Source organism: Streptomyces hebeiensis (assembly GCF_052983195.1).
Window position 1 is genome coordinate 6,547,711 of record NZ_CM129812.1, and the last position, 56,496, is coordinate 6,604,206.

50 protein-coding genes and 3 pseudogenes (1 of these 53 only partly in view) are annotated in these 56,496 nt (G+C 72.3%); 36 read left to right on the forward strand and 17 right to left on the reverse strand.

Annotated elements, in window-relative coordinates; genetic code table 11:
• A protein-coding gene (locus tag ACU6P3_RS28055) for a LysE family translocator (protein ID WP_447194657.1) crosses the window boundary here: on the reverse strand, nucleotides 1-359 show its 5' portion. It extends 286 nt beyond the left edge of the window; only the first 359 of its 645 coding nucleotides appear in the window; it begins with the start codon at nucleotides 357-359; its stop codon lies off the left edge, out of view.
• A gap of 126 nt (nucleotides 360-485) precedes the next feature.
• On the opposite strand from ACU6P3_RS28055, the gene ACU6P3_RS28060 reads away from it, so the two are divergent.
• Nucleotides 486-2,405, forward strand: a complete 1,920-nt coding sequence (locus ACU6P3_RS28060) for an AMP-binding protein (RefSeq protein ID WP_447194658.1) — start codon at nucleotides 486-488, stop codon at nucleotides 2,403-2,405.
• 348 nt (nucleotides 2,406-2,753) lie between these two features.
• On the forward strand, nucleotides 2,754-3,179 hold the full coding sequence (locus ACU6P3_RS28065; protein ID WP_447194659.1) for a hypothetical protein: 426 nt from the start codon (nucleotides 2,754-2,756) through the stop codon (nucleotides 3,177-3,179).
• Between the two features lie 83 nt (nucleotides 3,180-3,262).
• Here ACU6P3_RS28065 and ACU6P3_RS28070 read toward each other — a convergent pair whose 3' ends face one another.
• The 3 genes and pseudogenes from ACU6P3_RS28070 to ACU6P3_RS28080 form a co-directional block, all read right to left on the reverse strand.
• Nucleotides 3,263-4,261 (reverse strand): hypothetical protein, encoded by a 999-nt coding sequence (locus ACU6P3_RS28070; RefSeq protein ID WP_447194660.1) that lies wholly within the window; start codon nucleotides 4,259-4,261, stop codon nucleotides 3,263-3,265.
• Nucleotides 4,262-4,578: 317 nt separating this feature from the next.
• Complete coding sequence (locus ACU6P3_RS28075; RefSeq protein WP_447194661.1) at nucleotides 4,579-4,977, reverse strand: hypothetical protein; 399 nt, start codon at nucleotides 4,975-4,977, stop codon at nucleotides 4,579-4,581.
• 127 nt (nucleotides 4,978-5,104) lie between these two features.
• Nucleotides 5,105-5,263 (reverse strand): annotated as a pseudogene (locus ACU6P3_RS28080) (AraC family transcriptional regulator); the annotation flags it as partial.
• 140 nt (nucleotides 5,264-5,403) lie between these two features.
• Between ACU6P3_RS28080 and ACU6P3_RS28085 the strand changes: the two are divergent.
• The gene (locus ACU6P3_RS28085; protein WP_447194662.1) at nucleotides 5,404-5,799 is read left to right on the forward strand and encodes a cupin domain-containing protein; all 396 of its coding nucleotides are present in this window, start codon (nucleotides 5,404-5,406) and stop codon (nucleotides 5,797-5,799) included.
• Between the two features lie 208 nt (nucleotides 5,800-6,007).
• Nucleotides 6,008-7,774: an RICIN domain-containing protein gene (locus ACU6P3_RS28090; protein ID WP_447194663.1), complete on the forward strand. Its 1,767-nt coding sequence runs from the start codon at nucleotides 6,008-6,010 to the stop codon at nucleotides 7,772-7,774.
• Between the two features lie 124 nt (nucleotides 7,775-7,898).
• Here ACU6P3_RS28090 and ACU6P3_RS28095 read toward each other — a convergent pair whose 3' ends face one another.
• The 4 genes from ACU6P3_RS28095 to ACU6P3_RS28110 all read right to left on the reverse strand — a co-directional run bounded on the left by ACU6P3_RS28095 (nucleotide 7,899) and on the right by ACU6P3_RS28110 (nucleotide 13,272).
• The gene (locus ACU6P3_RS28095; protein ID WP_447194664.1) at nucleotides 7,899-9,722 is read right to left on the reverse strand and encodes a glycoside hydrolase family 2 protein; all 1,824 of its coding nucleotides are present in this window, start codon (nucleotides 9,720-9,722) and stop codon (nucleotides 7,899-7,901) included.
• Between the two features lie 285 nt (nucleotides 9,723-10,007).
• A complete protein-coding gene (locus tag ACU6P3_RS28100; protein WP_447194665.1) occupies nucleotides 10,008-10,907 on the reverse strand; it encodes a carbohydrate ABC transporter permease in 900 nt (299 codons plus the stop codon).
• Nucleotides 10,908-10,909: 2 nt separating this feature from the next.
• Nucleotides 10,910-11,869 (reverse strand): carbohydrate ABC transporter permease, encoded by a 960-nt coding sequence (locus ACU6P3_RS28105; protein ID WP_447194666.1) that lies wholly within the window; start codon nucleotides 11,867-11,869, stop codon nucleotides 10,910-10,912.
• Between the two features lie 23 nt (nucleotides 11,870-11,892).
• Nucleotides 11,893-13,272, reverse strand: coding sequence for an extracellular solute-binding protein (locus ACU6P3_RS28110; protein ID WP_447194667.1), 1,380 nt, complete (start codon nucleotides 13,270-13,272; stop codon nucleotides 11,893-11,895).
• A gap of 276 nt (nucleotides 13,273-13,548) precedes the next feature.
• Between ACU6P3_RS28110 and ACU6P3_RS28115 the strand changes: the two genes are divergently transcribed.
• The 5 genes from ACU6P3_RS28115 to ACU6P3_RS28135 all read left to right on the forward strand — a co-directional run bounded on the left by ACU6P3_RS28115 (nucleotide 13,549) and on the right by ACU6P3_RS28135 (nucleotide 18,309).
• Nucleotides 13,549-14,601, forward strand: coding sequence for a LacI family DNA-binding transcriptional regulator (locus tag ACU6P3_RS28115; RefSeq protein WP_447198096.1), 1,053 nt, complete (start codon nucleotides 13,549-13,551; stop codon nucleotides 14,599-14,601).
• 181 nt (nucleotides 14,602-14,782) lie between these two features.
• On the forward strand, nucleotides 14,783-15,322 hold the full coding sequence (gene uraD / locus ACU6P3_RS28120; RefSeq protein WP_447194668.1) for a 2-oxo-4-hydroxy-4-carboxy-5-ureidoimidazoline decarboxylase: 540 nt from the start codon (nucleotides 14,783-14,785) through the stop codon (nucleotides 15,320-15,322).
• A 25-nt stretch (nucleotides 15,323-15,347) separates the two neighbouring features.
• Nucleotides 15,348-15,788: a hydroxyisourate hydrolase gene (uraH, locus tag ACU6P3_RS28125; RefSeq protein ID WP_447194669.1), complete on the forward strand. Its 441-nt coding sequence runs from the start codon at nucleotides 15,348-15,350 to the stop codon at nucleotides 15,786-15,788.
• A gap of 4 nt (nucleotides 15,789-15,792) precedes the next feature.
• On the forward strand, nucleotides 15,793-16,791 hold the full coding sequence (pucL, locus tag ACU6P3_RS28130; RefSeq protein WP_447194670.1) for a factor-independent urate hydroxylase: 999 nt from the start codon (nucleotides 15,793-15,795) through the stop codon (nucleotides 16,789-16,791).
• A 78-nt stretch (nucleotides 16,792-16,869) separates the two neighbouring features.
• On the forward strand, nucleotides 16,870-18,309 hold the full coding sequence (locus tag ACU6P3_RS28135; protein WP_447194671.1) for an 8-oxoguanine deaminase: 1,440 nt from the start codon (nucleotides 16,870-16,872) through the stop codon (nucleotides 18,307-18,309).
• Nucleotides 18,310-18,414: 105 nt separating this feature from the next.
• On the opposite strand, the gene ACU6P3_RS28140 is transcribed toward ACU6P3_RS28135, so the two are convergent.
• The 4 genes from ACU6P3_RS28140 to ACU6P3_RS28155 form a co-directional block, all read right to left on the reverse strand.
• Nucleotides 18,415-19,221, reverse strand: a complete 807-nt coding sequence (locus ACU6P3_RS28140) for a pectate lyase (protein ID WP_447194672.1) — start codon at nucleotides 19,219-19,221, stop codon at nucleotides 18,415-18,417.
• 70 nt (nucleotides 19,222-19,291) lie between these two features.
• Complete coding sequence (locus ACU6P3_RS28145) at nucleotides 19,292-21,121, reverse strand: rhamnogalacturonan lyase (protein WP_447198097.1); 1,830 nt, start codon at nucleotides 21,119-21,121, stop codon at nucleotides 19,292-19,294.
• Nucleotides 21,122-21,472: 351 nt separating this feature from the next.
• Entirely contained in the window at nucleotides 21,473-23,104 is a 1,632-nt protein-coding gene (gene aceB / locus ACU6P3_RS28150) for a malate synthase A (RefSeq protein WP_447194673.1), read from the reverse strand.
• A 62-nt stretch (nucleotides 23,105-23,166) separates the two neighbouring features.
• On the reverse strand, nucleotides 23,167-23,874 hold the full coding sequence (locus ACU6P3_RS28155; protein ID WP_447194674.1) for a nucleotidyltransferase family protein: 708 nt from the start codon (nucleotides 23,872-23,874) through the stop codon (nucleotides 23,167-23,169).
• A gap of 267 nt (nucleotides 23,875-24,141) precedes the next feature.
• Here ACU6P3_RS28155 and ACU6P3_RS28160 point away from each other — a divergent pair, with 267 nt between their 5' ends.
• Entirely contained in the window at nucleotides 24,142-24,462 is a 321-nt protein-coding gene (locus tag ACU6P3_RS28160) for a DUF5955 family protein (protein ID WP_447194675.1), read from the forward strand.
• A 240-nt stretch (nucleotides 24,463-24,702) separates the two neighbouring features.
• On the opposite strand, the gene ACU6P3_RS28165 is transcribed toward ACU6P3_RS28160, so the two are convergent.
• Nucleotides 24,703-25,515 carry an IclR family transcriptional regulator gene (locus ACU6P3_RS28165; RefSeq protein ID WP_447194676.1) on the reverse strand — a complete coding sequence of 271 codons (813 nt, stop codon included), beginning with the start codon at nucleotides 25,513-25,515 and terminating at the stop codon, nucleotides 24,703-24,705.
• 546 nt (nucleotides 25,516-26,061) lie between these two features.
• On the opposite strand from ACU6P3_RS28165, the gene allB reads away from it, so the two are divergent.
• The 5 genes from allB (at nucleotide 26,062) to ACU6P3_RS28190 (ending at nucleotide 31,880) form a co-directional block, all read left to right on the forward strand.
• Nucleotides 26,062-27,423, forward strand: coding sequence for an allantoinase AllB (gene allB / locus ACU6P3_RS28170; protein WP_447194677.1), 1,362 nt, complete (start codon nucleotides 26,062-26,064; stop codon nucleotides 27,421-27,423).
• Nucleotides 27,420-28,643: an allantoicase gene (gene alc, locus ACU6P3_RS28175; protein WP_447194678.1), complete on the forward strand. Its 1,224-nt coding sequence runs from the start codon at nucleotides 27,420-27,422 to the stop codon at nucleotides 28,641-28,643. Before allB ends, alc begins: the two co-directional genes overlap by 4 nt.
• Nucleotides 28,644-28,770: 127 nt before the next feature.
• Nucleotides 28,771-30,000, forward strand: coding sequence for a sensor histidine kinase (locus ACU6P3_RS28180; protein ID WP_447194679.1), 1,230 nt, complete (start codon nucleotides 28,771-28,773; stop codon nucleotides 29,998-30,000).
• A complete protein-coding gene (locus ACU6P3_RS28185) occupies nucleotides 29,997-30,677 on the forward strand; it encodes a response regulator (protein WP_447194680.1) in 681 nt (226 codons plus the stop codon). The genes ACU6P3_RS28180 and ACU6P3_RS28185 overlap by 4 nt, the downstream gene beginning before the upstream one ends.
• 9 nt (nucleotides 30,678-30,686) lie before the next feature.
• The gene (locus tag ACU6P3_RS28190) at nucleotides 30,687-31,880 is read left to right on the forward strand and encodes a cytochrome P450 family protein (RefSeq protein WP_447194681.1); all 1,194 of its coding nucleotides are present in this window, start codon (nucleotides 30,687-30,689) and stop codon (nucleotides 31,878-31,880) included.
• A gap of 31 nt (nucleotides 31,881-31,911) precedes the next feature.
• On the opposite strand, the gene ACU6P3_RS28195 is transcribed toward ACU6P3_RS28190, so the two are convergent.
• Complete coding sequence (locus ACU6P3_RS28195; RefSeq protein ID WP_030752073.1) at nucleotides 31,912-32,922, reverse strand: Gfo/Idh/MocA family protein; 1,011 nt, start codon at nucleotides 32,920-32,922, stop codon at nucleotides 31,912-31,914.
• Nucleotides 32,923-32,998: 76 nt separating this feature from the next.
• On the opposite strand from ACU6P3_RS28195, the gene ACU6P3_RS28200 reads away from it, so the two are divergent.
• The 12 genes and pseudogenes from ACU6P3_RS28200 to ACU6P3_RS28255 form a co-directional block, all read left to right on the forward strand.
• A complete protein-coding gene (locus ACU6P3_RS28200) occupies nucleotides 32,999-33,820 on the forward strand; it encodes a GntR family transcriptional regulator (RefSeq protein ID WP_447194682.1) in 822 nt (273 codons plus the stop codon).
• A 277-nt stretch (nucleotides 33,821-34,097) separates the two neighbouring features.
• Entirely contained in the window at nucleotides 34,098-35,114 is a 1,017-nt protein-coding gene (locus ACU6P3_RS28205; protein WP_030752065.1) for a sugar ABC transporter substrate-binding protein, read from the forward strand.
• The gene (locus ACU6P3_RS28210) at nucleotides 35,111-36,190 is read left to right on the forward strand and encodes an ABC transporter permease (RefSeq protein WP_447194683.1); all 1,080 of its coding nucleotides are present in this window, start codon (nucleotides 35,111-35,113) and stop codon (nucleotides 36,188-36,190) included. The genes ACU6P3_RS28205 and ACU6P3_RS28210 overlap by 4 nt, the downstream gene beginning before the upstream one ends.
• Entirely contained in the window at nucleotides 36,187-37,101 is a 915-nt protein-coding gene (locus ACU6P3_RS28215; protein WP_447194684.1) for an ATP-binding cassette domain-containing protein, read from the forward strand. Before ACU6P3_RS28210 ends, ACU6P3_RS28215 begins: the two co-directional genes overlap by 4 nt.
• Nucleotides 37,102-37,395: 294 nt before the next feature.
• Nucleotides 37,396-38,559, forward strand: a complete 1,164-nt coding sequence (locus ACU6P3_RS28220; RefSeq protein ID WP_030752056.1) for an ROK family glucokinase — start codon at nucleotides 37,396-37,398, stop codon at nucleotides 38,557-38,559.
• On the forward strand, nucleotides 38,556-39,209 hold the full coding sequence (locus ACU6P3_RS28225; RefSeq protein ID WP_447194685.1) for a hypothetical protein: 654 nt from the start codon (nucleotides 38,556-38,558) through the stop codon (nucleotides 39,207-39,209). The genes ACU6P3_RS28220 and ACU6P3_RS28225 overlap by 4 nt, the downstream gene beginning before the upstream one ends.
• Nucleotides 39,210-39,492: 283 nt before the next feature.
• Complete coding sequence (locus tag ACU6P3_RS28230) at nucleotides 39,493-40,881, forward strand: MFS transporter (protein WP_447194686.1); 1,389 nt, start codon at nucleotides 39,493-39,495, stop codon at nucleotides 40,879-40,881.
• A gap of 6 nt (nucleotides 40,882-40,887) precedes the next feature.
• Nucleotides 40,888-41,814, forward strand: coding sequence for a sugar kinase (locus tag ACU6P3_RS28235; RefSeq protein WP_447194687.1), 927 nt, complete (start codon nucleotides 40,888-40,890; stop codon nucleotides 41,812-41,814).
• On the forward strand, nucleotides 41,811-42,554 hold the full coding sequence (locus ACU6P3_RS28240; RefSeq protein WP_447194688.1) for an IclR family transcriptional regulator: 744 nt from the start codon (nucleotides 41,811-41,813) through the stop codon (nucleotides 42,552-42,554). The genes ACU6P3_RS28235 and ACU6P3_RS28240 overlap by 4 nt, the downstream gene beginning before the upstream one ends.
• Nucleotides 42,551-43,210: a bifunctional 4-hydroxy-2-oxoglutarate aldolase/2-dehydro-3-deoxy-phosphogluconate aldolase gene (locus ACU6P3_RS28245; RefSeq protein WP_447194689.1), complete on the forward strand. Its 660-nt coding sequence runs from the start codon at nucleotides 42,551-42,553 to the stop codon at nucleotides 43,208-43,210. The genes ACU6P3_RS28240 and ACU6P3_RS28245 overlap by 4 nt, the downstream gene beginning before the upstream one ends.
• Nucleotides 43,207-44,352, forward strand: coding sequence for a galactonate dehydratase (gene dgoD, locus ACU6P3_RS28250; protein ID WP_447194690.1), 1,146 nt, complete (start codon nucleotides 43,207-43,209; stop codon nucleotides 44,350-44,352). The genes ACU6P3_RS28245 and dgoD overlap by 4 nt, the downstream gene beginning before the upstream one ends.
• Before the next feature lie 227 nt (nucleotides 44,353-44,579).
• Nucleotides 44,580-44,983, forward strand: a pseudogene (locus ACU6P3_RS28255) (IS5/IS1182 family transposase); the annotation flags it as partial.
• Here ACU6P3_RS28255 and ACU6P3_RS28260 read toward each other — a convergent pair.
• Nucleotides 44,980-45,757: pseudogene (locus tag ACU6P3_RS28260) on the reverse strand (IS701 family transposase); the annotation flags it as partial. The pseudogenes ACU6P3_RS28255 and ACU6P3_RS28260 overlap by 4 nt on opposite strands.
• 118 nt (nucleotides 45,758-45,875) lie before the next feature.
• Here ACU6P3_RS28260 and pcaDC point away from each other — a divergent pair.
• The 3 genes from pcaDC to ACU6P3_RS28275 all read left to right on the forward strand — a co-directional run bounded on the left by pcaDC (nucleotide 45,876) and on the right by ACU6P3_RS28275 (nucleotide 48,780).
• Nucleotides 45,876-47,177, forward strand: a complete 1,302-nt coding sequence (gene pcaDC / locus ACU6P3_RS28265) for a bifunctional 3-oxoadipate enol-lactonase/4-carboxymuconolactone decarboxylase PcaDC (RefSeq protein WP_447194691.1) — start codon at nucleotides 45,876-45,878, stop codon at nucleotides 47,175-47,177.
• Between the two features lie 103 nt (nucleotides 47,178-47,280).
• Nucleotides 47,281-47,913: an MBL fold metallo-hydrolase gene (locus ACU6P3_RS28270; protein ID WP_447194692.1), complete on the forward strand. Its 633-nt coding sequence runs from the start codon at nucleotides 47,281-47,283 to the stop codon at nucleotides 47,911-47,913.
• Nucleotides 47,914-48,000: 87 nt separating this feature from the next.
• Nucleotides 48,001-48,780, forward strand: coding sequence for an exodeoxyribonuclease III (locus ACU6P3_RS28275; RefSeq protein WP_447194693.1), 780 nt, complete (start codon nucleotides 48,001-48,003; stop codon nucleotides 48,778-48,780).
• 196 nt (nucleotides 48,781-48,976) lie between these two features.
• Here the strand turns inward: ACU6P3_RS28275 and ACU6P3_RS28280 are convergent, their stop codons facing one another.
• A complete protein-coding gene (locus ACU6P3_RS28280; protein ID WP_447194694.1) occupies nucleotides 48,977-49,153 on the reverse strand; it encodes a hypothetical protein in 177 nt (58 codons plus the stop codon).
• A 315-nt stretch (nucleotides 49,154-49,468) separates the two neighbouring features.
• On the opposite strand from ACU6P3_RS28280, the gene ACU6P3_RS28285 reads away from it, so the two are divergent.
• From ACU6P3_RS28285 to ACU6P3_RS28305, 5 genes are all read left to right on the forward strand, one after another.
• Nucleotides 49,469-49,909, forward strand: a complete 441-nt coding sequence (locus tag ACU6P3_RS28285) for a DUF6278 family protein (RefSeq protein WP_447194695.1) — start codon at nucleotides 49,469-49,471, stop codon at nucleotides 49,907-49,909.
• Nucleotides 49,910-50,105: 196 nt separating this feature from the next.
• Nucleotides 50,106-50,849 carry an amino acid ABC transporter ATP-binding protein gene (locus tag ACU6P3_RS28290; protein WP_030752024.1) on the forward strand — a complete coding sequence of 248 codons (744 nt, stop codon included), beginning with the start codon at nucleotides 50,106-50,108 and terminating at the stop codon, nucleotides 50,847-50,849.
• Between the two features lie 12 nt (nucleotides 50,850-50,861).
• Nucleotides 50,862-51,887 carry a glutamate ABC transporter substrate-binding protein gene (locus tag ACU6P3_RS28295; protein WP_447194696.1) on the forward strand — a complete coding sequence of 342 codons (1,026 nt, stop codon included), beginning with the start codon at nucleotides 50,862-50,864 and terminating at the stop codon, nucleotides 51,885-51,887.
• 8 nt (nucleotides 51,888-51,895) lie between these two features.
• Nucleotides 51,896-52,540: an amino acid ABC transporter permease gene (locus ACU6P3_RS28300; protein WP_447194697.1), complete on the forward strand. Its 645-nt coding sequence runs from the start codon at nucleotides 51,896-51,898 to the stop codon at nucleotides 52,538-52,540.
• On the forward strand, nucleotides 52,537-53,484 hold the full coding sequence (locus ACU6P3_RS28305) for an amino acid ABC transporter permease (RefSeq protein ID WP_447194698.1): 948 nt from the start codon (nucleotides 52,537-52,539) through the stop codon (nucleotides 53,482-53,484). Before ACU6P3_RS28300 ends, ACU6P3_RS28305 begins: the two co-directional genes overlap by 4 nt.
• A gap of 148 nt (nucleotides 53,485-53,632) precedes the next feature.
• Here ACU6P3_RS28305 and ACU6P3_RS28310 read toward each other — a convergent pair whose 3' ends face one another.
• Nucleotides 53,633-54,361, reverse strand: a complete 729-nt coding sequence (locus ACU6P3_RS28310; protein WP_447194699.1) for a hypothetical protein — start codon at nucleotides 54,359-54,361, stop codon at nucleotides 53,633-53,635.
• Nucleotides 54,362-54,572: 211 nt separating this feature from the next.
• Here ACU6P3_RS28310 and ggt point away from each other — a divergent pair, with 211 nt between their 5' ends.
• Complete coding sequence (ggt, locus tag ACU6P3_RS28315; RefSeq protein WP_447194700.1) at nucleotides 54,573-56,387, forward strand: gamma-glutamyltransferase; 1,815 nt, start codon at nucleotides 54,573-54,575, stop codon at nucleotides 56,385-56,387.
• Nucleotides 56,388-56,496 lie beyond the last annotated feature (109 nt).

Consider the following 56,496-nt stretch of genomic DNA (forward strand, 5'->3'; position numbering starts at 1 on the left):
CCGTCCACCACGGTACGGAGATCGCTGCGGGCCGGTCCGGCCGGCCGCTCCATGGCGGATGCCCGCAGGTCCCCGCGGTGCCGGAACGCCTGTACGCCGAGGAAGACCAGGTAGGCGGCGCCCGCGAGCTTGACGGCCAGGAAGACGGTGACCGACGCCTCGACCAGCGTGCCCACGCCCAGCGCGACCGCCACGACCAGGGCGTACGAGCCGACCACGTTGCCGAACACGGACGCGAGCGCCGTCCGGCGGCCATGGGCCAGGGCTCGGCCGATCACGAAGAGCACGCTCGGCCCCGGGATCACGATCACCACCAACGACATCCCGGCGAACGCCAGGAACCGTTCCAAGGACACCATGTGCAACCTCTCCCGTGGCCCGGCCGCACCGAGGTGCCCCTTGTCCGGGGGCTGGTGCGACGCACCGACTGATTACACGATGTCGGGGAACGGTCCCGCAACGAGGCAGGACAGAGGAGGGCACACATGAGGGCACGGGCGTCGACGGGCTCGACAGGCGCGGCGGGTGGTCCGACCGAGGAGTTCCGGGCGGCCCGGGACTTCCTCCTGGCGCACCGGGAGGACTACGCGCGGGCGTACGAGGGCTTCGTCTGGCCTCGCCCCGAACGCTTCAACTGGGCGCTGGACTGGTTCGACCGGATCGCGGAGGGCAACGACCGGGTCGCGCTGCACATCGTCGAGGAGGACGGCCGCCACGTCCGCCTCAGCTTCGCCGACATGTCGGCCCGCTCCAACAGCGCGGCGAACTGGCTGCGCGAGCAGGGCGTGCGGCCGGGAGACCGCGTCGTCGTCATGCTCGGCAACCAGGTCGAGCTGTGGGAGACGGCACTCGCCGCGATGAAGCTCCGGGCGGTCGTGATTCCCGCGACCCCGCTGCTCGGCCCGGCGGACCTGCGGGACCGCGTCGAGCGCGGCGGGGCCGCCCATGTGATCGCCAGGGCGGAGGACACGGAGAAGTTCACGGGGATCGAGGGGGACTTCACCAGGATCGTGGTCGGGTCCACGGAGGGACTCGGGCCGGGACCGGCGACGGGGGCGGCGGCGGAGACGGCGGCGGAGTCGGTCCCGAGGACGGAGACGCGAGCTGCGGCCGGAACGGAGACAAGGTCGGCGACAGGACCGGGGCCGGAGTCCGCACCGGAACCGCGAGCGGGACTGGCACCGGGGGCGGGGACGGGAGCCCCGGCCGGCGGCGGCGCGGCGTACCCGGGCCCGGACGCCGGCTGGCTGCCGTACGAGGAGGCGTACACCCGCCCGGAGACCTTCGAGCCGCTCGGCATCACCCATGCGGACGACCCGCTGCTGCTGTACTTCACCTCCGGTACGACCGCCCGGCCCAAGCTCGTGGAGCACACGCACGCCTCGTACCCGATCGGCCACCTCGCGACCATGTACTGGATCGGGCTGCGACCCGGTGACGTCCACCTGAACATCGCCTCGCCCGGCTGGGCCAAGCACGCCTGGTCGAACCTCTTCGCCCCGTGGAACGCGGAGGCGACCGTCTTCATCCACCACTACACCCGCTTCGACCCGGCCCGGCTCATGGCGGAGATGGACGAGGCGGGCGTCACCAGCTTCTGCGCCCCGCCCACCGTGTGGCGCATGCTCATCCAGGCCGACCTGTCCCAGCTGCGCACCCCGCCGCGCGAGGCCGTGGCGGCGGGCGAACCGCTCAACCCCGAGGTGATCGAGACGGTCCGGCGGGCGTGGGGCGTGACGATCAGGGACGGCTTCGGGCAGACCGAGACCGCCGTCCAGGTCGCCAACTCCCCGGGGCAGCCGCTCAAGACGGGCTCCATGGGCCGCCCGACCCCCGGTTTCGCGGTCGAGCTGCTCGACCCGGTCACCGGCGCGCCCGGCGCGGCGGAGGGGGAGATCGCGCTCGACCTCGCCGACCGCCCGGTCGGCCTGATGACCGGCTACCACGGCGACCCGGCCAGGACCGCCGAGGCGATGGCGGGCGGCTACTACCGCACCGGTGACATCGGCGCGCGCGACGCCGACGGCTACATCACGTACATCGGCCGGAGCGATGACGTCTTCAAGGCCTCCGACTACAAGATCTCGCCCTTCGAGCTGGAGAGCGCGCTGCTGGAGCACGAGGCGGTGGCGGAGGCCGCGGTCGTCCCGGCGCCGGATCCGGTGCGGCTGGCGGTGCCGAAGGCGTACGTCGTCCTCGCCGAGGGCTGGGAGCCCGGTCCCGACACAGCGAAGATGATCTTCGCCCACTCGCGCGCGGTCCTGGCGCCGTACAAGCGCGTCAGGCGCCTCGAGTTCGCGGAGCTGCCGAAGACCGTGTCCGGGAAGATCCGCCGGATCGAGCTCCGGGAGCGGACGGCCGGCGGGCGGACCGAGCACGAGTACGACGAGGGGGACGTGCGCTGACGGCTACGGCGCCGACCATGACTACGACTACGGCGCCGACGGTGGCTGTGGCTGTGGCTGTGGCTGTGGCGACGGCACGCCTCGCCGGCCGGACGGGCCGGACGGCGGCACGCGGGGAGGCGCCGGGACACGCCGGGAGACACCCGGGTGCCCGGCGGACCCGTACGGGGCTCGCGCTCGCGCCGCGCTGCGGCGGGCGGCCGGAGCCCGTCCGCGACCGCCGGGCGCACCGGGTGGCGCGCTCCTCCCGCGTGACCGCTCCGGCGGCACCCGCCGCTTGCCTGACAAGTCGGCCGGATCCCGGGCGAACCGGGGGTCGCGCGCTCCCCGTCGTGCACAATGCGGTGCGTGAGCTCTCGCTACGAAGTCGTCTTCACCTGTTTCCTCCGCGACGACACGCCCGCCTCCGTCCTGGCCGCGCTGCGCTGGCATCTGGGCATGGCGCGGGAGCGGCCCACAGAGCTCGACGGGGAGACGCACGCGTACCCGCTGCTCGAGCCCGACGCGGACAGCCGCCTGCCCGGAGGAGACTTCGCTTCGCTGACGCGGCAGGCGCGCTTCGTCACGGGGGACGGGAAGGAGCATCACGCGTGGGGGCTGTTCACCCGCAACTACTGGCTGGACGATGACATGGAGGAACTCGTCACCGTCCTCGATCTGCTCGCCCCGCACGTCGAGGACCCCGGCTACGGCGGGTACTTCCGCGAGGAGGACGAGCCCGAGCCGACCGCCTTCACCTTCCACGACCGGACGTACGGGCCGCTCGGCGGCTGACCGCCCCCGCTCACGAGCCGCGAGGGTGAGCAGCAGGGACCGGAACGGTACGGGCGGGATGCCGCGGCGGGACCCGGGGGCTTCTACGCGCCCGCCGAGACCAGTTCGTCCGCCGGGCCGTTGACCGGCTGGGGGGCGCCGGTGAGGTCGATGACGAAGAGCGGGAGACCGAGGTCGTCCGCGCGCGCCCGGGCGTCCTCCGCGTAGCCGGCCAGCGCGAAGAACACACCCACCGCCGACGCGCTCAGCCCGTTGAGCCAGAGGCATTCGACGGAGCGCAGTGAGGCCGGGCTGGTGGTGGGATCGACCTGGGCGACGACGTCCGTGCCGCGCAGATCGACGCCGGAGCCCGCCTCGTCCGCCGCCCGGACGACGCTCTTGAAGCCCAGCCAGCGTAGGTAGAGCGCCGCGGCGGTCACGGCGTCCTCGCTCGTACGGATCGTGGGCGGCCGGAAGGACGGACGCGGGGAGGCGGCCGTACGCGGCAACGGGATGTGCGCGGGGTGGCGGGGCTGAGGCCGGTCCGTCGGCCGGTCGGTGAACGGGCCTCCGCCCGAAGGGAGTTCGGGGGCGGATCGCCTGCCTCCCGGTTCCGAGTCGCCTCCTGCTTCCGAGCCGCCTCCCCGTTCCGAGGCGCGGTCCGGCGCCGGGCGGTGGTCCGGCCCCGGGCGGTGGTCCGGCGCCGGACCACCCGGCCCGGGGGACGTGTCTGGCGTGCCGCGCCCGTCCGGTACGGCCCCCGTGTCCTCCACGGCTCCCGGGCCCCGTACGCCCTCCGCGCCCGGTGCGAAGCCCGCGTCCGTCCAGTCCTGCGGGCTGCCTACCGGCCGTACCGGGATCCGCAGCACCGTGCCGCACGGGCAGCCCAACTCCGGCTGTGGCCAGTGGCCGTGCCGGCCGCATGCCGTGCAGCGCACCACCACCCACTCGTCCACCCACGAGCGGTGGGTGACCGGCTCCGCCGGTATGTCGCGCGCCAGCGGCGGTGCGACCGGTGCCCCGCAGGCGCAGGGGTAGACCGACGCCATGAAGGCGTGATCGACACCGCAGCCCGGGCAGCGCACCGAAACGCTCTCTCCCATCACGACCCCTTCATCCCCGCAGGCCTCGTCGGCCGCCTCGTCATCTCCAGTGGCGCGCCGTCGCGCTCCGTGTCCCATCGTCCACCAAGAGCGAGGCTATGGGGAGGGTCTGAGGGTCCCTCGTCCGGACTCCCGTGGTGGGTCCTGGTGATGAGCGACCCGAGGTGCGAGAGCGGGCCGGCCCCCATAGGGAGCCGGCCCGCTCGGGGGGCACCTCGGCGCCGGTCCGGGCGATCCCGCGTGACGGGCGTGAACAGGCATGAACTGGCCACCGGTCGCCCGCGATCGACGTACCCGGGGCGAGACCGGCCGGGAGGCTACGCCATGGCGGGTTCCGGCTCCGCCGCGGCGGTGGCTTCCGTCGCCTCCCGCGTACGGGCCGCCTTCGCGCCGGCCTTCACCGGGCTCCGTTCCGAAGCGGTCTCCTCCGTGGTTCCGCCGGGCTCCTCGGCGCCGTCGGTGCCGTCCGCACCGCCCTCGACGAGGCGCAGGTAGCCGCGGACCGTGTCGACGGGCAGTCCGAGCTCCTCCGAGGCGCCCAGATCGCTGCCGAAGACCTCCACCGCTTCCGCCACGGCCTCGGCCAGCTCCGCCTCGGCCTTCCTCAGCTTGGCCTCCGCCTTGTCGACGGCGTCGACGACCGCCAGCTGGCGCTTCTGCTTCTCCTGGAGTCGCTGCTTGCGGGACGGGCTCTTCTCGGGGCTGTGCGAAGTCATGACCAAGATCATAAGCGACCGCCGGTGATGCGCGGAATCACCAACTGGCATGTTGGGGGAGGTGGTTGACGGGCGGTCGTGCGAACGGTGGGCGAGGCCCGGGAGCCGTCCGGCGGACGCGGCGCCGTCAGTGCGCCTCGGGGCCGAACCGCCGCCTGTACTCCGACGGGGTGATGCCGGTCGCGCGGCGCATCAGCGCCCGCAGGTTGGCGGCCGTGCCGAGCCCGCTGCGCCGCGCGACCACCTCGAAGCGTGACTCGCCTCGCTCTTCGGTCGCGCAGCCGAGTTCGAAGGGATTGGAGTTCTCGTCCACGATCACGACGACCCGGTGTGCGCCCGCCGAGAGAACCGGGTGCGAGGATTCTTGCGTCATATGCGATTCATAGCACTCGTGCCGACCGTGCGAGACGACTCAGGATGGCGCCCATGAGCAACGGACCCATCTCTCTCAGCAACGCTCTGGCCTCCTTCGACGCCTTGTGGAGCCCTCGTGTCGTCACGCACGTGAACGACTACGACGTCCGCGTCGCCAAGGTCCAGGGTGAGCACATCTGGCACGTCCACGACGACACCGACGAGTTCTTCCTGGTGCTCGACGGAGAGTTGCGCATCTCCCTGCGCGAGCCGGCCGGGGAACGCACGGTCCTGCTCCCGCGGGGCGCGGTCTTCACCGTCCGGCGGGGCACGCCGCACCGGCCCTACGCGCCGGAGGGCGCCGCGATCCTGATGTTCGAGCCCACGGGGACACCGACCGTGGGCGATCGGCGCGACGAGATCCCGGACCACGTGGACGCGACCACCGGGCACGCCCTCGGCGCGTGAGCCGGTACGGCCGGCGCCTCCTGTACAACGATGTAAAAAGCCTTCGCACGCCTGTGTACATCGATGTACAAGCGGCTCTACTGTGACGCTCGCGGTCAGCGCGGTCAGCGCGACCCGTCGGCGCCCGTGCGCCTGGCCGGGTACGGCACGCCGACGGTGCGCTGTCCTGCCGTACCGCCCCGTTGCGCACTCAGGAAGGACCCCCGCGTTGCGTCTTCGCCGACCACGTCTTCTCGGACTTCGCCGATTCCCCTCGTACGGCCCGTCCGCCGCTCAGCCGGCCCGCCCCGACACCGACGACCGCTCCCGGCGGCGGGCGGGCCGGGCCCTGCTGCTGGGACTGGCGGGAACGCTGAGCCTCGCGCTGGCCGTGCCCGCCGTGCCCGCCGCGTCCGCCCAGCCCACAGACGGGGCGAGTGCCGCGGTGAAGAGTGCCGCCCCCGCCGCCACGGGAACGCCGCTGCGGAACGGCACGGGGCTGTACCCCCGGGCCATCCGGCTGGCGCACAACGGCGCCGCGAACGGACGCGTGCTCGCGAGCGTGACCACGTTCGACGGCAACAGCGGGATCGGCGCCATCCACGAGAGCACGGACAACGGCTCGGTCTTCCGGGAAGTGGGCAGGATCGCCGACCCGGAGTCGTCCGGGGGCCAAGGCCAGTGCTGCGGCACCCTGTTCGAACTTCCGCGGCAGGTGGGCGCGTTGCCGGCCGGCACCCTGCTGTGGTCGGCGTCCGCCGGGCAGGACGAGCCGGACCGGCGTATGGCCCTGCGCGTCTGGCGCAGCAACGACGTGGGCCGCACCTGGTCCTACCTGTCGTCCTGCGCCACCGCGAGCGGTACGGGCGGGCTGTGGGAACCGGAGTTCTCCATAGCGGCCGACGGGGCGCTCGTCTGCCACTACGCCGACGAGACCGACCCCGGCCACAGCCAGAAGCTGTCCGCCTCCCGCAGCTACGACGGTGTGCGCTGGCAGGACCGCCGGGACACGGTGGCGAGCACCTGGCAGCCCGACCGGCCGGGGATGCCGGTGGTGCGCACGCTGCCCAACGGCACGTACTTCATGAGCTACGAGATCTGCAACCCCGGCGGTCAGTACCAGTGCGTGGTGCACCACCGGACATCGGCGGACGGCTGGAACTGGGGCGACCCGGCCTCGCTCGGGTTCCGGCCGGAGACGGTCGACGGCAAGTACTTCAGGGCCGCGCCCACCATCGCCTGGGCGCCCGCGCCGGACGGCGGACCGAACGGCAGGCTCCTGCTGATCGGGCAGATGCTGCTCAACCGGGACGGCACCCCGGCGGCGGACAGCGGACGCACCATCCTCGCCAACACGGAGAACGGCTCCGGACCCTGGTACGAGATCGAGTCGCCGGTGCGGGTCGCGAACCCGAGCGCCAACTACTGCCAGAACTACAGTTCCCCGCTGCTGCCCTCGGCCGACGGGAGGCGGGTCTTCCAGATAGCCACCGACTGGGACGGCGGTGTCTGCACGCCGTACTACGCCACGGGCGGGATCACCGGCAGCGGTGACGCGGCCGGTGTGGCGGACGGTGCCCTGTACCGGCTCACGAACGCGAACAGCGGGCACTGCCTGGACGTGGACAAGGACTCGCGGGAGCCGGGCGGCAACGTGCAGCAGTGGACCTGCAACGGCCTGGGGCCGCAGGACTGGACCCTGCGCGCCCGCGGCGGTGCCCACTTCACCCTCGCCGGGCGCAACAGCGGATACTGCCTGGACGTGAAGGACGGTTCGCAGGCGCCGGGCGCGAACGTCCGGCAGTGGTACTGCAACGGCGCCGCCGTGCAGGACTGGCGGCTGGAGAACGCCGGCCGCGGCTACTACCGGCTGATCGCCAGGTCCAGCGGTCAGTGCCTGGATGTCGCCGAGGGCTCGCGGGAAGCGGGCGCCAACGTACGGCAGTGGACGTGCAACGGCCTCCAGCCCCAGCTCTGGCGGCTGCAACGGGCCTGACGGTTCTCCCGAGGCCCGAGGCCCGAGGCCCGAGGCCCGAAGCGCGACGCGCAAGCGCCGAGCTCCGAGGCCCGGGAGACCGGACCCGGCCGTACCGCTGTCCGCGTGCGGCGGAGAGGCGTCCCTACACGGGGTCCTGCTCCTCGATCGCGGCCGGACGCGCCTGCGCGGCGCGGATCCGCTCGACGTCCATCTTGGTGCCGCGGTCGAAACGGTAGATGCCGTTGCGCTCCTGGAACACGTCGGTCAGCTGGGTGTAGCAGTAGCCGAACATGGCCGGGTCGTCCAGCAGGACGCCCGTGAGCCCCGCGAACCGCGTCTGGAGCTCCTCCTCGTCGCGCACCCGTTCCCCGTACCCCCAGGACTCCGTCCGGTCCTCGCCGGACTGCGCGGCGGCCGCGGCGGGGTCCCACCAGATGCCGCCGAACTCGCTGACGAAGTAGGGCTGGCCGCGGTACGGCTGTGAGTAGGCGGCGCCGTTCTCGTACGCGTTGACGAACGGCTCGTCCTTGGCGAGGCCGGACATCTGGCGCCGGAAGGCGGCCGGGTCCTGCTCGTAGCTGTGGGAGTCGTAGATGTCGGTCTCGGCGACCCGGTGGGCGTAGCCGGAGGCGTCGATCACCGGCCTGGTCGTGTCCATGGCCTTCGTGGCCAGGAACATCGCCCGGGTCACGGCGTCGAGCTGGGTGATGCGGTCGTGCAGCTTCTGGTACGTCTCGTTGAGCGGGCACCACCCGATGATCGACGGGTGCGAGTAGTCGCGCTCCAGCGCTTCGAGCCACTGGCCGGTGTAGGAGGCGTCCGGCTGCTGGTTGTCGCCCGACGAACCGCCCGTCTCGCAGCCCCAGTCGCCGAACTCGCCCCAGACCAGGTAGCCGAGGCGGTCCGCGTGGTAGAGGAAGCGCTCTTCGAAGACCTTCTGGTGCAGCCGCGCCCCGTTGAAGCCCGCCGCCAGGGCGAGTTCGATGTCGCGGCGCAGGGCCTCGTCGGTCGGCGCGGTCATCAGGCCGTCCGGGTACCAGCCCTGGTCGAGCACCAGCCGCTGGAAGAGGGGCCGCCCGTTGAGCGTGACGGCCTTGCCCCGGATGCCGACGGCCCGGAGACCGGCGTAGCTCTCCGCGCTGTCGGTCACCTCGCCCGCCGCGTCGACGAGTTCGATCCGCAGGTCGTACAGGTGCGGGTCCGCCGGGCCCCACTCGCGCCGTCGCTCCTCGGGTACGGGCAGGTGCAGGCGCGGCGCGAGGTCGAGGTCGGCGCGGGCCTCCGCGCGGGTCACCTCGCCGTCGGCGTCGAAGAGCACGGCGCGCACCCGGTACCCCGGGCGGTTGCCGGAGAGGGGCAGTTCCAGGTGGAACGCCGAGCCCGCCAGGTCGGGCGTGATGCGGGGGCGCCGCAGGTGGAGATCGGGGACGGGCTCCAGCCACACGGTCTGCCAGATGCCGGTGACCCGGGTGTAGTTGCAGTCGTGGTTGGCGTACTGGACGGCCTGCTTGCCCCGGGCCTGCGGGCCCGACCGCGGGTCGCGGGCGCGGACGGTGAGGGTGACCTCGCCACCGCCGCCGGCGATGTCGCCGAGGTCGGCGGTGAACGGTGTGAACCCGCCCCGGTGGCGGGCCACCTCGACGCCGTCGGCCCACACGGTGGTGTCGTAGTCGACGGCGCCGAAGTGCAGCAGCACGCGGCGTCCCGCCCACTCGGGGGGCAGGGTGAGCACCCGCCGGTACCACACGGCCTCCAGGAAGTCCGTGTCACCGATGCCGGACAGCTCCGACTCGGGCGGGAAGGGGACCAGGATCTCGCGGGTCAGCGGCCGGTCCGGCAGACCCCGTTCGAGGCCGCTGTCGCCCCGGTCGGTCTCGAACTGCCAGGTGCCGTTGAGATTGAGCCAGTCCTTGCGGACGAACTGCGGGCGGGGGTACTCCGGGCGCGGTACGGCGGGGGTGGGCACACATGCTCCAGTCGGTGGGTGGGTGGGTGGGTGGGCGGGCGGGGCGGCGCGGTGGCCGGGACCCGTGATGTACATCGATGTAAATATGTCTCGGACTGATCTGTCGCGCAATGGGGGCGAGGCAGCGGAGAGCGCGACGACCCGCGCTCCCGGACGCGTGGGACGGACCGGGAGCGCGCGAGCGGAGCCGAGTGGCGGAAGCCGCCGTTCTGAGCCGGGTCCGGATCCGGGTTCTGAGCCGGCTTCGGAAGCGGGCCGGGGCCGGCTCCGGCCGCTCGGGCAGGGTCAGGTGCCGCCGAAGCCCGTGGTGGCCACGGACTTGACGATGCGGCGCTGGAAGAGGAGGAACATCACGATCAGCGGCAGCGAGGCCAGCAGCGCGGAGGCCATGGACTGGGCGTACAGGATGCCGAAGGAGTCCCTGACGGTGGCCAGGCCCACCGGGAGCGTCATGAGGCCGGGGTCGTTGGTGACGATGAACGGCCACATGAAGTTGTTCCAGGCGCCGATGAACACGAAGATCGCGACGGAGGCCACGATCGGCCGGGACAACGGCAGCACGACCGACAGGAACACCCTGAGCTCGGACGCGCCGTCGATCCTGGCGGCGTCCTCCAGTTCCCGGGGCAGCCCCTCGAAGAACCTCTTGAGGATGAACACCATCATCGGCGCCACCACTTGGGGCAGGATGACCGCCGCGTAGGTGTCGACGAGGTGGAACAGCAGCATCTGCTTGAAGAGGGGGACGACGAGCAGTTGCGGCGGCACCATGATGGCGGCGACGGTGACGGCCAGGAGGGTCCGGCGGCCGCGGAACGTACCCCGCGCGAAGCCGTAGGCGGCCAGCGTGGAGACGACCACGGTGATCAGGGTGACCAGACCGGCTATGAGAAAGCTGTTGAAGGCCCAGGTTGGAACGTTTCCGCGGGAAAGGATCCGCTCGTAGGACTCCAGCGTGAACGCGCCCTTGAACGGGAACAGACCGGGCTTCGCCACGTCCTGCTCGCTCTGGAACGAGGTGGCGACCGCCCAGACGAACGGCAGCAGCCAGACGGCCGCGAGGACGACCAGGGCGGACCCGGCCAGCACGCGCGGCAGCCGGCCGTGGCCGAGGAGCATCGGTGAACCGTCGGATTCGCGGGGTGCGCGGCGCCGCGGGCGCACAGCGGTTGCGATAGCGGACACGTTCAGTCCTCCGTGCGGAAGAAGCGGAGCTGCGCGATGGAGATGACGATCACCAGCGCGAAGAAGACGTACGAGACGGCCGAGGCGTAACCCAGCCGGTACCCGGTGAACCCGACGTCGTAGACGTACTCGAGGATCGGCCGGGTGGTGCCGTTCGGGCCGCCCTTGGTGAGGATGTAGATCTGGTCGAAGACCTTGAGCGACGCCAGGACCTGGAGCATGGCCACCAGCACCGTGGTGTGGCGCAGCTGGGGCAGGGTGATGGACCACAGCCGCCGCCAGGCGCCCGCGCCGTCGAGCACGGCGGCCTCGTCGAGGGCCTCCGGCAGGGACTGGAGCGCGGCCAGGTAGAGCAGGAAGTTGAAGCCGATCGTCCACCAGACGGTCAGGGCGGCGATGGACCACATGGCGACCGACTCGTCCGACAGCCAGCCGACGGGTTCCATGCCGAGCGCGGCGAGCAACTGGTTGCCGAAGCCGAGTTCGGGCTGGTAGAGCCAGGCCCAGATGAGGGTCACCACGGTGACGGGCAGCAGATAGGGCGCGAAGAACGCCAGCCGCCACGCCCACTGGCCGGCCAGTCCGCTGTGGACCAGCAGCGCCATCGCGAGTGCGAGCAGTACCAGGGGGACGCATGTGATGAGGGTGAAGAAGACCGTGTTGCCCAGACTGCTCCAGACGTCCGGGTCGCCGAAGGCCTCGGCGTAGTTGGCGAAACCGACGAAGGCCGTGTCGCGCAGTGCGAGCGAGCTGTCGGTGAGGCTCATCCACAGGCCATGGGCGACGGGCCAGACCAGGAAGAGGCCGAAGAACACCAGGAAGGGCAGGACGAAGAGCAGGCCGCTGCTCCCGCCCGCGGTGCCCTTCTTCCGGAAGGGGCCCCGGCCGCGGGGTGCGGTGGACGGTGGCGTGCCGGTGGGCGCGGCGCCACCGGTGGACGCGGTGGGTGCGGTGGTTGTCACGTCTGTGGCTCCTTGTGCTCCGGTCAGGCCACCGGGTTGGGCTGCCGAAGCAGCGTGTTCGCCTCGCGGACCATCTGCCGCACCGCTTTCTCGGCCGGGATGTTGCCGAGCAGCGCCGCCTGGAGGGGCTGGCACATGCGGTTCTGGAAGTTCGAGGCCGCGCCGGCGAACCAGTTCGGCGGATCGAGGACCGCCACCTCGCCCGCGTCCGCGTAGGACGACTGGGGGCGCAGCTTCCCGTACTCGGGGCGGGACAGGACGGGCTGGTACGCGGGGATGTGCCCGGCGCTCGCCCAGGTGAGGCTCTGCGACAGCATCCGGGCGATGTAGCGGTGGGCCTCGCGCCGTCGTGCGGGATCCGGGTCGGCCTGGTGGGGCAGGACGAAGCTGTGGGAGTCGGTGTAGACGGCGGGGCGGTCGAAGACCTGCGGGAAGGGAGCGGCACCCAGGGGGAGGCCCGACTTCCGCAGGGTCGGCAGCTCCCACTCGCCGAGCATGGCCATGCCGCCGCGGCCGCCGATGAACGTGGCCACCGAGCCGTAGTAGTCGAGGTTGTTGGGGTTGGTCTTCCCGTCGAACAGCCGCTGCATGAACGTCACGACGCGGTTCGCGGCCTCGATGTCGATCCGGGCCGTGCCGCCTTCCGGCAGGGTGAAGGCGGAGCCGGTCTGGGCGTAGAGGGCGGCGAACAGCCGCCAGGTCTGGGCCGGGTCGTTGACGTGGCCGAAGAGGATGCCCGCGCCGCCGTTGGCCTTCGCGAGCGCCTTGCCCGCGTCCAGCAGCGCCTCGGGGGAGCCCATCGGGGCGAGTTCGCCGGAGGAGTCCAGGAGTCCGGCCTTGTCCGCGGCGTCACGGTCGTAGAAGACGATGAAGGGGTGGACGTCCAAGGGAATCGCGTAGACGGTCCCCTGGTGCTGGGTCCGCTTCCAGACGGCCGGGGTGAAGTCCGCCTCGGTGCAGCCGAACTCGGCGAGCAGGTCCAGGTCGAAGGGGTCCAGCAAGCCGCCGGGCGCGTATCCGGCCAGCCGGGAGAGGTGGAGGACGGCCACGTCGGACGCCCGGCCTCCGGCGGCCGACATGGCGAGCTTGGTGTAGTACGACGGACCCCATTCGAGGATCGTGCGATCGACGGTGAAGGCGTCACGGCCGGTGGAGACGGCCTTGATCATGTCGTCCATCAGCATGCCGTCCCCGCCCTGGAAGGGGTCCCAGACGCTCAGGGCCGAGGGCTCCGCGGACGCGGCCGGTGACGCGCAGCCGGTCAGCGGGCCGGAGGCGAGCAGCGCGGCCCCGGCCCCGGCCATGCCGTAGCGCAGGAGCCCGCGGCGGCTGACCCCCGCCGTCGGCGGGGGCGGTGGCGTGAACGCGGGCCGCGGCCGGGGGGCCGGTGGGGAAGAACTCATCATGGACCTTTCGAACGGCCGGTCGACCGGGTCGGTCGACGGCGGACACCGGCATGGCGACCGGTGGCGGCCCACTCCGTGCGACGGGCGGGCACCGCTGGCGACGACCGGCGCGGTGCCATGTTTTTACAACGATGTACAACGCCTGTAAAGAGGTGGGACCCCGGCTGTTGTACGGACCGCGGATCGTCGCGTCGGGCGCCCGCGAGGATGCCGGACGGCCCCTGACCGGCGACGGCATAGACTCGGCGCACCGTGACGACAGGGGAGATGGTGGTGGCGCGACCCAGGATCAAGGACGTCGCACGGCATGCGGGCGTGTCGGAGAAGACCGTCTCGAACGTGATCAACGACTACGTCCATGTCTCCGACCGGACCCGGCGCGCGGTCCGCGAGGCCATCGACCACCTCGGCTACCGGGTGAACCTGGCGGGCCGCCACCTGCGCACCGGGCGCAGCGGGGTCATCGCCCTGGTCGTACCGGAGCTGGACGTGCCGTACTTCGCCGAACTCGCACGGCACGTCATCCGCGCCGCCGAGCAGTGCTCGCTGACCGTGCTGGTGCACCAGTCGGGCGGGGACCGCGGGCACGAGCTGGCCGCGCTGTCGGGCTTCGGTTCCGACTTCGTCGACGGCATCATCCTCAGCCCGCTCGCCCTGACCTCCGACGACCTGCGCGAACGCGCGGGAGCGCCGCCGACAGTCCTGCTGGGCGAACTGCTGGAGGAGGGGGCGGACCATGTGGCGATCGACAACGAACAGGCCGCGCGTGAGGCCACCCAGCACCTGATCGCCCTCGGGCACCGGAACATCCTGGTCATCGGGGGCCGGGACGCGCCGGGTCTGGGCACCGCCGAGGCGCGCACCCGCGGCTACCGTGCCGCCCTGTCGGCGGCGGGCATCGCCTGCGACGCGGCGGCGCTGCTGCCCGTGGCGGCCTTCCGGATGCCCGACGGCGCCGACGCGGTGACCCGCGCGCTGCGCGGCGGCGCGCGCCCCGACGCGCTGCTGTGCCTCAACGACCAGCTGGCCCTGGGCGCGCTGCGCGCGCTGTACGAGCACGGTGTACGGGTGCCCGAGGACATCGCCGTGATGGGCTTCGACGACGTGGAGGGCGGGCGGTACAGCGTGCCGACCCTGAGCACCGTGGCCCCCGACAAGGCGGCGGTCGCCACGTCCGCCGTGCACCTGCTGCGGCACCGCATCGACGAGGCGAACAGGCCCCCGGACAGCGGTGACGTGACGGCGGTGGCACCCCTGTCGCCACAGGACCGCGTCGTGGCGCACCGGCTCGTCCTGCGGGAGAGCACCGAGGGCGCGCGGCACTGACCGGTGCCGGGAGCCGACGGTGCCCGGAGCGGACCGGTGCCGGGAGCCGACGGGTTCCGCCGGCTGGCGTGCCCGGCGGGGCGCGGCCGGTTCGTATACGAGATTCCCGACAAACTGTTGACCCCGTTCTCGCCGGGGCGTTAGCTGGGCGCAGCCCGTACCGCACAGGCACGGAGGACCCGTGACGTCGATACCGGAACCGGGACTGGCCCGCTTCAACGCCTCGGCCGACAGCGCCGCCCTGGCCGCCCTGCACGAGGTGTGCGCCGGGCGGGCGTGGGGCGGGGCGGTCCTCGCGGGGCGCCCCTATGCCACCGTGGACGATCTCCTCGCCGCCGGCGACCGCGCGACGGCCGGCCTGACCGACACCGGCCTGGCCGAGGCCCTGGCCGGGCATCCGCCCATCGGCAGGCCCACGCCCGGCGATCCGGTCTCCGCCCGGGAACAGCGCGGTCTGGCCGGCGCCTCCGAGCGGCTCACGACGGAGCTCGCCGAACTGAACCTGGCGTACGAGGAGAAGTTCGGGCACGTCTTCCTCATCTGCGCCACCGGGATGACCGGCGAACGGATGCGCGACGCGCTCGAGGAGCGGCTGCGCCACACGCCCGAGCGGGAGCGCGCGATCGCGCGCGCCGAACTCGGCAGGATCAACCGCATCAGACTGAGCCGGCTCGTGACGGGTACGGGTACCCGGGCGGCCGCACCCGGCCAGGCGCCGTGACGGAGCGATGACCGGGGCGTAAGAGGTGGATGTCCGTACCCGAAGCGAAGGAGCCGGCACCCTGAGCACCGACCGCGACACCCCCGCCACGTCCTCGGTGTCCACACACGTCCTGGACACCAGCGCCGGACGCCCCGCCGCCGGTGTCGCCGTGCGTCTGGCCGCCCGCGCCGGATCCACCGGCCCCTGGACCGAACTCGGCGGCGCGACGACCGACACCGACGGACGCTGCACGGACCTGCCGGCACCGCCGCCGGGCACCACCCAGGTGCGGCTCGGCTTCGCGACCGAGGCGTACTTCGCCGGCGGACGAGCCGCCGCGCGGCGGGACGGCGCACCCCCCGGGGACGGCGGCGCGCCGTTCTTCCCGGAGGTGGCGGTCACCTTCGCCGTCGCCCCGGGCGAGCACCATCACGTGCCGCTGCTGCTCAACCCGTTCGGCTACTCCGTATACCGAGGGAGCTAGGGCCATGCCCACGACGCTCGGCTTCAACCAGTACGGCAAGGCGGAGAACCGCGTCGTCAGGATCACCCGCGACGGCGGCACCCACCACATCAAGGACCTGAACGTCTCCGTCTCCCTGTCGGGGGACATGGCCGACGTCCACTACTCCGGCTCCAACGCCCATGTCCTGCCGACGGACACCATGAAGAACACGGTGCACGTCTTCGCCAAGGAGCACGGCACCGCCTCCGCCGAGGAGTTCGGGATCCGGCTGGCGCGGCACTTCGTGACGGACCGGGACGCGATCCACCGGGCGCGTGTCCGGATCGAGGAGTACGCCTGGGAGCGCATCGCCGCGGCCGGTGAGGGCGAGCACTCCTTCGTCCGCCGGGGGCAGGAGACCCGCCTCGCCCAGATCACCTTCGACGGGGCGAGCGGCGCCTGGGAGGTCATCTCCGGGCTGACGGACCTGACCGTCCTGAACTCGACGGGCTCCGAGTTCCGCGGGTTCGCCAGGGACGCGTACACCACGCTCGCGGAGACGTGCGACCGGATCCTCGCGACGGACGTGTCCGCCCGCTGGCGCCACCGGTGGACGGGAGGTGACGCACCGCCGGAAGCGGTCGGCAGGACCGTCGGCGACCGCGCGGCCGGCGCCGACGGTGGCGGTGGCGGCGGCGCGGGGAGTCCCGCGGGGGAGGGCGAGGCGATGCCGGACTGGAACGAGTCGTACGAGCAGACCAAGAGCCATCTGCTCCGGGCCTTCGCCGAGACGTACTCGCTCTCGCTCCAGCAGACCCTGTACCGGATGGGCGCGCGGGTCATCGAGCACCGCGCCGAGATCGACGAGATACGGTTCGCGCTGCCGAACAAACACCACTTCCTGGTCGACCTCGGTCCGTTCGGCCTCAAGAACGACAACGAGGTCTACGTCGCCGCCGATCGCCCCTACGGCCTGATCGAGGCCACGGTCCTGCGTGACGGGGCCGAACAGCGGATTCCGCCGGACCTGACCTCGGTGTAGCGCGCGACGGCGGGCCGTGGGCGGGAACAGGGAGCGGGAAGAGCCGGAGACAAGAACGAGGAAGGGAGACCCCCACCCATGGCGGCCTCGCGCATCGTCATCGAGAACTGCGCCATCGCGACCGTGGACGCGCACGACACCGTGTACGCGTCCGGCCATGTCGTCGTCGAGGACGACCGGATCGTGTCGGTGGGCGCGGGCCCCGCGCCGGAGGCGCCTCGCACGGCAACGGGACCGGGCGAACGGGCCGGGTCGGGCGATCGGAACGGATCCGGCGGCCGGGACGGCGCGGTCCGCCGGATCGACGGCACCGGGCACCTCGTCACGCCGGGCCTGGTCAACACGCACCACCACTTCTACCAGTGGATCACCCGTGGGCTGGCCACCGACCACAACCTCTTCGACTGGCTGGTCGCCCTCTACCCGGTCTGGGCGCGCCTCGACGAGCCCATGGTCCGCGCGGCGGCCCGGGGCTCCCTCGCGATGATGGCCCGCGGCGGTGTCACCACCGCCGTGGACCACCACTACGTCTACCCGCGCGGCGCCGGCGATCTGACCGGCGCGATCGTCGGGGCGGCGGCCGAGACCGGCGTACGGTTCACCCTCGCCCGGGGCTCCATGGACCTGGGGACCTCGGACGGCGGCCTGCCCCCGGACTTCGCGGTCGAGTCGCCGGACACCGCGCTCGCCGGTACCGAGGAGGCCATCGACCGGTACCACGACCCCGCGTTCGACGCGATGACACAGATCGCCGTCGCGCCCTGCTCGCCGTTCTCCGTCTCCACCGAACTGCTGAAGCAGGGGGCGGAACTGGCGCGGCGCAGGGGCGTACGGCTGCACACGCACGGCAGCGAGACGGCGGAGGAGGTGCGGTTCTGCGAGGAGCGGTTCGGCATGGGCCCGACCGACTACCTCCAGTCGGTGGACTGGCTCGGCCCGGACGTCTGGATGGCCCACTGCGTCCACATGAACGACGAGGACATCGCCGCCTTCGCCCGTACGGGCACGGGAGTGGCCCACTGCCCGTCCTCCAACGCGCGGCTGGCCGCCGGGATCGCCCGGGTGCCGGACCTGCTGGCCGCCGGCGTACCGGTCGGGCTGGGCGTCGACGGCACGGCCTCCAACGAGTCGGGCGAACTCCACACCGAACTGCGGAACGCGCTGCTCGTGGGCCGCCTCGGCCCGCACGGCGAGAAGGCCCTGAACGCCCGGCAGGCGCTGCGCCTCGGTACGTACGGCGGCGCCCGGGTGCTGGGCCGGGCCGAGCAGATCGGCTCGGTCGAGGAGGGCAAGCTGGCCGACCTGGTGCTGTGGAAGATGGACACACTGGCGCACGCCTCCATCGCCGACCCGGTGGTGGCGCTGGTCTTCGGCGCCCCCGCGCCCGTCACGCTCTCCCTCGTCGGCGGCCGGCCGGTGGTCGAGGACGGCCGGCTGACCACCGTCGACGAGGACGCGGTCGCCCGTGCCACGCGCGACGAGGCCCGGCGGCTGGCCCGCATCGCCGAACGGAACTGACCCGGTGCCGGGACCGGACGCGGCCCCGGGCCGCCCACGGCACCCCGCGTCAGGGCGGCGGAAGGCCCCTGGTGCCCGCCGGGGAGGGGCACCAGGGGCGTCGCCTCACCGGTAGGTGAGGTCGGAGGCGCTGTACTTGCAGTACGTGCCGTCCGGGCCCGAACCGTTCTTGCTCGGCTCGGCTCCCGTGTTGTTCCCGATGTACTTCTGGCACGGCACGATCTTCTTGCCGCTGTCGCCGACGATCGTGATTCCGCGCAGGGTCAGCGAGTCACCGTAGTTGGTGTTGATACCGCCGATGACACTGCCCGGCGCGGTGATCTCGGTGTTCGTGACGTTGATCGTCCGCTTGTACTGGCTGGAGCAGTTGCCGCAGGAGCGGACGAAGGTCTTGAAGTCCTGGCCGGCGAAGTTGGAGATGTTGAGCGTGCCGCCGCCGTTGAACTGGAAGATCTTGTCCGCGGCCTTGCGCGCGCCGCCGCCGATCACGTTGAACGTCTTGCCGGTGCCGCGGAAGGTGGCCGCGTCCTCGCCGACGTCCTCCCACCACACGTTCTGCAGCGTGCAACTGCCCGAGCAGTGGATGCCGTCGGCGGCGGGCGCGCCGAGGATGACGTTCTTCAGGGTCGCGCCGTCGGCCAGCTTGAAGAGCGGGTCCTGGTCCTCGTTCTGGCCGCCGCTGCCCAGGTCGCCGGTGCCGTAGTAGCGCTTCATGCCACCGTCGAGGGATCCGCTGACGGGCTTGGTCGCGCCGACGGCCTCGCTGCCGTTGGCGGACGGCCAGGTGGCGGCCGTGGCGGTGGGCAGGGTCAGGCCGGAGGCCAGGGCGGAGACGGTGAGGGCGACGGCACCGAGGCCGCCGACGATCATCCGCCGTTTCCCGCTCGCGTGGGTGCGGTGCAGGTCGGTCATGGAGTGCGACTCCTTCGTGGGGGAGTGGGGAGTGAGGGAACAGTGCGGGTGGTGCGGTGTGAGGCGGGCCTCACGGGGTGGTGATGTCCGGCCGGGGAGGCGTGGGCATCTTGTCGCCGATGAAGAAGCTGGGGTGCGGCGGCTGGTTGTACGCCGTGTTCTGCCAGGCCAGTGCCGTCCGGTACTGCCGGTCGTGCAGCAGCGTGGTGATCTTCCGGTCGGTCAGGTGCGGTGTGGAGTGGATCCGCAGCGCCGTGTTGTCGGACGTGGGCCAGATGACCTCCTCGCGCCAGTCGCCGAGGATGTCGCCGGAGAGCGAAGGGGTCGCCTTCGTCCCGTTGTTGGAGTGCACGCCGGAGGCGGTCAGCAGCCGGGTGTCGGAGGACGTGCCGTACTTGTCGACGCGCGTGCCGTCGAGCAGTTCGCGCACCGGGTCCCCGTCCCACCAGGACAGGAAGTTGGCCGAGGACGGCTTGCGGCCCTTCGTCGCGCCGGTGCTGTCACGGATGGATCCGTCCGCGGCCGACCACATCTCCGCGCCGGGGCTCCCCGCCCAGATGTCGCCCGCGACGCCCCGGCCGTTGTCGCCGCTCGCCGGCGTCTGCCACAGCACCTGTCCCGTTCTGGCGTCGGCGAAGTACGAGGACGGCTTGGACGAATCCTCGTCCACCTTGAAGTATTCGAGACCCGGCCGCGAGGGGTCGAGGTCGCCCAGATGGGCCGCGTCGCCATGGCCGTTCTTCGTGGTCCACAGGCCGTATCCGTTGTCGTCCACGGCCATCGAGCCGTAGACGATCTCGTCCCGTCCGTCGCCGTCCACATCGCCGATCGTCAGGGCGTGGTTTCCCTGGCCGTCGTAGCCCTTGCCGCTGTTGGTGGAGCTGTTGGTGTCGAAGGTCCACTTGCGGGTGAGCTGTCCGCCGGTGAAGTCCCAGGCGGAGACGACCGTACGGGTGTAGTAGCCACGGGCCATGATCAGGGAGGGTTTGGTGCCGTCCAGGTAGGCGGTTCCGGCCAGGAACCGGTCCACGCGGTTGCCGTACGAGTCGCCCCAGGACGAGACCGTGCCGCGCGGCGGGACGTAGTCGACCGTGCTGCGCGCCGCGCCCGTCCGCCCGTTGAACACGGTCAGGAACTCGGGGCCCGCGAGCACGTAGCCGGAGGAGTCGCGGTGGTCGGCCGAGGCGCTGCCGATCACCTTGCCGGCCCCGTCGACCGTGCCGTCGGCGGTCTTCATGGCGACCTCGGCGGTTCCGTCGCCGTCGTAGTCGAAGACCTGGAACTGGGTGTAGTGCGCCCCTGAGCGGATGTTGCGGCCGAGGTCGATGCGCCACAGCCGCTGACCCTGGAGGGTGTAGCCGTCGACGACGGTGTTGCCGGTGGTGCCGGACTGGGAGTTGTCCTTGGCGTTGGTGGGCTGCCACTTGAGGACGATGTCGAGGTCGCCGTCGCCGTCCAGGTCGCCGACGGAGGCGTCATTGGCCTCGTACGTATAGCCGGAGCCGCCGGCCGGGGGCGAGACCGGCACGTCGAGGTAGCCCGGCCGGAACTGGATCGCACTGGGCGAGGCGGCCTGCTCCGTTCCGCCCACGACCGCGCGCACGGTGTAGTCCGCCGAGCTGGGCGCGTCCTTGTGCAGATAGTTTGTGGTGGTGATCGGCTCGGAATTGACCTTGATCGAGCCGCGATAGAGATTGAACGAGACGTTGTCGTCATCGGTGGCCAGCCAGCGCCAGCTGACCAGGTTGTCATTGCCGGTGTGCACGCTCACCAGCCCCCGGTCGAGCCGCTCCATCCGGGCCGCGGCGGCCGTGCCGGTCGCGGCGGAGGCGTCGGCCGTGCCCGTCGCGGCAGCCGACGCGGACCGCCCGCTCTGCGCCGCGCTCGGCACCGGGGCCATCAGCCCGGCGACGACCACACAGGCCGGAACGACGACGCCGAGAACCGTCCGGCCCCGGCCGGACCGGCGCTCCGGCGGCGGGTGGCCCGGCCGCCCGACGTACCAACTGCCGTTGAACCGCACGGAATCCTCCAGAGGGGCGAGGGGGGAAGGTGAGCCCCTGTGCCCCCTAGTCGCCGCTCGCGGAGAAAGGGTTGTCACCCCCGTACGACGAATTCCGCCCGCCCCGCCCGCTTCCCGGCCAGGCCCGCTCCCCGCCCCGCCCCGGTGCGCGTACACCGGACGGCCGCCGCCCGCCGGTTCCCGAAAGGCGGAACGGGCGGGCGGCGGACAGGGCCTGGGAAGTGCGGGTCAGCCGCGCAGCCGCTCGTACGCCGGGAGCGTGAGGAAGTCCGCGTAGTCGGCGTCCAGCGCCACCGTCAGCAACAGGTCGTGTGCCTCCTGCCAGCGGCCGGCGGCGAAGGCCTCCTCGCCCGCCTCGGCGCGGATCGAGGCGAGTTCCTCGGCGGCGAGCGTCCGGGCCAGCTCCGGCGTGGCCCTGACCGTACGGCCGTCGTGGTCGAACTCGACGCCCGCGTCGATCCACTGCCAGATCTGCGAGCGCGAGATCTCCGCCGTCGCCGCGTCCTCCATCAGATGGAAGATCGCGACCGCCCCCGTGCCGCGCAGCCACGACTCGATGTAGCGGATGCCCACCGCCACGGCGTTGCGCAGGCCCTCGTACGTGGGCCTCGCGTCGAGGGAGTCGACGGCGGTCAGTTCGCCCGCCGTCACGGAGACGTCCTCGCGCAGCCGGTCCTTCTGATGCGGCCGGTCGCCGAGGACCGCGTCGAAGGAGGCCCGCGCGATCGGCACCAGATCGGGGTGCGCGACCCACGAGCCGTCGAAGCCGTCCCGCGCCTCGCGGTCCTTGTCGGCCTTGACCTTCTCGAAGGCCACCCTGTTGACCTCGGCGTCGTGCCGGGAGGGGATGAAGGCCGCCATCCCGCCGATCGCGTGCGCGCCGCGCCGGTGGCAGGTACGGACCAGGAGTTCGGTGTACGCGCGCATGAACGGCGCCGTCATCGTCACCGCGTTGCGGTCCGGCAGCACGAACGCGGCGCCCGCGTCACGGAAGTTCTTGACGATCGAGAAGAGGTAGTCCCAGCGGCCCGCGTTGAGTCCGGAGGCGTGGTCGCGCAGCTCGTAGAGGATCTCGTCCATCTCGTACGCCGCGGTGATCGTCTCGATCAGCACGGTCGCCCGGACCGTCCCCCGGGGAATCCCGAGGTAGTCCTGGGCGAAGACGAAGACGTCGTTCCACAGGCGCGCCTCCAGGTGGGACTCCAGCTTCGGGAGGTAGAAGTAGGGTCCCTTGCCCAGCTCGATCAGCCGCTTGGCGTTGTGGAAGAAGTACAGCCCGAAGTCCACCAGCGCGCCGGGCACCTGCTCGCCGTTCCACCGCAGGTGACGCTCCGGCAGGTGCCAGCCGCGCGGGCGCATCACGACGGTCGCCAGCTCGTCCGCGTCCTTGAGCGCGTAGCTCTTGCCCGAGCGAGGGTCGGTGAAGTCGATCCGACGGGCGTAGGCGTCGATCAGGCTGAGCTGGCCGAGGACCACGTTCTCCCAGGTCGGGGCCGAGGCGTCCTCGAAGTCCGCGAGCCAGATCCGGGCCCCCGAGTTGAGCGCGTTGACGGTCATCCTGCGGTCCGTGGGGCCGGTGATCTCCACCCGGCGGTCCTCCAGCGCGGCCGGCGCCGGGGCGACCCGCCAGCTGTCGTCCTCCCGTACGGCCGCCGTCTCCGGCAGGAAGTCCAGGGTCGCCGTACGGGCGATCTCGGCGCGCCGCTCGGCCCGGCGGGCGAGGAGCTCGTCCCGGCGGGGGGTGAACCGGCGGTGCAGCTCCGCCACGAAGACGAGGGCCGCTTCGGAGAGCACCTCGTCCTGCCGGGGGAGGGGCTCGGCTTCGACGATGGCCGGCGGGATCGGCGCCGGTGCGGACATGAGCGGTCACTCCTTCGCGCGCGCTTCTGTTCGGTGGATAGTAGTTTCCTCATTGTGGAAGCTCAAGGCTGCCGTGGCGCTCCGGGCGCCCCGGACGGGTGCGGTGGCGGTCCCTGTTCCACGTGCCTGAGATCGTCCGCCGTGTCGATGTCGTACGCCTGTGCGACGTCCCCGCACTCGACCGTGCGGATCGAGTCCTCCCGGGCCCGCAGGTAGTCGCGTGCCCCGCGATCGCCCCGCGCACCCGCCGCCACGCCCGCCCAATGGCGGGCGCCGAACAGCACGGGGTGGCCGCGCCTCCCCTCGTACGCGGCCGACACGATCGAGTCCGGGGTCCGGTACGCGGCCACGACCCTGGCCACCGCCCGCGCGTCGATGCCCGGCTGGTCCACCAGCAGGACGACCACCGCCTCGGCCGTCGTACCGGCGGCGGTGAGCGAGGCGAGCCCGGCGCGCAGCGAGGAGCCCATGCCCTCGGCCCAGCGGGGGTTGTCGACCAGTACGCAGCCGGACAGGTCGGCCCGGTCCCGCACCTCGGCGGCCGCCGCTCCCAGCACCACGTGCACCGGGCCGCAGCCCCCGGCGCGCAAGGCGTGGGCGGCGTGCTCCACGAGCGGTCGGCCCCGGTGCTCCAGCAGCGCCTTGGGCCGCCCGCCGAGCCGCCGCCCGCCGCCGGCGGCGAGCAGCAGTCCGGCGACGGTGGCGGGCCCGGGGCTGCCGGACGCGTTGAGTGTTTCGGGTGTGACCGATGCGTTGGGTGTGGCTGTCATGCGTCCTGCATACTCCCTCGCCGCCGCTTCCCGGGGGCGGGCGGGCGTACCGCCGGTCACCCGCCCGCGCGCACGGCCACGGGCATGTGCCGGTGGCAAAGGACGCGACTGCGCAGGGTGCCAGGTGGATTTACCCACCGTAATGCCGTTAACTTGCCCGCGGACCTTGGCGCTTGACCACCGTCAGGGAACCGGCATACGAGCTCGCGGGGCGAGCGTGGACAAGCCCGCGCGACGATGCGGCGGGCGGAAGCAGGGGGAAAGGCATTGTTGCGGAGCGTGGAGCAGACGTCGGCGACGGAGAACGGCACGGACCCGAGGGTGGCGCGACTGCACGCGGCCGTCTCCCGGCTCCGGCGCGAGCTGGCGGGACACCCGGCCGAATTCCCGGACCGGGCCATCGCGGAGGACGAGCTGGCCGCCCTGGCCGCGATGGCCGCGGGCGGTGTCCCCGAGGTCTCCCGGATGCGGCGTTCGCTGCTGTTGATCGTGGGATCGATCGGGTCCGTCAGCGCGCTCGGAGCGGCGCTGATGGGGGTACGGAGCGCGGTCGACCTCTTCGGGGAGCTGCCCGGCGGGCCGCGCTGAGCCGGCCGGGAGCGGTGGCCCGCCGGGGAGCGGGCGTGCCGGGAGCGACGGGTCGGGTGACTGCCGTACCACCGCTGACCGCCGTACGGCCGGACGTCTCGCGGTTGGTGGCCGCGGTACGGCCGCTGACCGCCGTACGACCGGTGGCGTCCCGCGGTCGGCGACAGTCCCGCGGCCGGTGATGCCGCGGCGCTGTCGGTGACCACCCGGCGGCCGGTGACCACCGCGGGACCGGCGACCTCACGCCTGCGCTGCCGTGTTCGCCAGCGCCTGCGACAACTGCCGCGCGACCTCCTGGAGTACGGGGACGATCCGCTCCGTGGCCTCCTCCGTCACCCGGCCCGACGGGCCCGAGATGGAGATGGCCGCGGCCGTGGGGGAGTCGGGAACCGGCACCGCCAGGCAGCGGACCCCGATCTCCTGCTCGTTGTCGTCCATCGCGTACCCCGCGGCGCGCACCTGTTCCAGAGCGGAGAGGAAGGCGTCGGGCGTGGTGATCGTCTTCTCGGTGGCGGCCGGCATCCCCGTACGGACCAGCAGGGCACGGATCTCCTCCGGCGGGGTACGCGCCAGCAGGGCCTTGCCCACCCCCGTGGAGTGCGGCAGCACCCGGCGGCCGACCTCCGTGAACATCCGCATCGAGTGCTTCGAGGGAACCTGGGCCACATAGACGACCTCGTCGCCGTCCAGCAGCGCCATGTTCGCCGTCTCGCCGGTCTCCTCGACCAGCCGCGCCAGATACGGCCGCGCCCAGGTGCCGAGCAGCCGGGACGCCGACTCCCCCAGACGGATCAGGCGCGGCCCGAGCGCATACCGCCGGTTGGCCTGCTGGCGTACGTAACCGCAGGACACGAGCGTGCGCATCAGCCGGTGGATGGTCGGCAGCGGCAGCCCGCTGCTCACCGACAACTCGCTCAGCCCGACCTCGCCCCCGGCGTCCGCCATTCGTTCGAGCAGGTCGAAGGCGCGCTCCAGGGACTGGACACCACCACTGCCACCGCCGGCCGAGGCGGACTTGGTGGCGTCGGTGGTGCTGGCGCGGGACGACGGCACGGCATGGGTCCTTTCGGGCGGGCGGAGCGGACGGGACCGGGCGGTGCGCACGGGGCCGGACGGGCGTGGCTCTCACGGCACGCCCGTCCGGCAGCCTAGCGGTCCGTACGGCCGGACACCGGGGCAGCGGTAGGCGATCTCCGCCGGTCAGGGCTCGTTTGTCCGTGTCCGGCCGACCGGGGACCGGCGGGGCGACCTTGACCCGGTCCGGGCGCCGGGGAAGACTCCATCACCGGCGCCGGTGCCGTCCGGGGCGCCCACGCCCACCGAGGCCGGCCTGGCTGGTGTACCGCCGTCCCGGGTGCCCACGCCCGCCGGCGGGCGGGCCGAGGCCCGGGGTGCCTGATACGTCCGGGCCGGGCACGTCCGCCGGCGAGTGAGCCGAAGGGGGTGCGCCGCTGTCGAAAGGGAGAGCGCGCACAGGTTTGTGAGGCAGTGTCGATGTGCGGCTCCGCCGCGCGGGCAAACCGAGCACGGTCGACCGTCGACAGGGGCATAGAGCGCCCCCGGAGGCGAACCGAGCCTTCAAAAAAAGGGGGGAACGCTGTGAACCTGGTCCTGCGGTCGACCCGCGTCGTCACCCCGGAGGGCACGCGCCCCCTGTCGATCGCCGTCGCCGACGGCCGCATCGCCGCGCTCCGGCCGTACGGCGCCGAAGTCCCGCCCGGCGCCCGGCTGGAGGACGTGGGGGACGACGCCGTGCTCCCCGGTCTCGTCGACACCCACGTCCATGTGAACGACCCGGGCCGTTCCGAGTGGGAGGGTTTCCGTACCGCCACCCGGGCCGCGGCGGCGGGCGGGATCACCACGTTGGTCGACATGCCGCTCAATTCGCTGCCGCCCACCACCACGACCGCTCATCTGCGCGCCAAACAGGCGGTCGCCCGGCGGGCGGCCCAGGTGGACGTGGGCTTCTGGGGCGGTGCCGTACCGGACAACCTGGCGGATCTCCGGCCGCTGCACGACGCCGGGGTCTTCGGCTTCAAGTGCTTCCTGTCCCCGTCCGGTGTGGCCGAGTTTCCCGAGCTCGGCCCGGCGGAGCTCGACCGCGCGCTCACGGAGATCGCCGGTTTCGACGGGCTGCTGATCGTGCACGCGGAGGACCCGGGCGCACTGGCCGCGGCGCCCGCGCGCCCGGGTCCCGCCTACGCGGACTTCCTGGCGTCCCGGCCGCGCGGTGCCGAGAACGCGGCGATCGAGACCCTGATCACCGTCGCGAGACGGCTCGACGCCCGGGTGCACGTCCTGCACCTGTCGTCGTCGGACGCGCTGCCCCTGATCACCGCCGCCAGGAGCGAGGGCGTACGGATCACCGTCGAGTCCTGTCCGCACTTCCTCACGCTCACCGCCGAGGAGGTTCCGGACGGGGCCACCGAGTTCAAGTGCTGTCCGCCGATCCGGGAGGCCGCGAACCAGGACGCGCTCTGGCAGGGGCTCGTGAACGGCACCATCGACTGCGTCGTCTCCGACCACTCGCCCTGCACCGCCGATCTCAAGACGCCCGACTTCGCCACCGCGTGGGGCGGCATCTCCTCGCTCCAGCTCGGGCTGCCGGCGGTCTGGACCGAAGCGCGCGGGCGCGGGCTGCCTCTGCGGGACGTCGTCCGCTGGATGTCGACCGGGCCGGCGGAACTCGCGGGGCTCGCCTCCAAAGGGGCGATCGAGGAGGGCCGCGACGCGGACTTCGCGGTCCTCGCCCCCGAGGCCACGTTCACCGTCGACCCGGCGGAGCTGCACCACCGCAACCGGGTGACGGCGTACGCGGGGAAGACCCTGTACGGCGTCGTCCGCTCGACCTGGCTGCGCGGCAGCCGGATCTTCGGTTCCGACGGCATCGGCGCCGGTGTCCCCGGCCGCCGTCTCTTCGCCGAGCCGCCCTCCGGCCGACTGCTCGAAAGGACCTCATGACCGCGCCGGCTCCCGTCCCCCCGCCCACACCCCCGACCGCGCCCACCGCCGCCGCGGCCGTCGCCGCCGCGGCCCCGGCCACCGCCGCGCCCCCCGCTCCCGCCGTCCCGACGTCGTTCACCGGCGACGCGGCCCCCTACCGCGGCGGCGACCCGTACGCCGACTACCGGACGGCGGACCTCCCCTTCACCCATCTCGTGGATCTCGCGGACCGGCGCCTGGGCGCTTCCGTGATCGCCGCGAACGACGAGTTCTTCGCCGAGCGCGAGAACATGCTGAAGCCGGGCCCCGCCGTGTTCGATCCGGAGCGCTTCGGCCACAAGGGCAAGATCATGGACGGCTGGGAGACCCGGCGCAGGCGCGGCACGGACGCCGGGCGGCCCCACCCCGCCGAGGACGACCACGACTGGGCGCTGGTACGGCTCGGCGCGCCCGGGGTCGTCCGCGGGATCGTCGTGGACACGGCCCATTTCCGGGGCAACCACCCGAAGGCCGTCTCGGTCGACGGCACCTCGCTGCCGGGGGCGCCGTCGCCGGACGACCTGCTGGCGGACGGGGTGACCTGGACGCCGCTCGTCCCGCGCACGGACATCGGCGGTCACGCGGCCAACGGCTTCGCCGTCGACGCGGAGCGTCGCCTGACCCACCTGCGGGTCCGCCAGCACCCCGACGGCGGGATCGCCCGGCTGCGGGTGTACGGCGAGGTGGCACCGGACCCGGGCTGGCTCGCGGCCCTCGGTACGTTCGATCTCGTGGGGCTGGAGAACGGCGGCCGGGTCGAGGACGTCTCCGACCGCTTCTACTCACCCGCCGTCCACACCATCCAGCCGGGCCGTTCCCGGAGGATGGACGACGGCTGGGAGACCCGGCGCCGCCGGGACCGGGGGCACGACTGGATCCGGTACCGGCTGGCCGAGCAGGGGGAGATCCGCGCGGTGGAGATCGACACCGCGTATCTGAAGGGGAACGCGGCGGGCTGGGCGTCCCTGTCCGCGCGGGACAACGGCCCGGCGGCGGACGACTGGACGGAGGTCCTCCCCAGGACCCGGCTCCAGCCGGATACGAACCACCGCTTCGTGCTGCCGGCCCCGGCGGTCGCCACCGAGGTACGCCTGGACATCCTCCCGGACGGCGGAATCTCCCGGCTCCGCCTGTTCGGCTCCCTCACGGACGCCGGCGCGGCCCGCCTGACGGCCCGCCACCGGCGACTGGGCGGCTGAATCCGGCCGGTCCGGCCGGACCGGCCGCCCAGGGGCCCGGTGACCGAAGTCGGTACCTGCGCGACTTTGGTGGCCGACTCGCCGCCGCGAGCCCGGCACCGCGCCCGAGCTGCGTAGATTGGGCGCCATGACACGTACGGAGTACCCCTGGCTGCTCCCCGCCGAGCTGATCGGTGCGGACGGCCCCGAGCTGCCCGGCGACCGGGGCCCGGCCCGGACGCGCCGTACCGTGCGGGACTGGTGCGTGGACACCCTGATGTTCCTCGTGGCCGCCGCCGTCGGCCTGCTCGCCGTCGAGTCGGGCGAACAGGCCGGCAACAGCGAGACCGCCGTCGTCGTCGACCTGCTCGTGGGCGGTCTCGCCTGCTGCGCGCTGTGGGCGCGGCGGCGCCGGCCGGTGGAGGTCGCCGTCGTGCTGGCCGTGGTGTCCGCCGTCGCCCCCGCCGCCTCCGCCGCCGCGCTGGCGAGCCTGTTCGGGGTGGCCGTGCACCGGCCGCTGCGACCCGTGCTGGTCGTCGGCGGGCTGTCGCTCGTGGCGGGCAGCGCCCAGACCGTCCTGCGGCCCGACCCGTCCGTGTCCCTGTACACCGCGCTGGCCGCCACCGTGGTCCTGCTCCTGCTCGCGATCGGCTGGGGCCTGCTGGTGCGGGCCCGGCGCCAGCTCGTCGTCGCGCTGCGCGAGCGGGCCTGCCGCGCGGAGGCCGAGGCGGAACTGCGCGCGCAGCAGGCGCAGCGGCTCGCGCGAGAGGCCATCGCCCGGGAGATGCACGATGTGCTCGCCCACCGGCTGACACTGCTCAGCGTCCACGCGGGCGCCCTCGAATTCCGGCCCGACGCCCCCGCGCCCGAGGTCGCGCGGGCGGCCGGGGTGATCCGGGACAGTGCCCACGAGGCGCTCCAGGACCTCCGTACGATCATCGGCGTCCTGCGGGCACCCGGCGCCGCCGACGAGGGCGAGCGCCCCCAGCCCACCCTCGCCACCCTGGACGACCTGGTCGCCGAGTCCCGCGCGGCCGGGATGAAGGTCACGCTCGACCGGCGGATCGAGGACCCGGCCGCCGTCCCCGCCGCCCTGGGCCGTACGGCGTACCGCATCGCACAGGAGGCCCTGACCAACGCCCGTAAACACGCGCCCGGCACCGAGGCCACCGTCGAGCTGGGCGGTGGCCCCGGCGACGGGCTCACGGTCGCGGTGCGCAACGAGGCACCCCTCGGCGAGGCTCCGAGAGTGCCCGGATCAGGCCAGGGGCTGATCGGCCTGACCGAGCGCGCGGCGCTGGCCGGCGGGCGGTTCGAGCACGGTCCCACGGACGACGGCGGGTTCACGGTCCGTGCCTGGCTACCGTGGACGCCATGACCATCCGGCTGATCGTCGTCGACGACGACCCACTCGTGCGCGCGGGACTGACCCTGATGCTCGGCGGCGCCGACGACATCGAACTCGTGGGGGAGGCGGCCGACGGCGCCGAGGCCCTGGCCCTCGCCGAGCGCGCCGCGCCCGACGTGGTGCTGATGGACATCCGGATGCCGGGCATGGACGGGCTGACCGCCACGGACGCGCTGCGCCGCCGCCCGGACGCCCCGCACGTCCTCGTCCTGACCACCTTCCACGCCGACGAGCAGGTGCTGCGGGCGTTGCGCGCCGGCGCGGCGGGCTTCGTGCTCAAGGACACGCCGCCCGCCGAGATCGTCACCGCCGTACGGCGGGTGGCGGCCGGTGACCCGGTGCTCTCGCCCGCAGTCACCCGGCGGCTGATCGCCCAGGTGGCGGGGGCGCCCGCCGACGACCGCAGGAACTCCGCGCTGGCCCGGCTGGCCACGCTCGCCGAACGCGAGCGGGAGGTCGCGCTCGCCGTCGGACAGGGCCGCTCCAACGCGGAGATCGCCGCCGAGCTCTATATGAGCGTGCCCACCGTCAAGGCCCACGTCTCCCGGGTCCTGGCCAAGCTCGGTCTCAACAACCGTGTCCAGATAGCGCTGTTGGCACACGACGCGGAGGACGATGGTGGTGCCCCGCTCCGCCCCGGCCCGTAGGCTGGGCCAATGGCCATCATCGAACTCGCGGCGTTGGGCGCGGACTTCACCGCCGACCCCCATCCGTTCTACGCGAAGCTGCGCGACGCGGGCCCCGTCCACGAGGTGCGCGGCGCGGACGGCGGACGGTTCTGGCTCGTGGTCGGGTACGAGGAGGCCCGCGCGGCCCTCGCCGATCCCCGGCTGTCCAAGTCGATGGCCACGGTGGGCGGCCATGAGGCCGCGGAGTCGATCATGGGCCCCCATGTGCTGGTCCTCGACCCGCCGGACCACACCCGGCTGCGGAAGCTGGTCGCCCCCGAGTTCACCACACGCCGCGTCGAGGCGCTGCGCCCGCGCATCCAGCGGATCGCCGACGAACTGCTGGACGCGGCGGTCCCGGCGGGCAGCGGCGACCTGGTCGACGCGTTCGCCTTCCCGCTGCCCATCATCGTCATCTGTGAGCTGCTCGGAATCCCGCCCGGCGACCGGGACAGCTTCCGCGCCTGGTCGAACAAGATCCTCACACCGACCGGACCGGATGACGCGCGGGAGGGCTCCCTGCTGCTCCGCGCGTACCTCGACGACCTCATCGAGGACAAGCGCCGCTCGGAACCCGCCGACGATCTGCTCTCCACCCTGCTGCGGACGCGCGCGGAGAACGGCGACCGGCTCTCGGCGGAGGAACTACGGGCCTCGGCGTACCTGCTGCTGATCGCCGGTCACGAGACGACCGTCAACCTGATCTCCAACGCCACCCGGTCACTGCTCACCCACCCCGCCCAACTCGCCGCGCTGCGGGCCGACTTCGGACTGCTCGACGCGACGATCGAGGAGGCACTGCGCTACGAGGGGCCGGTCGAGACGAGCACGCTTCGGTTCACGATGGAGCCGGTGACGATCGGAGACACGGTCGTCCCGGAAGGCGACAAGGTCCTGGTGTCACTGGCCGCGGCCAACCGTGATCAGACCGTCTTCCCGGCCCCGGACACCTTCGACATACGGCGGTCGGAGCAGCCGGGCCGCAGCCGTAGCCATGTCGCCTTCGGCCACGGCATCCACTTCTGTCTGGGCGCGCCGCTGGCCCGGCTGGAGGCCCGGATCGCCCTGCGTACGCTGCTGGAACGCTGCCCGGACCTGGCGCTCGACACGACGGCGGGACCGTACGAATGGCTGCCGGGCCTGCTGCTCAGAGGAGTGCGCGAGCTGCCGGTGCGGTGGTAGGGGCGCGCCCCGCGCCGCGGTCGCCCCTGCCTCAGTCGTCGGCGCCCGGGATCTCCGTCAGCGCCACGGGGCGGCGCTCGCGCCGGGAGAGTTCGCACGCCTCCGCGATCCGCAGCGCGTGCAGCGCCTCCCGGCCGTCGCACGGATTGGCCAGCTCTCCGCCGACGACCTGGAGGAACGCGTTCAGCTCCGCCTCGTACGCCGGGGCGAACCGCTCAAGGAAGCCGGGCCACGGGTTGTCGCAGGGCGGCGGGCCCTTCGGCTCGGTGGAGGTGATGGGCGTACGGTCGTCCAGGCCGACCGCGAACTGGTCCAGCTCACCGGCCAGTTCCATCCGCACGTCGTACCCCGCGCCGTTGCAGCGGGTCGCCGTGGCCGTCGCGAGCGTGCCGTCGTCCAGGGTGAGCACGGCGGCCGCCGTGTCCACGTCGCCCGCCTCCCGGAACATCTCCGGCCCCGCGTCCGAGCCCGTCGCGTACACCTCCACGACCTCGCGCCCGGTGACCCAGCGCAGGATGTCGAAGTCATGGACCAGACAGTCGCGGTAGAGCCCGCCGGACAGCGGCAGGTAGGCCGCGGGCGGCGGCGCCGGGTCCGAGGTGATCGCCCGGACCGTGTGCAGCCGCCCGAGCCGGCCCGACCTGACGAGTTCGCGCGCCGCGCCGTACCCCTCGTCGAAGCGGCGCATGAACCCCAGCTGCAGCAGCGTGCCCGCCGACTCCACCGCGCGCAGCGCGCCCAGCGTGCCCGTGAGGTCGAGAGCGATCGGCTTCTCGCAGAAGGCGGGCAGCCCCGCCCGCGCCGCGCGGGCGATCAGGTCGGCGTGGGAGGCGGTGGCCGAGGCGATCACGACGGCGTCCACGCCCCAGGAGAAGACCTCGTCCACCGAGGGGGCGGCCGTCGAACGGGTCCGCTCGGCGACCCGAGCCGCCTGTGCGGAGTCGGTGTCCGCGACCACCAGGGAACCGACCTCGCGGTGCCGGCTGAGCACGTCAGCGTGGAAAGTGCCGATACGGCCCGTGCCGATGAGTCCGATGCGCATGGCCATAAGGTGGCCGTGCAAGGTCACGGTGTCAAGCGTTTGTCCTGACAACCGGACTTCTCGACTTCCGGTCAACATGCCGGGCGACTACGCTCGCCCCGTGTCCCATCAGCCGAGATCAACGCACACCGGACAGGACGGCCCCGCCCCGGAACCGCACGCGTCCCTCCCGCTCACCGTGGACCGCACCAGCCCCGTCCCGCTCTACTTCCAGCTCGCGCAGCAGCTGGAGGCGGCCATCGAACAGGGCCGGCTGGCCCCGGGCAGCCTGCTCGGCAACGAGATCGACCTGGCGGGCCGGCTCGGGCTGTCCCGCCCCACCGTCCGGCAGGCCATCCAGTCCCTCGTCGACAAGGGGCTGCTGGTGAGGCGTCGCGGGGTCGGCACCCAGGTCCTGCACAGCCAGGTGCGCAGACCGCTGGAGCTGAGCAGCCTCTTCGACGACCTGGAGGCCGCCGGTCAGCGGCCCACCACCCGGGTGCTGCGCAACACGCTGGTGCCCGCGCCCGCCGAGGTCGCGGCGGCGCTCGGGGTGAGCGAGGGCACGGAGGTGGTGTTCGTGGAGCGGCTGCGGTACGCGCACGACGAGCCGATGGCGTATCTGCGCAACCACCTGCCCGCGGGCCTCTTCGCGTGCGACACCGAACGGCTGGAGGCGACCGGCCTGTACCGGGTCATGCGGTCCGCGGGCATCACCCTGCACAGCGCCCGGCAGCGGGTCGGCGCCCGGGCGGCGACCGCCGCGGAGGCCGAGCGGCTGGCCGAGCCGGCCGGGGCACCGCTGCTGACGATGGAGCGGACGACGTTCGACGACACCGGCCGGGCCGTGGAGTTCGGCTCGCACACGTACCGCGCCTCGCGCTACACCTTCGAATTCCAGCTGCTCGTCCGCCCTTGAGGAGGTTCGGACACATCCCTTGACGGGCGGTGCCGCCCTCGCTAGAACTCCTCGGGAGCGGTGCGGGGCCGCGGACGGGCGGGCGGGACCGGCCCGGACCGGCCCGCGCGGACGGGCCCGCGCCCGGACTCGTTCGATGCCCCCGGTATCCGAAGTCCGGTGCCCAGGTACCCGATGACCGGACGCCGAACCGCGATGAACCATACTTGGGCGGCCGGGTCGGCGGGGAACGCGTTCCGGCCGCACCGAGGAGCACCAGCGAGAAGGGCACGGCGTCGTGGCAAGGGTTCGGACAGGGGTACGCGCGGTATGCGCCGTGCTCGCGGCGGCACTCGGGGTGTCCGCACTCGCGGGGTGCAGCAGCACCGGCGGCAAGCGCGCCGAGGATCGGGCCAAGCAGGCCGCCGCCGAGGGACGGTCCGCCGTCGACACCCCCAAGTGGACGGTGGCCATGGTCACCCACTCGGGAGACGGCGACACGTTCTGGGACATTGTCCAGAGCGGCGCCAAGCAGGCCGCCGTCAAGGACAACATCAACTTTCTCTACGCGCACAGCGACGAGGGCCAGCAGCAGGCCCAGCTCGTGCAGTCGTACATCGACAAGGGGGTCGACGGGCTGATCGTCACCCTCGCCAAGCCCGATGCCATGAAGGGCGTGGTCGCCAAGGCCGTCAAGGCCGGGATCCCGGTGATCACCGTGAACTCCGGCACCGAGCAGTCCAAGGCGTTCGGCGCGCTCAGCCACATAGGCCAGGACGAGTCCATCGCGGGCGAGGCCGTCGGCGAGGAGCTGAGCGAGCGGGGCAGGAAGAAGGTGCTCTGCGTCATCCACGAGCAGGGCAACGTCGGCCACGAGCAGCGCTGCGGCGGGGCGAAGAAGACCTTCGACGGGACGCTGCAGAACCTGTACGTCGAGGGCACCAACATGCCCGGTGTCCGGGCGTCCATCGAGGCGAAGCTCCAGGCCGACCCGGGTATCGACGCCGTCGTCACCCTGGGGGCGCCCTTCGCGGACGCCGCCGTACAGGCCAAGAAGACGGCGGGCAGCAAGGCCGAGATCGACACCTTCGACCTCAACGCCAAGGTCGCCGCCGAGCTGAAGTCCGGCACGCTGGGCTTCGCCGTCGACCAGCAGCCGTACCTCCAGGGGTACGAGGCGGTCGACCTGCTGTGGCTCTACCGGTACAACGGCGATGTGCTGGGCGGCGGCCGGCCGGTGCTGACCGGACCGCAGGTCATCACGCGGAAGGACGCCGCGGCGCTGGAGGAGTACACGAAGCGGGGGACGCGATGACGGCGACCGCGTCACCGGCGCAGGGCGCGCCGGAGGGGCCGCGGGCGACGGCGGGCGGTGGCGACGAGCGGCTGCTCCGTGTCTCGCCCCTGCGCCGGCTGCTCGGCCGGCCCGAGCTGGGCGCGGTCGTCGGCGCCGTGGCCGTCTTCCTCTTCTTCTCCTTCGCCGCGGACTCCTTCCTGCGGCCGTCCAGCATCGGGACGGTGCTGTACGCGGCGTCCATCCTCGGGATCATGGCGGTGCCGGTGGCGCTGCTGATGATCGGCGGGGAGTTCGACCTGTCGGCCGGCGTGATGGTGACCAGCTCGGCGCTGATCTCCTCGATGTTCAGCTTCCAGATGACGGCGAACGTCTGGGTCGGGGTCCTGGTGTCGCTCCTGGCCACGCTGGGCCTCGGGGCGTTCAACGGGATCATGCTGACGCGGACGAGGCTGCCGAGCTTCATCATCACGCTGGGCACGTTCCTGATGCTGACCGGCCTCAACCTGGGCCTGACGAAGCTGATCAGCGGCACGGTCTCCACGAAGACCATCGGCGACATGGAGGGCTTCCCCGCCGCGCGGAAGCTCTTCGCCTCGTCCCTGACCATCGGGGGCGTCGACCTGAAGGTCACCATCCTGTGGTGGGCGGCGCTGGTGGCGCTGGCGAGCTGGATCCTGCTCCGTACCCGCTACGGCAACTGGATCTTCGCGGTCGGCGGCAACGCGGACGCGGCGCGCGCCGTGGGCGTCCCGGTCCGGGGGACGAAGATCGGGCTCTACATGGGCGTGGCCCTGTGCGCCTGGGTGGCGGGGCAGCACCTGCTGTTCTCGTTCGACGTCGTCCAGTCCGGGGAGGGTGTCGGCAACGAGCTGAAGTACATCGTCGCGGCCGTCATCGGCGGCTGCCTGATCACGGGCGGCTACGGCTCGGCCGTGGGGTCCGCGGTCGGCGCGTTCATCTTCGGCATGACCGACAAGGGCATCGTGTACGCGGAGTGGAACCCGGACTGGTTCCAGTTCTTCCTGGGCGCGATGCTCCTGCTGGCCACCCTGCTCAACGCCTGGGTACGCAAGCGCGCGGAGGCTTCACGATGACGGCTGGGACAGCTGAGACGGCCGGGACTGACGGGGCGGCCGGGACTGGCGGGACCGTCGGGACGGCTCTGGTCGAGCTCGACGGCGTGGCCAAGTTCTACGGCAACATCCGCGCCCTGGAGGGCGTCTCGCTGGAGGTCCACGCCGGCGAGATCAGCTGTGTGCTCGGGGACAACGGCGCCGGCAAGTCCACCCTGATCAAGATCATCGCGGGGCTGCACCGGCATGACGCGGGCGACCTGCTGATCGACGGGGTCACGACAACCCTCGGCTCGCCGCGCGAGGCGCTGGACCGCGGCATCGCCACGGTCTACCAGGACCTGGCCGTCGTTCCGCTGATGCCGGTGTGGCGCAACTTCTTCCTCGGCTCGGAGCCGACGAAGGGACGCGGCCCCTTCAAGCGGCTCGACGTGACCCTGATGCGCGAGACCACGCGCGCGGCGCTGCTGCGCATGGGCATCGACCTGCGCGACGTCGACCAGCCGATCGGGACCCTGTCCGGCGGGGAGCGGCAGTGCGTGGCGATCGCCCGCGCCGTCCACTTCGGCGCGAAGGTGCTGGTCCTGGACGAGCCGACCGCGGCTCTGGGCGTGAAGCAGTCCGGGGTGGTGCTCAAATACGTGGCGGCCGCGCGGGACGCGGGCCTGGGCGTGGTGCTGATCACCCACAACCCGCACCACGCGTATCTGGTCGGGGACCGTTTCGTACTGCTCAAGCGAGGCGTGATGGCGGGCAGTCATACGAAGGACTCGATCACGCTGGACGAGCTGACGCGCCAGATGGCGGGCGGCTCGGAGCTGGAGGAACTGAGCCACGAACTGGAACGGGCGACGGGACCGGAACCGGACGTGACGGCACCGGGCGGGACGGCAGCGGGCGAGGCGTCCGGGAAGCCCGTGCGACCCGCCTGACGCCGCCGTACGGCCCGTGCCGGGCGCTGGTGCCCGGCACAGCCCCCGGGCACTGTTCGGGCCGCTCGACGCCCACGCCCGGGGCGGATGGCACAATCTGCGACGGCGGGCGCCGTCCGCCGCCGGTGCCCGCCCGGGCCAGCCGGCCCCCGACCCCGCAGGGACGACACCACTCGTGCGAGTACCCAGGCCGTGTGTCAGAAGCAGCGCCGTCCGCCCCCGGGGCGGGCCCCGGCGCGTCCGGCCCGCCGTCCGGGGCGGCGCACCGGCGGCCGACGCCGGGGGGTGGACCCGATGAGCACCTACCGTGACTTCGCCGCCGCCCACCGCGGCGCAGCCCGCGCCACCGTGCTGCGTACCGTCGGCGCCAGGGAGCGCCGCTCCCTGCTCACCGCGCCCCGCGTCCCGACCGTCGGCATCGACATCGGCGGTACGAAGGTGATGGCCGGGGTCGTCGACCCCGACGGGATCATCCTGGAGAAGGTCCGCACGGAGACGCCGGACAAGTCCAAGAGCCCACGGGTCGTCGAGGACACCATCGTGGAGCTGGTGCTGGACCTCTCCGACCGCCATGACGTGCACGCGGTCGGCATCGGCGCGGCGGGCTGGGTCGACGCCGACCGGTCCAAGGTGCTCTTCGCACCGCATCTCGCCTGGCGCGACGAGCCCCTGCGCGACGCGCTCTCCGCGCGGCTCGCGGTGCCCGTGATGGTCGACAACGACGCCAACACCGCCGCCTGGGCCGAATGGCGCTTCGGCGCGGGCCGGGGCGAGGACCACCTCGTCATGATCACGCTGGGCACCGGCATCGGCGGTGCCATCCTGGAGGACGGCCAGGTCAAGCGCGGCAAGTTCGGGGTCGCCGGGGAGTTCGGCCATATGCAGGTCGTGCCCGGCGGCCACCGCTGCCCTTGCGGCAACCGCGGCTGCTGGGAGCAGTACAGCTCCGGCAACGCCCTCGTACGGGAGGCCAGGGAGCTGGCCGCCGCCGACTCGCCGGTGGCGTACAACATCATCGACCGCGTCAAGGGCAACGTCCACGAGATCACGGGCCCGCTGATCACCGAGCTCGCCCGCGAGGGCGACGCCATGTGCATCGAGCTGTTCCAGGACATCGGACAGTGGCTCGGCGTCGGCATCGCCAATCTCGCCGCCGCCCTCGACCCGTCCTGCTTCGTCATCGGCGGTGGCGTGAGCGCGGCGGACGACCTGCTGATCGGGCCCGCCCGGGACGCGTTCCGCCGCCATCTCACCGGCCGTGGCTACCGCCCCGAGGCGAGGATCGTCAAGGCGCAGCTCGGTCCCGAGGCCGGCATGGTCGGCGCCGCCGATCTCGCCCGTCTGGTGGCCCGCCGCTTCCGCCGCGCCAATCGCCGCCGCGTGGAGCGCCACGAACGGTACGAGCGCTACGCGCAGGCCATCCGTACCGCCCGCTCGACCCAGGGGCCGCCGTCATGACCGTGGACCGTACCCCCGCCGCCGTGGCCCCCACCCCGTCGGCCGCCGACCAGGTTCCGCCGGCCGACGGGCAGCCGCCGACCGGAGACGGCCCGCCGGCCGCGGGCGGCGGCAGGCCCCCCGAGGACCGCCGCCACCGCAATCGACGCCGCTGGCTGACGGCGATCGTCATCGTCCTGCTCATCGGCATCCCGGCCGGCTACCTGGTGATCTCCGCGGAGCAGAGCCGGGACAGCGGCCGGGACAAGCAGGTCGAGTCCTCGGCCACCGGTCTGCGGCCGACGCGCCCGTCCAGGATGAAGCAGCGCGTCTTCGAGGTGCCGATTCCCCACGGGGCCACCCGTGTGCGGTACTTCGAGACGAGCAACTGGAAGACCAGTCGGCTGTACGTGCAGTTCGACGTGACCTCCGCGCGGCTGGACGGCTTCCTGAGCGAGCTGGGGACGAGCCGGTCGGCGCTCGAGGACGGCTCCGTCACCATCACCCCCCGCGACCGGCGCACCGTGGGCTGGAACTTCGATCTGCCGGGTCACCACTGGGCGGGCGTCCGCCATGTCCAGCAGGACCCGCGGCCCAGCCAGGACGTCGTCGTCGATCTGACCGACCCCGGCTTCCCGCGCGTGTACGTCGTCTCCACGACCACCCCCTGACGCCCGGGGCCCGGACGGTCCCCGCGGGCGTCGTCCGTAGGTCTGCGTCGGGGCGGGCGCGAGCGGACCGATGACCGCGGGACGCCGCCGGGCGTGTTGTTGGTGCTCTGTAGCGGAATCCGGTGGGAGGTCCTGCCGCCGGTGAGGCGCAGGCGGGCCGTCCGCGCCGCGAGCCGTGGGCAGTGTGGTGCAACATGTGCACAATCAGTGTGTGTTTTGCTCCGCGGCGGGTTGACTGCGCCGAAACACTTCGGCAGGACAACTGCCGTGCAAAGGAGCACGCATGCCGGACAACCCCGTGGTCGAGGGAGTCGACGTCGACCAGGATCCCCAGCGCCGGACACGGCGCCGCAACGCCATGGCCGCCGTGGTGGGATCCGTCCTGGAGTGGTACGACTTCTTCCTGTTCAGCACCTCCGCGGCGCTGGTGTTCAACAAGATCTACTTCTCGGGTGAGTCCGAATTCGTCGCCACTCTCGCCTCGTTCGCCACCTTCGCCGTCGGTTTCGCCGCACGTCCCGTCGGCGGGCTGATCCTGGCCCACTTCGGCGACCGCTGGGGACGCAAACCGGTGCTGATGGTGACACTGCTGATGATGGGCTTCGGCACCCTGGCCATCGGCGTGCTGCCGACCTACGAGCAGATAGGCGTGTGGGCACCCGCGCTGCTTGTCGCCTGCCGGATTCTGCAGGGACTCGGTGTCGGCGCCGAACTCGGCGGGGCCTATGTGTGGACCACCGAGAGCGCCAAGCCGGGCAACCGGGGCCTTTACGCGTCGCTGCCCGGCGCCGGCGAGTTCCTGGGCGTGGTGTGCGCGTCCGGATCCATGGCGGTCGTCGCCTCGCTGCCCGAGGAGCAGTTCCTCAGCTGGGGATGGCGGCTGCCCTACCTTGCCTCGGTGCTCGTGGTGATCGGCGGCGTCGTCCTGCGGTACGTCTCCGAGGAGAGCGAGAGCTTCCAGGACGCCGTGGCCGAGGGAAGGACGGAGAAGGCTCCTCTGGTGAAGGCGGTCCGCCACCACGGCCGGCGGATTCTGCTCATGATCGGCGCCGGCTGTGCCACCGCCATCGCCTCGTACTCGATCCAGGGCTACCTGCCCGCCTACGCCACCCAGGAGCTCGGGCTGCCGAGCAACGTGGCCGTCATCGCCATCACCGTCGCCTCCGCCGTCTCCATCCTCGGTGTGCCGCTCTGCGGCTGGCTGTGCGACCGGATCGGCCGGCGCCCGCTGATGATCGCAGGCGGTCTGGCCATCGCCGTGTTCGCCGGACCGTTCTGGCTCCTGGTGGGCACGAAGTCGACGCCACTGATCGTGATGGCCGTGGTCCTCGGATTCGCCGTCATGCTCAATTCGATGATCTTCGGACCGGCGGGCTCGTTCTTCTCCGAGCTGCTGCCCACCGAAGTCCGCTACACCGGTCTGGTCCTGGCCCGCGAAGCCACCGCCGTGCTCTTCTCCGGCACGGCGCCGTTCATCGCCACCCTGCTGGTACACGCGGGCGGCGGAAGCCCCTGGCTGCTGGCCGGATACATGGCCCTCTCCGGAATCGTCACCGCCGTGTCGGTGCTGCTGCTCCCGGAGACCGCGCCCCGCGCCGTGCGCCGCAAGGCGCTCAGGAGCGGCGCCGGGGACGGCAGCGCACCGGCCGGCAACGAGTACACAGAGGTGTGAGAAGAAGTGACAGAGCCAGAAGTGCTGTGTGTCGGAGAGGCGATGGTCCTGGTGGCTCCCGCGCGGGGCGAGCGTCTCGCCACCGCACGCGGTGCGGCCCTCGGGGTCGCCGGAGCCGAGTCGACCGTCGCGCAGTACCTTTCCGACCTCGGCCACCGCACCGCGTGGGCGAGCCGAGTGGGCACCGACCCACTGGGGGAGCGGGTGCTGGCCGCGATCGCGCGCTCAGGCGTCGACGTCGGCCACGTCGAGCGGGACCGCTCGGCACCGACCGGTGTGTACTTCAAGGACCCCGGCCCGGAGGGCACCCGGGTGCACTACTACCGGACCGGCTCGGCCGCCTCCAGGATGACCCCCGCCTATCTCGACCGCCTCCCGTTGTCCACGGCGCGCCTGGTGCACCTGTCCGGGGTGACGCCCGCCCTGTCGGACGGCTGTGCCGCGACATCGACAGCCTTGTTCGAACGCGCGCGTGCGGCCGGGGCGCGCTGCTCGTTCGACGTCAACTACCGGGCCGCACTGTGGAGTACGCGGCAAGCCGCCGGGCCGCTGCTCACCCTGGCACGCCAGGCGGACATCGTCTTCGTCGGCCTGGACGAGGCTCGGCACGTCTGGGGAACCGGGACCGCCGAGCAGGTGCGAGAGCTGGTCGGGCCCGGGGTGCGTCTCGTGGTGAAGGACGCGGACATCGGCGCCACGCACTTCCCGCCCCGGGACGGCCCGGCCGTCTTCGCCCCCGCGAACCCGGTCGAGGTGGTCGAACCCGTCGGTGCCGGGGACGCCTTCGCGGCCGGTTACCTCTCCGCCTGGCTGCGCGGCGCCGAGCCGGCCGACCGGCTGCGGTTCGGTCACCGGTTGGCCGCTTTCGCCCTGGGCGTGGTCGGGGACCACGCGGACGCCTCCGTCCTGCGTACGACAGGAGCCGCCGGATGAGCCAGACCGTGGAACGAGCCATCCGTGTCCTGGAGCTGATCAGCGAGAGCCCCCGGCATCCGACAGACGTCGCCGCGAGCCTGGACGTCCACCGGACCACGGCGCTGCGCCTGTTGCGGGACCTGTGCCAGGGCGGTCTCGCCCGCAAGCGGGAGGACGGCTCGTTCGCCGTCGGCTACCGGCTGGCCGGCCTGGCGCAGTCCGCACTCGAACAGTTCGATCTGCGGACCATCGCCCACTCGCACCTGCTGGAGCTGGGCCGCAAGCTCCGCCTCACCGTGCACATCGCCACCGTCGAGGACGGCCGCGTCTTCTACGTCGACAAGGTCGACCCGCAGAGTGGAGTACGGCTGTACTCGCAGATCGGCAAACCGGTCGTGCTGCACACCTCCGGCGTCGGCAAGGTGCTCCTGGCCTACATGCCCGCGGAGGAGCGCGCCCACGTCCTGGACGGCTACGCCTACGAGCGGTTCACCGACGCGACGGTGACGACCGCCGACGACTTCGCCGCCCAGCTGCGCGAGATCCGCGGACGCGGCTGGGCGACGGACGACGGAGAGTACGAGCCCTTCGTCAACTGCGTCGCCGTCCCGGTCCGGGACGGCACGGGCGCGGTGCGCACCGCCCTGTCCGTCACGGCGCTGAAAGCGCAGGTCGACCTCGCCCGGCTGCAAGAGCTGCTGCCGACGATCCGGACCACCGCCCACACCATCTCCCGAGCACTTGGCTGGACCCAATGACCATGGACCCAGTGGTGACGAACCACACCACCGCACACGACCGGCTGTTCCAGGAGGCGTTCGAGAACATCCCCCTCATGGCGATTCTGCGCGGTCTCGACCCGCGACGCACGGTGGAGGTGAGCCGGCGGGCCTGGGAAGTCGGCATCCGGCTCGTCGAAGTGCCCGTCCAGAGCGATGCCGCGGTAGCGGCGCTGGAGGTGGCGGTGGCAGCCGGCGAGGAGCACGGCGCCGCGGTGGGCGCCGGCACGGTGACCACCCTCGACCGCCTGGAGCGAGCCGTGGCGGCCGGTGCACGCTTCACCGTCGCCCCCGGGTTCTCCCGCGAGATCGCGGAGGCTTCGCTCGCCGCGGGCCTGCCGCATCTGCCGGGCGTGGCGACCGCCACCGAGATCCAGCAGGCCCGAGCGCTCGGCCTGACCTGGCTCAAAGCCTTCCCCGCCGCCGATCTCGGGTCCGGCTGGATCACCTCGATGTCCGGCCCGTTCCCCGAGGCTCGCTTCGTGGCGACCGGAGGCATGGGCCTGCGGAACACCCTGGAGTTCCTGGACGCCGGAGCCGCCGCCGTCTCGCTCGGCTCGGCCCTGGCCGACCCCGCCCAGTTCGAGCGGCTTCCCAAGCTGATCGAGGACCTCGACCGAAAGGCACAACGATGAGGATCACGGCACTGGAGACCTTCTCCGTCGCACCACGCTGGCTGTTCCTGGCCATCCGTACCGACGAGGGGATCACCGGCTGGGGCGAACCGGTGGTCGAAGGCCGCTCGGCCACCGTCGCGGCCGCCGTCGAAGAGCTCTCGGACTACCTCATCGGCGAGGACCCGTACCGGATCGAGGACCACTGGCAGGTGCTCACCAAAGGCGGCTTCTACCGCGGCGGCCCGATCCTGTCCAGCGCGGTGGCCGGCATCGACCAAGCACTGTGGGACATCAAGGGCAAGGCCCTCGGCGTGCCCGTCCACGAGTTGCTCGGCGGCGCGGTGCGCGACCGCATGCGGACCTACTCCTGGATCGCAGGCGACGAGCCGGACCGGGTCGCCGAGCACGCCCGCGAGCGCATGGAGCAGGGATTCGACGCTGTCAAGATGAACGGCACCGGCAGAGTTCGCGCCCTGGAGTCCAAGGCCGAACTCGACATGCTGGTGGGCCGCGTCGCCGCCGTGCGAGAGGCCATCGGCGACGCGGCCGACATCGCCGTCGACTTCCACGGGCGCGTTTCCCCCGCCCTGGCCCGCGAGGCCTGTCGTCTGCTGGAGCCGCTGCACCCGCTCTTCGTCGAGGAGCCGATCGTGCCCGAGCTGACCGGCGACTTCGCGCGCGTCTGCGGCTCCACGGTCGTCCCGATCGCCACTGGCGAACGGCTGTACTCACGCTGGGACTTCCGCGAGGTTCTCGGATCCGGCGTCGCCGTCGTCCAACCCGACCTGTCACACGCGGGCGGCATCTCGGAGGTCCGCAGAATCGCCGCGATGGCCGAGGCGTACGGCGTCACCCTGGCCCCGCACTGCCCGCTCGGGCCGATCGCTTTCGCCGCCTCCTTGCAGATCGACTTCGCCACACCCAATGCCCTCATACAGGAAACGAGCCTCGGCATCCACTACAACGCCGACCACGACCTGTTGGACTACCTCCTCGACACCAGCGTCTTCGACTTCGCCGACAGCCACATCGCCCGACCGACCGGCCCCGGCCTGGGCATCGAGATCGACGAAAACGCCGTACGCGAGGCGGCCGAGGCCGGTCAACGATGGCGCAACCCGATATGGCGCCACGCCGACGGCTCCTTGGCCGAGTGGTAGGAGCGACCCGATACGAGCACGCGTCGCACACGTCCGCCCGCGGGGGCCCGCAGGCCGCCGAGACCGCCCCGTCCCGGACGAGGCGTTCGTTGTGAGCGGGACGGGAGCCGGACGGGAAGACGATCTGTCCCGCCTCCTCCAGTGGCGGGACAGCGCACCACGACTGGCTGCCCGGTGGTTGTACGGGCCGGCCGGGCAGGGCAGGACCCGGCTGGCTGACCAGTTCGCCGCCGAGTCGGCAGCGGCCGGCTGGAAGGTCGTCACCGCCTGGCACGGCCCCGACGCCGATCCGATCGAACCCGGCAGCCAGGATCTGCGACCGGGCGGAGCCGCCATGTGCCAAGCGACTCGGCCGGCTCCACGAGGCCGTCATCGACAGGATCGACGAGTGCGGCCTGCTCGACCTCTCCCGGGTGGTCCTCGACCCCGCCCACGTGAGGGCGAAAAAAGGGGGCGACCTCACAGGCCCGAGCCCCGTGGACCGGGGCAAGACGTCCTGTCGGACGCGAACGGACCGCCCCTGGTCGTCGGCGTCTCCGCCGCCAACACCCACGACAGCCAAGGGCTGAAGCCCATGGTGGCCGGCCTCCACACGAGACACGACCCCGAGAACGGATGGCACCACAAACCGTGGGCGCCCTCGCCGCACGAGCGGCGCTTCCATTTCTGCCGGGGCAGATCCGCGACCAGCTCATGGAGTGGGCGGTCCAGGGCCTGCCGGGTGACGAGGGTGTCGTGTCGGGTCGTGGCCACGACGTGGAAGACGTCGGCCTGCTCCAACTCGTGGCGCCGGCCTTTGCCGTAGCCGTAGCCCGCGTCCGCGGTCACCCAGTGGAACGGATCCCGTCGTCGACCGCGCGGCGGACCATCGCCCTCGCGAGCCGGACCTACGTGGCGGACTCGACCTCGTCGCCGATCCCCGCCTCCCGGCAGCGCTCGCGGTCGTCCGTCTCCAGGACTCCGGCAGGCAGAGCGCCCGGTCGATCAAGGTCCGGCCTCGCTCGCCCGAGTACGCGAGGAAGACTCCGACCTGGCAGTTCTCCATCCGGCCCGCAGTACCGGAGTACCGCCGCCGGACGCCGGCCGAGCGCACGCCCTTCTTCAGGAAGCCGGTGTCGTCCACGATCAGGACGCCTCCCGGGTCGGCCAGGTGCTCGACGACGTACTCGCGCACCCCGTCGGCGTCCCAGCCGATCCGGTTCAACAGCCGCTGGATCCGGTCCGGTCCGCAATGGCCGGCCTCCTCAGCCACCGTCCAGCCGTTTTCGCGCTCCAACGGCGCCAGCAGGCCCCGCATGGACACGAGAGTCGACTCCCGCGACTCACTCCGTGCGAACCCGCGAGCAAACCGCTCGTGCAATCCCGCCCACCCGTCCGACCAGCGATGAGCATCAACCTCGGATATCGCCCCACCCGTGAACGGACCAACGAGCGAACCCGACAAGCGTCATGGTAAACACCGTTGCAGTACTAGGTCCACCCCGGCTATGTGAGAACTCGTGACAGATGAGAGGGTCTGGCGGGTGAGTGAGACACCGACGCGCACCCTGCAATACCGCTTCGACGGGCCGGAACAGGCTCCGGTCCTGGTCCTGGGTCCCTCACTCGGTACCACATGGCACATGTGGGACCGGCAGGTCCCCGAGCTGGCCCGCCAGTGGCGGGTCCTCCGGTTCGACCTGCCAGGTCACGGGGGCGCGCCCGCCCATGCCGCCACCAGCGTCCCGGAGCTGGCGGAGCGGCTGCTGGCCACGCTCGACGGGCTCGGGGTGCAGCGATTCGGATACGTCGGGTGCTCCATCGCCGGTGCCATCGGCGCGGAACTGGCACTGCGCAGACCCGACCGGATCGCCTCGCTCGCGCTGGTGGCAGCCTCGCCCCGGTTCGGTACGGCCGACGAGTTCCGGCAGCGGGGCGTGATCGTCCGGGCCAACGGCCTGGACCCGATGGCCCGCACCGCACCCGAGCGCTGGTTCACCCCCGGTTTCGCCGCCGCTCAGCCGGCCATCGTCGAATGGGCCGTCCAGATGGTCCGTACGACCGATCCCGGCTGCTACATCGCCGCGTGCGAGGCGCTCGCCGCCTTCGACATCAGGGCGGAGCTGGGCCGGATCGGGGTGCCCACGCTGGTGCTGGTCGGCGCCGAGGACCAGGTCACCGGACCGGCCGAGGCCCGTACGCTGGTCGCCGGGATACGGGACGCCCGGCTGGCGCTGGTCCCCGGGGCCTCCCACCTGGCCCCCGTCGAGCAGCCGGCGGCGGTCACCGACCTGCTCGTCCACCACTTCTCCACCGCCTGGTACAACCCGTCCGACACCACTACCGGGCTCACCGTGATGCCCGACCGGCCGACCGGGCCGGCGGCCTCCGCCGCGGTCGGCCCGGTCGCCGAGATAGCCCCCGCCCCGGAGCAGCCCGCGGCCGTCCCCGCGGGGCGGCCCGACCCGTACGACGCGGGGATGCGGGTCCGCAGGGAGGTCCTCGGGGACGCCCACGTGGACCGCGCCGCGGCCACCGCGGCGGCGGACGGGTTCGGCGGGGACTTCCAGGAGTTCATCACCCGCTACGCCTGGGGCGAGGTCTGGACGCGGGACGGCCTGGACCGCCGTACGCGCAGCGCCGTGACCCTCACCGCGCTGGTCTCCGGCGGTCACCTGGACGAGCTGGCGTTCCACACCCGCGCCGCCCTGCGCAACGGGCTCACCCCGGACGAGATCAAGGAAGTGCTGCTCCACGCTGCGATCTACTGCGGCGTCCCCGCCGCCAACGCGGCGTTCAAGGTCGCGGGCGCGGTGATCCGGGAGGAGACCACGCCCGACGCGTAGCAGGATGGCGAGGGGAAAGCCGGGAGGAGGGGGACGGGGCGCGCCTCGTCCCGTACGCCCCGCGCGCAGCGAACGACGCACAGGAACGGAAGAGTGGTCAGCGGTGCGGTTCACCAAGAAGACGCATGCCTGTGTCCGGCTCGAGAAGGACGGGCGCACGCTCGTCATCGACCCCGGCGCCTTCACGGAGGAGGACGCCACGGACGGCGCGGACGCCATCCTCATCACGCACGAGCATCCGGACCACTTCGACGAGGGCCGGCTGCGGGCCGGTCTCGACGCCCGTCCGGGCGCCGAGCTGTGGACGCTGCGCAGCGTCGCCGAGCGGGTCTCCGCCGCCTACCCCGGGCGGGTCCACACGGTCGGCGAGGGGGACACGTTCTCGGCGGCCGGCTTCGACGTCCGGGTTTACGGACAACTGCACGCCGTGATCCACCCCGACCTGCCGCGCGTCACCAACGTGGGTTACCTGGTGGACGGCTCGCTGTTCCACCCGGGCGACGCGCTGACCGTCCCCGGCCACCCGGTGGAGACCCTCTTGCTGCCCCTCCAGGCGCCCTGGAGCAAGATCTCCGAGGTGATCGAGTACGTGCGCGAGGTCAAGCCCGTGCGTACGTACGACGTCCACGACGCCCTGCTCACGGAACTCGCCCGGCCCGTCTACGACACCCACCTCGGCAATCTGAGCGGTGCGGAGCACCACCGGCTCGCCCCGGGCGGTTCCGTCGACCTGTGAGGAGCCGTGAGGACCTGTGAGGGACCGCCCGTGACCCCGTGTGACGGTCGTGCCGTGACTGTCGTACCCCGCCGATAGGCTGTTTTCATGCGCATCGCCACCTGGAACGTCAACTCGATCACCGCCCGGCTGCCCCGGCTGCTGGCCTGGCTGGAGAGCAGCGCCCCCGATGTGCTCTGCCTCCAGGAGGCCAAGTGCACCGAGGAGCAGTTCCCCGTCGACCGCCTCCGGGAGCTGGGCTACGAGAGCGCGGTCAACGCGACCGGCAGGTGGAACGGGGTGGCGCTGCTGTCCCGGATCGGCCTGGAGGACGTCGTCAAGGGCCTGCCGGACGGCCCGGACTACGAGGGCGTCCAAGAGCCCCGGGCCGTCTCCGCCACCTGCGGACCGGTCCGCCTCTGGTCGGTCTACGTGCCCAACGGCCGCGAGGTCGGTCATGATCACTACGCGTACAAGCTGCGCTGGCTCCAGGCGCTGCGCGCGGCCGTCGCCACGGACTCCGCGGGCGCCCGGCCGTTCGCCGTCCTCGGGGACTTCAACGTCGCGCCGACCGACGAGGACGTGTGGGACCTCTCCCGCTTCGAGGGAGCCACACACGTCACCCCGGGCGAGCGGGCGGAACTCGCCGCCCTGCGCGAGGGCGGCCTGTCCGACGTGGTGCCCCGGCCGCTCAAGTACGACCATCCGTACACCTACTGGGACTACCGCGAACTCGGCTTCCCCAAGAACAAGGGCATGCGCATCGACCTGGTGTACGGGAACGGGCCCTTCGAGGCGGCTGTCAAGGACAGCTATGTGGACCGCGAGGAACGCAAGGGCAAGGGCGCCTCGGACCACGCTCCGGTGGTCGTGGATCTCGACGTCTGAGATGCCCGGGACATCTGGCACGCTCTTGCGCGAACGGCCGGGTCCCCGTCCGGCGCGCGTCGCACGAGGCTGACACGCCCCCGCGGGGACGGGCGGGCCCTGGATGTCCGGGGCGCCCGCCGCACAGGGTGACGGGCGGGCGCTGAAGCGGTCCCGGCCGTCGGCGCACGCCCGCGCCGCCGTGCCACCGCGTCGCTCAGGGGAAGAACATGATCCCGAAGGCGGCCACGACGATGATGGCCAGAATGATCAGGACGATCGTCCACGTCCCCCGGTGCGCCGCCGGCTGCCCGCCCGTCCCGCCGCGGGGCCGGTCCTCCGGGAGCCGCGCGTGCTCCGGCCTGTCCCGGGTGTAGAAGTCGTTGTCGTTCATGAGATTCCCCTTGGTCGAGGCCGGCAGGACCACGTCCGGGCAGGGGCCCTGCGGATTGCGCTGTTCCGCCGTCTACCCGTGACCAGAACGCCTATACGTCCACGCGCCGCTCGCTCCGGACGTCTCGGACAGTACGCCCTACTCCTTATAAAGTATGACCAATCGGGCGAAAAGTCGCGGGCAGGGGAACGCGTCCCTCGTTGGGCGCGTCTTCCCTGCCACGAGCGGGGACAGGCTGGTTACGGCGGAGCGCCGGACCCGGCGCCAGGCGTGACCCGGCGCCGTTCGGACGCGTCGGCCATCGAAAGGGCGGCCATGAACATCTCCTTCTTCCGCGGCCGGCGCGACCGGCACGGGGCCGGCACCGGAGCACCGCGTGCGGACTCGGCGGGCGGCGAGCCGGCCGGCGTGGCCGCGCTGCTGTCCGAGTGCGAGCTGCTCCGGGCGAGGGCCGGGCAGGACGGACTCGTCCTGGACGACTCCCCGGCCTCGCTGGCGGCGCTCGACCAGCTGCCTCCGCGCTGGCGGGACGACCCCGAGGAACTGCCATGGCTGGGCAACGACGCGGGCCTCTACCTCGGCACGGTGATCGTCCGTACCGTCCCGGGCGCCGCCTGGCACGTCTGGCCGAGCGGCCATCCGGTGGTGCGACTGGCCTCCGGGAGGGAGATCGAGGTGGTCGAGGCGGGCGTCGAATGGGCGGGCACCGGCGCGCCCGAGCTCTCCCAGGTGTACGCGGAGGCGGCGGAGCGATGAGGCACGGCCTGGGCTCGCTTCGAAGGCGGCCTCGCGCCGATGGTGCCTCGCGCTGAGGCGGGGCCGTGCGGTGGGGGCATGCCGAGGAGCAGTAAATACGGCTTATCCCCGCTGACGCGTGTCGGGCGCGAAGTGCCCCGGGCCGCTGGATAGCTTGCGCTGACCTCGACACAGCCGAGAGTGGGTGGGGCAGCGCATGGCCGTCGATTCGTTGATCGAACTGCGGGGCGTCAACAAGTACTACGGGCAGTCGCACGTCCTCCAGGACATCGACCTCACGGTCAGCCGCGGGGAAGTGGTCGTGGTCATCGGCCCCTCCGGTTCGGGCAAGTCGACGCTCTGCCGCACCGTCAACCGACTGGAGACGATCGAGTCGGGCCGGATCCTGATCGACGGCCGGCCGCTGCCCGAGGAGGGCCGGGGGCTCGCCCGGCTCCGCGCCGAGGTGGGCATGGTCTTCCAGTCCTTCAACCTCTTCGCGCACCGGACGGTGCTGGCCAACGTCTCGCTCGCCCAGATCAAGGTCCGCGGGCGCAAGAAGGAGGACGCGGACCGGCGTTCCCTGCGACTGCTCGACCGCGTCGGGCTCGCGTCACAGGCCGACAAGCTGCCCGCCCAGCTCTCCGGCGGTCAGCAGCAGCGCGTCGCCATCGCCCGGGCGCTGGCCATGGACCCCAAGGTCATGCTCTTCGACGAGCCGACCTCGGCCCTCGACCCCGAGATGATCAACGAGGTGCTGGAGGTCATGCGGCAGCTCGCCCGCGAGGGCATGACCATGGTCGTCGTCACCCACGAGATGGGCTTCGCACGCTCCGCCGCCAACCGCGTCGTGTTCATGGCGGACGGCCGCATCGTCGAGGACCGCACGCCGGACGACTTCTTCACCGCCCCGGAGAGCGAACGGGCCAGGGACTTCCTCTCCAAGATCCTCAAGCACTGAGGGGTGCGGCTGATGACGACCGGCTGCACGCCGGGTGAGGGACGGCGTACGCGACGCGCCTCCACGGCGCCCCGGCTCGCGCACCTGCCCCGGCTCGCGCACCTGCCCCTGCCGGCGCGCCCGCTCGGGCCCGCGCTCCGGTGCCTGCTCACCCTGCTCGTGTCGTGTCTCGCCCTGGCCGCCGCCGGCTGCGGGAAGGCGGGCAGCCCGCCGGCGAAGGGCCCCGCGCCCGGCTCCCTGCCCCACTACCGGGTCGACCACGGCTTCCGGCTGCCCGCCTCACCCACCTGGAACAGGGCCGAGCGGCGCGGCCACCTCGTCATCGGCGTCAAGGAGGACCAGCCGTACATGGGGGAGAGGGACCCCGCCACCGGAACGTACTCCGGCTTCGACATCGAGATCGCCAGGATGACCGCCGCCTCCCTCGGCTTCGACCCCGGCACCATCCAGTTCCGGACGATCGCCTCGGCCAACCGGGAGACCGCCCTGCAGAACGGCCAGGTCGACTACTACGTGGGCACCTACACCATCAACGCGAACCGCAAGAAGCTCGTCGGCTTCGCCGGTCCCTACTACATGGCGGGGCAGTCCCTCCTGGTCCGCGCCGGCGAGCACGACATCCACGGGCCGCGGGACCTCGACCACAAGCGGGTGTGCTCGGCCGCCGGCTCCACCCCGTACCAGCGGATCGAGCACGACTACCCGCGCGTCCAGCTCGTCGGGTACGACACGTACTCGGCCTGCGTGGACAACCTGCTCACCTACCAGGTCGACGCCGTCACCACCGACGACACCATCCTCCAGGGCTACGCGGCCAAGGTGCCGGAGGAACTGAAAGTGGTCGGCAAACCCTTCTCCAAGGAGCCGTACGGCATCGGCGTGCCCAAGAACGACAACGCCCTGCGCCTGGCGCTGGACGACGCGCTCGCCGCCAACGAGCGCGACGGCAACTGGCAGAAGGCGTACGACGCGACCCTCGGGCTCTCCGGCCGTCCTGCCACCCCGCCCCCGCCCATCGACCGCTACCCGGCGAGCTGAGGCCCGCCATGGACGTACTCACCCAGAACTTCTCCCTCTACGCCAGGGGCTTCCTCGGAACCCTGGAGCTCACCGTCTACGCGTCGCTGCTCGCGCTGGCCCTGGGTTTCGTGATGGCCGCCTGCCGCGTCTCGCCCGTCGGATCGCTGCGGACGCTGGGCACCGTGTGGGTCACCGTGCTGCGCAACACCCCGCTGACCCTGCTGTTCTTCGCGGTCGTGCTCGGACTGCCGCGCTTCGGCCTCGTGCTGCCCTTCCAGCTGTTCGCGGTCCTCGCGCTCGGCTGCTACACCTCGGCCTTCATCTGCGAGGTGCTGCGCTCGGGCATCAACACCGTGCCCGTCGGGCAGGGCGAGGCGGCCCGCAGCCTGGGGATGAGTTTCGGGCAGACGCTGGGCGGGATCGTCCTGCCCCAGGCGTTCCGCTCGGTCATCCCGCCCATCGGCTCGACCCTGATCGCCCTCGCCAAGAACTCGGCCATCGCGGGCGCGTTCAGCGTCACCGAGCTGCTCGGCACGTACAAGCCGCTGAACGAGATGGGTTACGACATCGTCTGGACCTTCGTCTGGATCGCCGTCGGCTATCTGATCATCACCCTGGCCATCAGCGGCCTCTTCCACGTCCTGGAAAAGCGTTACGGAGCCGCCCGATGAGCTGGTCGAGCAGCGTGGGATCACCGACCCCTCCGCGTCCCCCGAACCGGAAGGGGCGCGCGGGCGGGACCCGTACGGCGGTCCGGGGGGACCGGCGGACGGCGCTGTACGACCTCCCGGGGCCCCTGGCCCGCCGGCGCCACCGCGCGTACGGCCTGCTGGCGGCGGCGGCGCTCGCCGCGCTGCTCGGCTGGCTGGTGTACCTGCTCTTCGCCACCGGCCAGTTCACCGCCACCAAATGGACCCCCTTCGCGTACGTGGGCATCCAGGACCTGCTGCTGCGCGGCCTCGGCAACACCCTCAAGGCGTTCGCGTACGCGGCGGTGCTCTCGCTCGCGCTCGGCGCGGTCCTCGCCTGCGGCCGGCTGTCCGATCACCGGGCGGTGCGCGTCCTCGCCACGCTCGTGGTCGAGTTCTTCCGTGCCATGCCGGTACTCGTGATGATCTTCTTCATCTTCGTGGCGCTGAAGGTGCAGCCCCTGCCCGCGCTGGTGGCGGGACTGACGCTCTACAACGGCTCCGTGCTCGCCGAGGTGTTCCGCACCGGCGTCAACTCGGTCGAGCGCGGTCAGCGGGAGGCGGCGTACGCGCTCGGCATGCGCAAGACGCAGGTCATGACGTACGTGCTGGTGCCGCAGGCGGTACGCGCCATGCTGCCCACGATCATCAGCCAGCTGGTGGTCGCCCTGAAGGACACATCACTCGGGTTCCTGATCACCTATGAGGAGTTCCTCCATGCTGGAAAGCTCATCGCTTCGAACCTCGACTACGATTTGCCGTTCATCCCCGTGGTGATGGTGATCTCACCGATCTACATCGGGATGTGCATGCTGCTCTCCTGGTTCGCCCACTGGCTGGCCGGGCGGCAGCGGCGCAACCCGCGGACGAGGGCCGCGGGCGCCGTCCCGGCGTCTCCCGAGACGCTGTTGCCGGGCGCGCGTTAGTCCGTCCGGTCCCTGGCACCAGGGCCGGCGGCCCCCCGGCGCGGCAGCCGGAGATCACTTCTCGTACGGCGGTACCCGCGCGGTGACGGCGGGAGCGCCGCCGGGCGGGGAGAAGGTCAGCTGCGCGCCGGGCGGGTCGTGCCCCGTCTCAGGCGGCACCGGCCACCGGGGCCGGTTCCCGGGCCGCGCGGGTCACGTCGGCGACCAGCTCCACCACGTCCGGGCCGTACGCGTGCGAGTTGACCACCTTCAGCAGCAGGCAGAACGAGTTGTCCCCGTAACGGCGGCTCAGCCGCTCGTGGTGGCGGGCCAGGTAGCGCGAGGCCGCCTGGTTGGTGATGGCGCGCTGGCCGCAGAAGAGGAACACCGGCCGCCCGCCCTCACCGGCGGTCAGCCGCGCCAGCAGCACGTACTCGGCGACACCCGAGTCCACGCGGTAGACCTCGGAACCGATCCGGAAGGAGCCTCGGTCGGGACCGGACTCGGTCGTGGTGTCGACCGTGACACCGGGCAGCAGGGAAGCGAGATGGGCGGCCGTACGGCGGTTGGAGTAGGGTCCGCCGAGACAGAACTCCGTACGCTCACCGAACCCTTGGCGCGCGGTGTCGTGCCGCGCGATGTCGGCGTGCGCCCCGCAGTCCTTGATCAGCGCGGCCAGCTCCAGCAGCGCGAAGACGTCGTAGCGGTGCACCGCCCCCTCACTGGCCGACTCCCGGTTGACGACGAGCAGACACTCCGAGTGGCCCGGCAGCCCGAAGAACGCCTGCTTCCTGCGCAGCCTGCGCCGCCAGAGGTAGGTCCGGGCGACCCAGCCGAGGGCGGCGCTGATCCCGGCGGCGACCAGGCCGAGCACGATATCGCGTATGTCGTCACTCATGGCCGCGGATCCTAGTAGTGCTTCGCCGCGCGGGCCCCTCGACCGTACGAGGCGCGGGCGCCGCGACCGTGCGAGGTGCGGGCCGTGCGACCGTACGGCGTGCCGCGCCGTGTCCGCACCGTCCGGCCGAACACGGGTCCCAGTGCAGCCCGGTCATGAGACATGGTTATCTTGCGCGGACGGTTTCCGACAGGTCCGACAGGAGGTCCCTATGCGTCGCTCGGCTGCGCGGAAGGTTTCGGCGGTGCTCGTCACCGCGGCCATGGTCTCGGTGGGCGCCGCCGCGCCACCCTCGGCCCGGCAGCCCGACCGGACGCCGGAGAAGACACCGGTGGCGGCGGGCTACGGGGGAGCGGTGGCGAGCGTCGACGCCGACGCCTCGGCCGCGGGCATCGAGGTGCTCAGGCGCGGCGGCAACGCGGTGGACGCGGCCGTGGCCACCGCCGCCGCGCTCGGGGTCACCGAGCCGTACTCCGCGGGCATCGGCGGAGGCGGCTACTTCGTCTACTACGACGCCAAGTCCCGTACGGTGCACACGATCGACGGCCGCGAGACCGCGCCCGCGTCGGCGGACAGCTCGCTCTTCCTGGAGAACGGCCGGCCGATACCGTTCGCCGAGGCGATGACCAGCGGCCGGGGCGTCGGTACCCCCGGCACGGTCGCCACCTGGGAGACGGCGCGGGCGGCCTGGGGGAGCCGGTCGCTGGGACAGCTGCTGAAACCGGCGGAGCGGCTGGCGAAGGACGGGTTCACCGTGGACGCCACGTTCCGCTCGCAGACCGAGTCCAACCAGGCGCGGTTCGCGGACTTCCCGGACACGGCGAAGCTGTTCCTGCCCGGTGGCGAGCTGCCCGTCGTGGGCTCGGTGTTCAAGAACCCCGACCTGGCGCGCACCTACGGGGAGCTGAGCCGGAAGGGCGCCGGCGCGCTGTACCGGGGCGGGCTGGCGCGGGACATCGTCCGCACGGTGCGGACGCCTCCCGTCGACCCGGCCGCGCAGCGGACCGTACGCTCCGGGGACCTGACCGAGCGGGACCTCGCCACGTACCGGACGAAGCGGCAGGCGCCGACGAAGGTGTCGTACCGCGGCCTCGACGTCTACGGCATGGCGCCGTCGTCGTCGGGCGGCACGAGTGTGGGCGAGGCGCTCAACATCCTGGAGCGCACGGACCTCTCGCGCGCGACCCAGGCGCAGTACCTGCACCGCTTCATCGAGGCCAGCCGGATCGCCTTCGCCGACCGGGGCCGCTGGGTCGGTGACCCGGCGTTCGAGGACGTCCCCGTGAAGGGGCTGCTCTCCCAGCGCTTCGCCGACGCGCGCGGCTGCCTGATCAAGGACGACGCGGTGCTCAAGAGCCCGCTCGCACCGGGCGATCCGAACGACCCGACGCCGTGCGCGACGGGCGGAACGGCGGCGCCGACCACGTACGAGGGCGAGAACACCACGCATCTGACGGCCGCCGACAAGTGGGGCAACGTCGTCGCGTACACGCTCACCATAGAGTCGACGGGCGGCAGCGCGATCACCGTGCCGGGACGGGGCTTCCTGCTCAACAACGAGCTGACGGACTTCTCCTTCGCCCCGGCGAACCCGGCGGTGCACGACCCGAACCTGCCGGGCCCCGGCAAGCGGCCCCGCTCGTCCATCTCGCCGACGATCGTGCTCGACCGGCACGACCGGCCGGTCCTGGCGGTCGGCTCGCCGGGCGGCGCGACGATCATCACCACCGTGCTCCAGACCCTGACGGGCCGGCTCGACCGGGGCCTGCCGCTGGTCGACGCGATCGCGGCGCCCCGGGCGAGCCAGCGCAACACGGCGGCGACGGAGCTGGAACCCGGCCTGTGGAACAGCCCGCTGCGCGGCGAGCTCGAGGCGCTGGGGCACTCGTTCACCCAGAACCCGGAGATCGGCGCGGCGACGGGTGTGCAGCGCCTGCCGGACGGCCGCTGGCTGGCGGCGGCCGAGAAGGTCCGCAGGGGAGGCGGCTCGGCGATGGTGGTCCACCCCGCGGGAGGCGCACAGTAGGGGCCGTCGGAACGGGCGGGGCGCTCGCCGTCCCGCCCGCGCGCCCCTCGGATCCGTCCGGGGGGCGTGTCCCGGTGCTCGTTCGCGTGCCCCTCCGGGAGCCGGCCGG

Bases quoted from the DNA above. Each gene is read 5' to 3' on its own strand.
- ACU6P3_RS28290 (WP_030752024.1), top strand. From the start codon at position 50,106: ATGGCCGTCGATTCGTTGATCGAACTGCGGGGCGTCAACAAGTACTAC.
- ggt (WP_447194700.1), top strand. From the start codon at position 54,573: ATGCGTCGCTCGGCTGCGCGGAAGGTTTCGGCGGTGCTCGTCACCGCG.
- pucL (WP_447194670.1), top strand. From the start codon at position 15,793: ATGCCCACGACGCTCGGCTTCAACCAGTACGGCAAGGCGGAGAACCGC.
- ACU6P3_RS28075 (WP_447194661.1), bottom strand. From the start codon at position 4,977: ATGACTTCGCACAGCCCCGAGAAGAGCCCGTCCCGCAAGCAGCGACTC.
- ACU6P3_RS28230 (WP_447194686.1), top strand. From the start codon at position 39,493: ATGCCGGACAACCCCGTGGTCGAGGGAGTCGACGTCGACCAGGATCCC.
- ACU6P3_RS28305 (WP_447194698.1), top strand. From the start codon at position 52,537: ATGAGCTGGTCGAGCAGCGTGGGATCACCGACCCCTCCGCGTCCCCCG.
- ACU6P3_RS28145 (WP_447198097.1), bottom strand. From the start codon at position 21,121: ATGGCCCCGGTGCCGAGCGCGGCGCAGAGCGGGCGGTCCGCGTCGGCT.
- ACU6P3_RS28275 (WP_447194693.1), top strand. From the start codon at position 48,001: ATGCGCATCGCCACCTGGAACGTCAACTCGATCACCGCCCGGCTGCCC.
- ACU6P3_RS28110 (WP_447194667.1), bottom strand. From the start codon at position 13,272: ATGAGTTCTTCCCCACCGGCCCCCCGGCCGCGGCCCGCGTTCACGCCA.
- ACU6P3_RS28155 (WP_447194674.1), bottom strand. From the start codon at position 23,874: ATGACAGCCACACCCAACGCATCGGTCACACCCGAAACACTCAACGCG.
- ACU6P3_RS28060 (WP_447194658.1), top strand. From the start codon at position 486: ATGAGGGCACGGGCGTCGACGGGCTCGACAGGCGCGGCGGGTGGTCCG.
- aceB (WP_447194673.1), bottom strand. From the start codon at position 23,104: ATGTCCGCACCGGCGCCGATCCCGCCGGCCATCGTCGAAGCCGAGCCC.
- alc (WP_447194678.1), top strand. From the start codon at position 27,420: ATGACCGCGCCGGCTCCCGTCCCCCCGCCCACACCCCCGACCGCGCCC.
- ACU6P3_RS28210 (WP_447194683.1), top strand. From the start codon at position 35,111: ATGACGGCGACCGCGTCACCGGCGCAGGGCGCGCCGGAGGGGCCGCGG.
- dgoD (WP_447194690.1), top strand. From the start codon at position 43,207: ATGAGGATCACGGCACTGGAGACCTTCTCCGTCGCACCACGCTGGCTG.
- ACU6P3_RS28135 (WP_447194671.1), top strand. From the start codon at position 16,870: ATGGCGGCCTCGCGCATCGTCATCGAGAACTGCGCCATCGCGACCGTG.
- ACU6P3_RS28220 (WP_030752056.1), top strand. From the start codon at position 37,396: ATGAGCACCTACCGTGACTTCGCCGCCGCCCACCGCGGCGCAGCCCGC.
- ACU6P3_RS28280 (WP_447194694.1), bottom strand. From the start codon at position 49,153: ATGAACGACAACGACTTCTACACCCGGGACAGGCCGGAGCACGCGCGG.
- ACU6P3_RS28195 (WP_030752073.1), bottom strand. From the start codon at position 32,922: ATGCGCATCGGACTCATCGGCACGGGCCGTATCGGCACTTTCCACGCT.
- ACU6P3_RS28240 (WP_447194688.1), top strand. From the start codon at position 41,811: ATGAGCCAGACCGTGGAACGAGCCATCCGTGTCCTGGAGCTGATCAGC.
- ACU6P3_RS28285 (WP_447194695.1), top strand. From the start codon at position 49,469: ATGAACATCTCCTTCTTCCGCGGCCGGCGCGACCGGCACGGGGCCGGC.
- ACU6P3_RS28245 (WP_447194689.1), top strand. From the start codon at position 42,551: ATGACCATGGACCCAGTGGTGACGAACCACACCACCGCACACGACCGG.
- ACU6P3_RS28180 (WP_447194679.1), top strand. From the start codon at position 28,771: ATGACACGTACGGAGTACCCCTGGCTGCTCCCCGCCGAGCTGATCGGT.
- ACU6P3_RS28190 (WP_447194681.1), top strand. From the start codon at position 30,687: ATGGCCATCATCGAACTCGCGGCGTTGGGCGCGGACTTCACCGCCGAC.
- ACU6P3_RS28185 (WP_447194680.1), top strand. From the start codon at position 29,997: ATGACCATCCGGCTGATCGTCGTCGACGACGACCCACTCGTGCGCGCG.
- ACU6P3_RS28300 (WP_447194697.1), top strand. From the start codon at position 51,896: ATGGACGTACTCACCCAGAACTTCTCCCTCTACGCCAGGGGCTTCCTC.
- ACU6P3_RS28295 (WP_447194696.1), top strand. From the start codon at position 50,862: ATGACGACCGGCTGCACGCCGGGTGAGGGACGGCGTACGCGACGCGCC.
- ACU6P3_RS28140 (WP_447194672.1), bottom strand. From the start codon at position 19,221: ATGACCGACCTGCACCGCACCCACGCGAGCGGGAAACGGCGGATGATC.
- ACU6P3_RS28310 (WP_447194699.1), bottom strand. From the start codon at position 54,361: ATGAGTGACGACATACGCGATATCGTGCTCGGCCTGGTCGCCGCCGGG.
- ACU6P3_RS28200 (WP_447194682.1), top strand. From the start codon at position 32,999: ATGCCGGGCGACTACGCTCGCCCCGTGTCCCATCAGCCGAGATCAACG.
- ACU6P3_RS28215 (WP_447194684.1), top strand. From the start codon at position 36,187: ATGACGGCTGGGACAGCTGAGACGGCCGGGACTGACGGGGCGGCCGGG.
- ACU6P3_RS28085 (WP_447194662.1), top strand. From the start codon at position 5,404: ATGAGCAACGGACCCATCTCTCTCAGCAACGCTCTGGCCTCCTTCGAC.
- ACU6P3_RS28225 (WP_447194685.1), top strand. From the start codon at position 38,556: ATGACCGTGGACCGTACCCCCGCCGCCGTGGCCCCCACCCCGTCGGCC.
- ACU6P3_RS28070 (WP_447194660.1), bottom strand. From the start codon at position 4,261: ATGGGAGAGAGCGTTTCGGTGCGCTGCCCGGGCTGCGGTGTCGATCAC.